This is a genomic window from Bacillus sp. MD-5 (assembly GCF_002201875.1).
In the GTDB taxonomy this organism is placed as follows: domain Bacteria; phylum Bacillota; class Bacilli; order Bacillales; family Bacillaceae; genus Bacillus; species Bacillus stercoris.
Window position 1 is genome coordinate 2,704,863 of sequence record NZ_CP021911.1, and the last position, 57,671, is coordinate 2,762,533.

Below are 57,671 nucleotides of genomic sequence, written 5' to 3' on the forward strand. Positions count from 1 at the left end.
ATCATACTCGAAACCAGCATAATGACGGCAAAAATAAATGCTTGTGTTAAAAACCCGTACACTTTTTTAGCACTCATTTTCTTCACCTCTTTCTCTTTGGTACCCTCATTATAAATAAGAATCCCTTATTATGAAGCGCTTACAAGGTAACATGCCGAATAGCGGGTCTGAGTTGCAGAATCAAATGGCTGAAATGCAAAAAGCCGCCCATCAAATATGGAGCAGCTTTTTCAATTCTTTCGCATATGTCCGGCTGACCGGTATTTTCGATCCGTCTTTCATGATCAGATTATACGTTGAATTAAACCATGGCTGAATTTCTTTAATATATTCGGTATTGACGACAAAGCTCCGATGGACGCGGATAAAATCAGAATCCGGAAGCTTTTTCTCAATCACAACAAGCGTCTCGCTGACCGTATAAGAATGATCGAAGGTTTTTACATTAACATGGCCATCCTCTGTTCCAGCATAGATAATGTCCTTCGTATCCACGATCACAATCGATTCTCCCACAGATAGCGCGAGCTTATGCTGCCCGGCATGGCTGTTTTGATCTGTTTCGACAATATCCCGATTGACTTTTTTGTATTTTTTCAGCGTTTGCTGAATTCTTTCCTCATCGAAAGGTTTGGTTAAATAATCAAGAGCATCTACCTCAAACGCTTTGAGCGCATACTGGTCATACGCTGTCGCGAACACAACAGCAGGAGGATGCTTCATTTTCTTCAATCGCTTTGCGATATCAAAACCGTTCTCTCCGGATAAATCAACGTCTAAAAACAGCAAATCAGGTTTTTGATCCATCATTTGGTCAAAAGCGGATTCGATATTTTCCGCTTCATTGATTTCCATTTCCTCATTGGTCCGCTTAAGCAAGTAAGCCAGTTCATCCCTTGCCAGCATCTCATCATCAACTATTAACACCCTGAGCATGTTCTTCTCCCTCTTTCATCTGTTGCATTGGCACTTGAAAGGAAACCTCTGTCCCTTTATGAACCTCACTGCTGATATGCAGCGCAGCCTGCTGTCCGAATAAACCGATCAGCCGCTGATTTAGGTTATAAAGCGCTGTCCCGGTTCCCTCCTTAGACGGAAATGGCTTCTTCCCCAGTTCCTGCAGGACGTCCGCCGGTATTCCGCGTCCGTTATCCGTCACCTTCATATAGACGGACGCATTATCAGATATGACACAGACTGTAACCTTGCACATGTCTTGTTTTTTCGGAAACGCGTGCCGAAGCGCGTTCTCGACTAGCACCTGCAAAACAAACGGAGGGATTTCAATCTGCTCCAGTCTGCTGTCGATATTGAGCTCAATTTTATATTTCCCGGGAAAACGCGCCTGTTCTAATGACAAATAGGCGTTAAGATGGTTTAACTCCTTTGAGAGCGGGATCAGCAGCTGTCTCGCTCCTTGAAGGTTTGAACGAAAATAAACACTGAGCTGCAATAGGAGCTTGCGGGTTTTTTCAACATCTGTGCGGCAGAGCGCAGAAATCGTGTTGATCGCATTAAATAAAAAATGCGGATTCACCTGTGCTTGAAGCGCCTTGATTTCAGCATCCTTGAGAAGCTTGCTTTGCAGCTCTGCTTCCCCAAGCTCAAGCTGTGTCGAAAACAGCATGGCCAGTCCCTCAGCAAGCTCCTCCTCTACCTGGCTAAGGCCTGCCGGGCTTTTAAAATACATTTTTAAGGTGCCGATTGTGTTGCCGTTCGATGTCAGCGGCAGGACAATTGCGGCATGCAAAGGGCATTCAGCATGCGTGCATTCAATCTCTTCCTTCGAAATCGCCTTCATGATCTGCCCTGTTTTAATTACCTTTTTAGACAGGCCGGTGATCAAGCTTTTTGATGGAATGTGGTGATCCATGCCCGCGCCGACATGCGCAAGGATCTTTTTTTTATCAGTGAGCGACACCGCATCTGTCCCAGTCAGCTTATGGATAATAGCCGCCACACTTTTACAGGAGTTTTCATTTAATCCTTGGCGAAAAAATGGAAGTGTCTGATCAGCAATTGTCAGCACTCGATGCGTTTCGAGAGCCCTCGCCTGCTCTTCCTTGCGAATGATTGCTTGAATAATCGACAGAAAAATAAAACTTCCTGTACCATTGATCAGGATCATCGGAATCCCGATCATGCTGACAAGCTCCCAAGCGTCACTGAACGGCTTTGCCATCAGCAAAATAATGAGCATTTGCAGGGACTCCATGCCGATTCCCACAAGAGCGGCGATACGCGGTGTCGGCATTCGATATCGCTTCGTAAAATACCTGCCGATCAAGCCTGCAAGAACACCCGCTAAAATGGATGACACGGCACAGCTTAAGGCCGTGCTGCCACCGAGTGAAAGACGATGCAGGCCCGCCAGTATGCCAATTCCAGTCCCTACAAACGGACCTCCGAGAAGGCCTCCGATTTCCACACCCAAAATACGGGTATTCGCGATAGAGCCCGATGGATCTATCGTAAGCACCCAGTCATTGTTTACGATCATATTTCTTTGAATTTCGATACCTGTATAATTACTGATGATGCTGAAAAGAGAAAAAATAGAAATCAAAACCGCTTTTCCTTTATAGCCGTCCTGATTCTGAAGAGCTTGTCTGAAAAGTTTCGTATGGGCGAGAATGAACCCTAATATAACAATAATCCCTACCCTCTCAAGCATCATAATCATCAAATGAATCATTCATGTCACCTGTTCTTTCCGTTTTCATTCTAGCATGTTTTCGTTTTGCGGCTGACTGTTTTTTTAAAATCATCTGAAAACATATTTCACAAGGCTTTTATCTATTGTAAAATAAAACATGAGCCTTTTGGCAGAAAGATTTGAATCTGAAGCAGAGGAGAAGATCATGAAAGCCGTATTTTTTGATTTAGATGATACACTACTTTGGGACGAAAAAAGCGTCAGAACAACATTTGCAGAAACTTGCTTACAGGCGGAGAAAAAATATGGCCTTGACCCGGAGGAATTCGAAGCAGCTGTTCGCGAAGCGGCGAGAGAATTGTACATGTCATATGAGACGTATCCATATACAGTGATGATCGGCATTAACCCGTTTGAAGGACTGTGGTCCAATTTCTCAGAGCCTATCAGCGAGGGCTTTCAAAAGCTGAACAAGATTGTGCCGGAGTATAGAAGAAACGCATGGACAAACGGACTGAAAGCGCTTGGGATCAATGATCCTGCATATGGCGAATACTTAGGAGAGTTTTTTGCGGCAGAGCGCAGAAAACGCCCGTTTGTATATGATGAAACATTTGCTGTACTCGATCAATTAAAAGGCAAATATGAATTATTGCTTTTGACTAATGGCGATCCGAGTCTGCAAAAGGAGAAGCTTGCTGGTGTGCCTGAGCTCGCCCCTTACTTCAATGAAATCGTCATCTCTGGCGCATTCGGCAAGGGCAAGCCGGATGTTTCCATTTTTGAACATTGCCTTAAGCTGATGAATATTGAAAAAGACGATGCCATCATGGTCGGCGATAATTTGAATACTGATATTTTAGGCGCTTCAAGAGCCGGAATCAAAACCGTTTGGATCAACCGGACGGATAAGAAAAACGAAACTGACGTATCGCCTGATTACATCATCAGCAGCCTTCATGATTTGTTTCCTATATTAGAGAAATAAAAAAGCATGATCTCTTCAATGAGATCATGCTTTTTTATTTTATTTTTTCGCTTCAGCTACTGCCTTTTTCACAAACTCATCAAGAGAAATCGTTTCAGAGTTCTGTTCACCGTATTTCCGCACGTTTACCGCGCCGTTTTCTGCTTCTTGGTCACCGACCACCAGCATGTACGGGATTTTTTGCATTTGTGCTTCACGGATTTTGTAGCCGATTTTTTCATCGCGGCTGTCGACTTCAACACGCAGGCCTTCACGCTGCAGGCGTTCCTGCACTTTTTTCGCGTAGTCTAAATGCACAGCCGGAGAAACCGGGATAACTTGGAACTGAACCGGTGCAAGCCATGTCGGCAGCGCGCCTTTGTGTTCTTCGATTAAGAAGGCGACAAAGCGTTCCATTGTGGAGACGACGCCTCTGTGAATGACAACCGGGCGGTGCTGCTTGCCGTCTTCACCGATGTATGTCAGATCGAAACGTTCCGGCAATAAGAAATCAAGCTGAACCGTAGACAATGTTTCTTCTTTGCCGATTGCAGTTTTTACTTGAACATCAAGTTTAGGGCCGTAGAATGCCGCTTCACCTTCTGCTTCGTAATAGTCATGGCCGATTTCGTCCATTGCCTCTTTCAGCATGGATTGCGCTTTGTTCCACATTTCATCGTCATCAAAATATTTCTCTGTATCTTCCGGATCGCGGTAAGACAGACGGAATGTGTAATCACTTAAACCGAAATCCTCATATACATCCTGGATTAAACGAACTGTACGGATAAACTCATCCTTAATTTGATCCGGGCGCACAAAGATGTGTGCATCGTTTAACGTCATTCCGCGTACGCGTTGAAGCCCTGACAGCGCACCTGACATTTCATAGCGGTGCATCGTTCCCAGCTCCGCAATCCGAATCGGAAGCTCGCGGTAGCTGTGAATGTCTTGTTTGTAAATCATCATATGGTGCGGGCAGTTCATCGGACGCAATACAAGTGTTTCATTGTCCATTTCCATCGGAGGGAACATGCCTTCCTGATAATGGTCCCAATGTCCTGATGTTTCATACAGCTCTTTGCTGCCGAGCACAGGTGTATACACATGCTCATAGCCAAGGCTTATTTCTTTATCGACAATGTAGCGCTCGATGACGCGGCGGATTGTTGCGCCCTTTGGCAGCCAAAGCGGCAGGCCTTGTCCGACTTTCTGAGAGTTCGCAAACAGCTTTAATTCTTTGCCGAGCTTTCTGTGGTCGCGTTCTTTCGCTTCTTCTAGCATACGAAGATGCTCTTCAAGATCAGCTTTTTTGAAGAAAGCTGTACCATATACGCGCTGAAGCATTTGGTTTTTGCTGTCACCGCGCCAGTATGCGCCTGCAAGGCTTAACAGCTTAAATTCTTTGATTTTCCCAGTTGAAGGAACGTGGACGCCGCGACACAGGTCAAAGAATTCGCCTTGCTCATAGATCGAAACGGTTTCTCCTTCAGGAATCGCATCCAATAGTTCAAGCTTCAGGTCATCACCGATTTCCGCAAAACGGGCTTTCGCTTCTTCACGGCTGACTTCTTTTCGAACGATCGGAAGGTTCGCATTGACGATTTTTTTCATTTCTTTCTCGATTTTCGGCAGATCCTCCGGTGTAATCGCTTCGTCCATTTCTACATCGTAGTAAAAACCGTTTTCGATGACCGGACCGACGCCGAATTTAACATCCTTGTAGATGCGTTTAATCGCTTGAGCCAGTAAGTGAGCCGTACTATGGCGCATAATTTGAAGACCTTCTTCCGAGCCTTCTGTAATGATTTCCACTGTACCGTCTTCATTGATCGGCGTTCTCAAATCGATTTCTTTTCCGTTCAGTTTTCCGGCTAATGATTTTTTCTTTAAACCCGGACTGATGGATGCCGCGATATCTTCTGTTGTTGTTCCTTTCGCAAACTCCTTGACTGCTCCATCAGGAAATGTGATTTTTACCATATCTGACATCTTTGTCACTCCTTTTTTTGCATATAAAAAACCCCGCCCCCTATGAAAGGGACGAGGTTGAATAAACGGAATCGTGGTTCCACCCTTTTTTCCGCAAAGCCAATACGGCACCTGCGGCTCTAAGCTCTGTAACGGGAGTTCCCGTCAGCCATTACTGTTCCTTTTCAAGGGGTTCACAGCTGAAGTTCAAAGGCGGTAAAGCGAATGGTCCTTAGCTGGGAAGCTTGCAGCCGGGGCTTCCCTCTCTTTGAGCCGGTATCATTCCTTCGTGTCCTTATCAATACGTGTGTCTTTCTTAATCTCCTATGTATTATAAATTGTTCAATCCAAAAAATCAACACGGCCGCGTTTCCTTTTTTTAAACCGACAGCCTTATATATACAGGCTGCCGGCCCTTATCCTTCCGATTGCTTCACCGTTGTTTCTGCATCTGAAAAAGCGTGCAGCGGAAGCATTTCCACTCTTTCTTGAAACACGTTTTGAATGGTCCTTGCCATCATGTGCTCGGGCTGGTCGGTATAAAGCACGACTTCATCAGGCGCAATGGAAATCAGAGGCGCGAGCAAATGAGAATCAATATACATAGGATGATCCCGGACAAACCGCCTGTCTATGTATTTCATTTTTTCCCGTTCCGGCACATAGCGCAGCTCCCATAATGTAAAGGAACCATCATGGACAATATGCACTTTTTTGATACGCGGCTGTTTGGCGTTTACATAGTCTCTGAGTGTTTGAATAAAGTTTTGATATTCCTGTTCCATCTTATATTCATCAATCGCTGCTTCTGTAATATCTCTCAGCTGCTTATAGTATGATCCAAGCCGGAAGGTCTGAAAAGAGCGAATGTAAAATACGCCTTCCTCTAAACAGATCGTTTGGAGTTCATCCAAAATAGATTGTTTCCGTGAAAGCTTCAGCGGCTCAAACTGAAGATCGTCTGCTTCACCTTCAATAATACTGTGTGCGAGCTGAAGAATTTGCTGCTGTTCATCCTGGTCAGTGAAACAATATGTTTCCTCAATCAATGACAGCATATGCTCGTCTTCTTTGCATTCCAAAAAAAATTTGACCAGAATCGGCTCCATAAAACGTTGAATAGAGAAAGCCGGCTTCGCTTTTTTAATCCCGATTTTTCGTATGCCTTCACGGACAATGATATTGTTCCGATCGTCCGAATGCTGAATGAGATGTAAAAAAGCGGCTGCATCATGGTCATCTTCAAAGATTATTTCAAGCATGTTTGTCCCCCCTTACGGCATCTGTTACAAGTATATGGGGGATGTTTTTAAAATAGACGTAAAGGTCACTGGCAAATCTTAATTTGATTCCTGGAACAAGTTTTGCATTTTCTTTCTGAAGATTAATGGCAGCGAAATAAACACGATATACAGAGCGAGAACAAGAAAGAAAGCTGGCAGATTGCCAGACAAAAAGCTCGCTCCCAGAACATTCAGCGCAATGGTCCCAGGGATGATTCCCACAGCCGTCGCCGCAAAATACGGCATCGCTTTGACATTGGAAAGGCCTGCAGCATAGCTGACGAAATCAAAATTGATCGGCAGGATTCTTAAAAGGAAGATATAGAAAAATCCGTTATCCTCCATTTGCTTCTGGATGGCTTCAAGCTTTTCATAATAGCCGTTCTTTTTCGCCGCAAACAAACCGGCCGCAAAAAACGAAACAGCTGAAGCACACATTGAACCGACTAACGTATAAAACGTGCCGAGAAGCGGACCAAACGCAAGTCCGCCCGCTATTGAAATAACAGACACCGGAAATAAAACGAGCGGCCTGACGATGGATATCCCGATAAACATCAGCGGAGCAAAAACACCGAACGACAATACCCATATCCTGATCTCTTTCGGCGATACATTCAAATATCTTTTATTTCCCCAAAAGATTAAACCTGCACCTGCCAGCACTGCCAGCCATTTAAAAGCGGTTTTTCGTTTCATACCCTCAGTTCCTTCCCCTTTGAACCGCAGCAGTTACGGATGGCGGCGGTTTTCTCCGTCAAGGCGGATCGGAGCAGCCAAATATAATATCCGCTCCATTAATCTTGCCGCTTTTACTTCTTCCTTTTCTCCCCTTTGCGAATACGTAAAATGATGCTTCAGCTCGTCAGGTGAGAAATTAGAAGAAAAGAAAGTAGGCAGCTGCTGGGACATTCTGTGTTGAAGCACTGTTCCGATGACTTCATCCCTGACCCAGCTTGTCATTGATTCAGCTCCGATGTCATCTAGCATCAATACGGGTGTGGTCTTTACCATATTGAGCTTCTCTTCTAATGTTTGGTCTTGCAGGGAATTTTTAAGCTCTCTCACAAATTCGGGCACATAGACAATCATGGATGAATATTCTTTTTCAGCCAGCTCATTGGCAATCGCAGCGAGCATAAACGTTTTTCCCACCCCGAATTTCCCGTATAAATATAGTCCTTTGCCTTTTCCCGTCTCGTTATAGCTTTTCAGAAAATCTGTAACATGCTGGAACATCGCGAGCCTGCTCGGGTCACTGATATCGACCTGCTGGAACGTCGCACCGAGAAGATCCTGCTGGATATACATGCTTTTCATAAGAGACTTTTGTTTTTTCTGCTGGTCGAGCTTCCGTTTAACTGGGCATTCATAATATTCGATATCAATAGACCGCCCATTGACAACAAGCTTCGGATGGTAGCCCTCCAACAAATTGTTGCAATTTTCGTCTTCCGAACAATAGGAGCAATTCTTGCTTTGTTCGATATATTCATAAAGCTTATTTAAGCTCTTTTCGATCATTTTTTGGTCAATCACTTCTTCGTTTTCCTTCAAAAACGCTTGAACATCTTGATCTTTCATGACCTTTTCCTTCATTTGTTCAAGACGTTTTTGAAAATCCGGCCTGCCGGTTACGCCCTGCAGGGAACGGCCGATTGGTTCCATCTATTCCTCACCCCGCATCTCTGTCTTTAATAGGCAGAGTATTTTTTCAGTTTTTGCATTTCTTCCATCATCTTTTTCTTCTGTTCTTCCAAATCTTGCGGATGCAGCTTCTGCTGTCCGGATTCTGAATCGGACGCTGTTTCTTTTTCTTTCATCCAGTCAGGAAGCTTTTCTTCGCGAATCACTTTTTGGTTTCGTTTCGAAGACTTTGTTTTTCCCTCAGCCCATTCAAGGTATTGGCGGTTCTCTTCTATCGCGAGTTTCATCGCTTCCCTGACCGTTTTTACCTTTTTTCGTGCCCAATGCGACGCGATTTTTTGAATATAGTTTTTCGACAGCTTCATGTCGGTTTTCAGCATGACATAATAAATTAACACATTTGTGACGCCTGGCTCGAGTTTCTGTTCGAACATAATTTCTTCTATGATTTTCAGATCCGCTTTTGACGGCTCTGTTCCGTCAGCAATGTCCTGCAGAAGCTTCTTCGGAGAAATCGTCTCCAGCAATGCGATCAGCTTCCCGTCGAGAGAATCCTCTTCTGCCGGTTTTTCGCCTTCACGCAGATGCACCGGCTGTGTTTTTTCCACTAAATCGGGCAGCTGTCCGTTTCTTTCGATTTGATACCAGTCGCTGGCCGCTTTTCTTAATGCCTCCGTCGTAATGACATCATGCTCATCAATTGCGCTCATCACGACATTTTGCATCTGCAATGGGTCAATTCCGTACAGATAAGAAAGCTTTTTGATTGTGTCCCGCACCTGCTGGGTCATCGCTTTTCTCGGAATCATCGTCTCAGAAAGTCCCGCTAAAAACAAATCAAAATCAAACACATCCTCCGTTATGGTGTAGGACGGAGCCTGTCCGACAGAAGTATACTCGGTCCCCTCGGCAAGTCTTACCGTTTCCTCCATATCAGATGTGAGCTTCCATTCACTCGGCTGCAGCGATTCAAACGCGTGATTAAACGGCCGCGTAATGTCCTTCGCATCTTCTGAAATAGCCGGGTGCGTAAAAAATTGTTTTAATTGCTGATATTTCGTTTTTCCGACCCTATTGTACAGAAAAACATTCAGCATTCCGTCTTCAAAAAATTCATTTGGCCTGAGCGGCGGAAGGAGTTCATATATAAAGAGGCGCTCCTGCCGCTCGGATTCTTTCATATATACTTTCAGCAATCCGATGCCCTCGAGCTTCCCCTGTTCCTGATGGATCGTTTTTAAGTTGGACTGTGTCATCCCCATCAGCTGTCTATGTGTGGACTCTCCGCCCCACAGACGGTTTTGTTCAAGCTCTCCCCACAATGTCATATAAAGAGAGAATGCAACAGGGCCGATTAAGGGCTGGTACAGTTGTGTAATAATTTGTCTGTCAATATCCTGCAGCATCGATCTGCTTTTCACCACATACGGGTCTACAGGCAGTACATCTTTCCAATAGTCAGCCATACATTCTCAAACCTTCCGAATTTGTTTCTACCTTTCATTTTACACCGTTTCTTATATCTATCAAATGCCAATTTTGCACATGAGAAAAGAGCTAGAAGAATCCTCTTAGCTCTTTTAACGCTCTTTCTTTATTAAGTCTTTTAATTCGTCGATAAAGACGTTTATATCTTTAAACTGCCGATAGACGGACGCGAACCGCACATATGCGACTTCATCAATCTTAGCCAGCCGGTCCATGACCATTTCTCCGACGAACTCACTCTTCACCTCAGAGCAGCCTTGATTGCGAAGTTCTTTTTCAATATCAAAGCACATGTCTTCAAGCGTTTTGAGTGAAACAGGCCTTTTTTCGCATGCTTTTATGAGGCCGCGCAGCATTTTTTCTCTGCTGAACTCCTCACGCACACCTTCTTTTTTCACAACGATGAGCGGGGTTTCCTCCACTTTCTCAAAGGTCGTAAATCGGTAGTGGCAGGATTCACACTCGCGTCTTCGGCGAATCGATTTTCCGTCATCCACAGGCCGTGAATCAAGGACTCGCGTTCCGTTATGCTGGCATGAAGGACATTTCAATAAAATCAGCTCCCAACTATATCGTTCCCTGCAATGTATTTTCGGCAGCCTCCGCCTTATCAAAATAGATGTGACAGCATCTGTCGGGAGAGCCGTTGTTAAATTTGTTTCTATGGCATTAGGTGGTTTGTGAAAATCTCCTTCTTATTTTACAAAAAAAATGAAAAAAGAAAAAGCTGACACTCTCGTTTCTTTATAAAAAATAAAAGGAGCATAAGCTAAAAAGCGCATAATGGCCTTCTAGCTTCAGCTCCCTTTGTGTTCGCATTTACTTTATAGTACTTTTGCTTGCGCCTGTTTAATTTGCACAGGCCCCATTCCTCTCGGTATTTCAATGTTTTCTCTTGTATCAGCATGTAATGCTTCTGCGATGTAATCAGCAGCAACATTAGGATCTAAGTCTCCACAAGTATAAACATCAATGCTCGCATATCCGTGCTCAGGAAAACTGTGAATCGTTAAGTGTGATTCAGAAATAATCACAACTCCGCTTACGCCTTGCGGTGCAAATTTGTGAAATGCAACCTCGCGCACCTCAGCACCTGATTTTAGAGCAGCATTTACAAACGTTTTTTCAATAAAATCCATGTCATTCAGCTTATCAAAATCGCATCCCCATAGCTCGGAGATAACGTGACGCCCCATTGTTTCCATAGTCATGGACCCCCCTTAACAAGAATTAAAAAGTGAAATTCCAACAACTGGGTCGGCCATTTACCACGGGGGAAAGTTAGTCCGGAGAGGTCCTAACCCTTTAAGTAATTCCGAAACAGTCTCAAGCAAGAAGTTCACGAAAAATAGTATACTGTGTTTAAGTCTAATTTGCAAGGTGCGTTTTTTTAGAAATATGCTGTTAAGGGTTTTTTCTTTAAAATGTGTCCATGACCTTATTTTATACAGCAGACGGATGTTTCATTCGTGCCGCTACATGGCGGATCAAATCAACAACTCTGCAGGAGTAGCCCCATTCGTTGTCATACCACGCCAGCACCTTTACTTTCCTGTCTTCCATTACCATTGTTGTAAGCCCGTCAATGACCGCCGAATGCGGATTTGTATTATAATCAGTCGATACAAGCGGTTCATCTGAATAATCAAGTACACCGTACATCGACGTTTTGGCAGCGCGTTTAAATGCCTCGTTTACGTCTTCAGCCGTAACATCCGTTTTCAAATCAACTACGAGATCAACCAATGAGACGTTCGGAACAGGGACACGCAAGGCGAGGCCGTGAAGCTTTCCTTTCAGATGCGGCAGCACAAGTGAAAGCGCCTTTGCCGCTCCTGTTGTCGTCGGAATGATGGATTCACCGCAAGCCCGCGCCCGGCGCAAATCTTTGTGCGGGTTATCAATATTTTTTTGGTCATTCGTATACGCATGAACTGTAGTCATCAGCCCGCTCTCAATGCCAAACTCTTCATCCAGCACTTTTACAACAGGCGCAAGACAGTTTGTCGTGCATGACGCATTTGAAATAATCACATGGCGCTCAGCGTCGAATTGGTCTTCATTTACCCCCATCACAATGGTAACGTCTTCATTTTTTCCCGGCGCAGTCAAAATGACTTTTTTTGCGCCCGCTTCTATATGGCCCATCGCTTTATCTTTTGAATTAAACTTCCCTGTTGCTTCGACGACTATGTCAATATCATATTCCCGCCAAGGCAGCTGTTTTGGATCACGGCTGTTTAACAAAAGCACTTTCTTTCCATTTACGATCAGGCTGTCTTCACCAGCCACAACCTCTTTATCGTATCTGCCGTGAATTGTGTCATACTTTATTAAATGAGCCAGCGTTTCTGCGGAATAGCTGGCGTTAATGGCCACTATTTGAATTTGATCGTCTAACATCGCTTTTCTGAAAACCATTCTTCCGATTCTTCCAAACCCGTTGATCGCTACTTTTACCTTCATGTTGGACACCCCTTATCAATTATGCCATCCTAATATGTTACTATCTAAAATTAGTATAACACATTAAAATAAATTCGCCAGTACATATTGATAAAAATCAACGATTATAACGCTAATTTATGATACATCATATATTTTCTTGCACAAAATATCAGGCGTAAAGCCAAAAAGCAGCCAGCGCTCTGCACTGACTGCCCTTATGCTTTATAATTCCTGTTTCAACTTATCATTGAGCACACTTTCTTCTAACACAGAAAAAGTATCTCCGTACACTCTGTTAATATGATTCGCTCCCCAAGCACACAGCATATCTAAAATCCCTTCTAAGCTGCGCCCGTATTCGCTGAGCTCGTATTCCACTTTTGGAGGAACCTGATTATAAACGATCCGGTTAATGACACCGTCCGCTTCCAGCTCACGCAGCTGCTGGGTCAGCATCTTTTGCGTGATGTTGGGCATCAGGCGCTTTAATTCACTCGTGCGTTTTTTTCCGTGCGTCAGATGGCATAAAATCACGCATTTCCACTTCCCGCCAATCACTTCAAGAGTCGCTTCAACAGAAATGTTATATTTTTTCTTCTCCATACAATCCATTCTCCTTACAGGCACCAAAAAGTGACTATAGCACTTAAAAGTACGTACTTTTCTTTCCTAACGATATGTTTCATAATCACATTTGCCGGCTGATTTGAATCTGCTCTTTTTTATTTATATAGCTTACTCAGCAGAATTTCAATCATACAACACACATACAAAGGAGGAACATCATGACTTCAGCCAATAAAAGCAGTATTCCTGCACTCCTGGCTTTGGCCGTAAGTGCATTCGCGATAGGGACAACCGAATTTATCAGTGTCGGCCTTTTGCCGCTCATTGCTGATGACCTGCATATTCCAGTCACAACAGCGGGATTGACTGTTTCCCTTTATGCACTCGGCGTTACATTTGGAGCACCTATATTAACTTCATTGACCTCAAGCATGTCTCGTAAGACACTATTGCTTTGGATCATGTTTATTTTTATTGCCGGTAATACGATGGCAGCAACCGCTTCAAGCATCGGGATTTTATTAGCAGCCCGTGTGATATCGGCATTTTCACACGGTGTGTTTATGTCAATTGGTTCGACAATCGCAGCGGATATTGTCCCGGAGAATAAAAGGGCCAGCGCGATTTCGATTATGTTTACCGGCCTTACTGTGGCAACTGTAACCGGAGTTCCTTTCGGCACATTTATCGGCCAGCAGTTCGGCTGGCGTTTTGCCTTTATGGTCATTATCGCCGTCGGAATCATTGCTTTTATTACAAATGGCATTCTTGTACCGTCCAAATTACGAAAAGGGACAAAAACAACGATGCGGGATCAATTGAAGCTTGTGACAAACGGCCGGTTATTGCTTTTATTTGTCATTACAGCTCTTGGGTACGGAGGAACATTCGTTGTATTCACATATCTATCTCCCCTGCTTCAGGAAGTAACAGGCTTCAAAGCCGGAACTGTTGCAGTGATTCTGCTCGGATATGGAATCGCTATCGCTATCGGAAATATGATTGGCGGAAAGCTGTCTAACCGAAATCCGATTGCCGCTTTATTCTATATGTTTATCGTACAGGCAATCGTTCTATTTGTACTGACATTTACGGCCTCATATCAAGCAGCAGGCCTCATCACCATTCTCTGTATGGGATTGCTGGCCTTTATGAACGTGCCCGGCCTTCAGGTGTATGTCGTCATGCTGGCTGAGCGTTTTGTCCCGAGTGCAGTTGACGTCGCATCCGCGATGAATATCGCTGCCTTTAATGCAGGGATCGCGCTTGGCTCATACCTTGGTGGTGTGATCACCGATTCAATCGGATTGATTCATACCACTTGGATAGGCGGATTAATGGTGGCCGGAGCAGTTATTTTAACAGGCTGGAGCCGCTTGATGGAAAAACGGGATCGGCAGGAAGCCTGACAATTTTAAAGGAGGAAATAAACATGACAACACATTTACAAGCAACAGCAACACTTCATAATGGGGTAAAAATGCCTTGGTTCGGCCTCGGCGTCTTCCAAGTGGAGGAAGGATCTGAACTGATAAACGCAGTTAAAACTGCCATTGCCCACGGGTACCGCAGTATTGATACTGCAGCTATCTATGGAAATGAAGCTGGAGTCGGAGAAGGGATTCGGCAGGGCATTGAAGAAGCAGGCATTTCAAGAGAGGATCTGTTTATTACATCGAAAGTATGGAATGCTGATTTAGGCTACGAGGAAACACTCGCCGCATTTGAAACAAGCCTGTCAAAACTCGGTCTGGATTATTTAGATCTATACCTCATCCACTGGCCTGTAGAAGGAAAGTATAAAGATGCTTGGAGAGCGCTTGAAACGTTGTATAAAGAAGGCCGTATCAAAGCAATCGGCGTAAGCAACTTCCAAATTCACCATCTTGAAGATCTGATGACGGCAGCTGAAATTAAGCCTATGATTAACCAAGTGGAATTTCACCCGCGCCTCACACAAAAAGAATTGATAAGTTACTGCCAAAATCAGGACATCCAGATGGAGGCTTGGTCACCTTTGATGCAGGGGCAGCTGCTGGATCACCCTGTATTGGCTGACATCGCTCAAGCATATAACAAATCTGTCGCGCAAATTATTTTGCGCTGGGATCTGCAGCATGGCATCATCACGATTCCAAAATCAACGAAGGAACACCGCATTAAAGAAAATGCAAGTGTCTTTGACTTTGAATTAACACAGGATGACATGAACCGAATCGATGCCCTGAATGAAGATTTGCGCGTCGGCCCTGATCCGGACAACTTTGATTTTTAATGGCAAAAAACACCGTTCATATTGAACGGTGTTTTTTGTATTATGCCCAGCTGTTGATGATGTCATCAAGCTGCCTTTTGGTCTCTTCGAGCGTTCCGCTGTTATCGATGACTTGATCTGCTCTTGCTGTCTTTTCCTCTAGGGGCATTTGAGAGCGGATACGGCTGACTGCTTCTTCTTCCGTCAGCTGATTGCGCTTCATCAGACGTTCCAGTTGGAGCTCTTTTGTCACACTGACCACAATAATTTTATCAACCAATGATTCCAATTTGCTTTCGAACAAAAGCGGGATATCCAATACAACAAATGCCTCCCGATTTGCAATGGCCTCATCACGGCGCTTGAGCATTTCCTGCCTGACTGCGGGATGAACAATTGCATTTAAGGCGAGACGCTTTTGTTCATTTGTAAATACCATCGCCCCAAGCTTTTTTCGATCTATATCGCCATTTGAGAGCAGGATGTCTTCACCGAATTCGTCAATGATTTGCCGGTAGGCCGGCATCCCTTTTTCTACCGCTTGTTTTGCAATGATATCTGCATCTATAACTGTTATTCCTTTTTCAATCAGCATATTGGCTACCGTGCTTTTGCCGCTAGCTATTCCTCCCGTTAAACCAATGACTAAGGTCAAGAGATCCACTCCTTTTTACAATTTCCAGAGCCCAATCGTGATCAGCAGAAGCCCTGGCAAAAACGCCATTTTATCGATCCATTTCCACTTAGACAAAAAATGGCCGGCATTGATTCCGATTGATACAAACAGTGAGCTCATGATTGCCACGGCGATGCTCATCACAATCGGTGAAAAACCGAGAATGGCTGCGCCTATACCTGCCCCAAAGGCATCAATCGATAAGGCAAATCCCAATAATACCGCCTCAATTCCATTGATCACACCCGATTTGTCGATATCCGCACTCATCGGTTTTCTCAAAATATGAATCACAATCCCTAATGACCGAACCTCTAAATTAAGCAGCGTTTTTTCATGCAATAGGTATTCTTTGTCTTTCGCAGGTTTGAAAAATTGATACAGAACCCACGCACCAATTCCGACCAATATCAAACCGCCAAGCTTCTCCGTCACATATACAGGAAAAAACTTTGTGAGAAAGCTTCCGATCAGCATGGAGATAAACATGACAGCACCGGAACAGCAGGCGATAACCAAAATCGCTTTAAACGGTATTTTCATTTTTCTCAATCCGTACGTAAATCCGACTGAAAAACTGTCCAAGCTGACAGCCAACGCCAGCAGCAGTATAGAAACCATTTGCATATCCGTTTCTTCCTTTCTGTTGGTGCTCTTGTATCAGATGTGAAATGCCCGGGATTCATCACAATCATATATATGGGAAAGTGAAAAATCCGTGTTTCAAAAATGGCATCCTCTATTACAGAGTTACTGATATATGCACCGACAGCTTGGACGATGAAGCTTTATGCTGCTATTTTTTCTGGCACTTTGCGCAAAAATGCGTGCCTCTGCCTCCGACGACAATTTTCGAAATCATCGTTCCGCAATTTTTGCATGGCTTGTCTTTTTTTCCGTACACAAAATGCTGCAGCTGGAACATTCCGATTTCCCCTTGGGAGTTGATATACGAGCGGACTGTGCTGCCGCCTGCATCAATCGCTTCCTGCAGGGTATTTTTGATTTCAGCGTGAAGGGTTTTGATTGTCTGATCTGATAATTGATTTGCTTTTGTCTCAGGATGGACACCCGCTCTGAAAAGAGCCTCGTCCACATAAATGTTCCCTAGTCCGACGACCGTTTTTTGATCCAGCAGGGCAGTTTTGACAGCACGGTTTGTTTTGGCAAGCCGTTCTTTTAAATATGCACTCGTAAATTCTTCTGCATCCGGCTCCGGACCTAACTGAGAAAGCGGGAGCTCGCCCGCCTCTTCTCCCGGTTTAAATAAGTGCATGGTTCCAAACTTCCGAACATCTCTGTAACGGAGCTGGGTTCCATCCGTCATCGTAAATATGACATGCACATGTTTATCGTCTGGCTCCTCCGCTTGATGAAGCCCGTATTTCCCTTCCATTCGCAGGTGGGAAACCATGACATAATGATCTAAATGGAACAGCAAAAACTTTCCCCGTCTTCCGATAGACTGTATCGTTTCTCCTGCTAGATTTCGCGCAAATTCCTCCGGTTCGGCAGGCCGTTTGATGATATTCGGCCATCTGATCTCTACCGATTTGATTGTTTTTCCCTTTACAAGCCCGGTCAGAGTGCGCCGGACCGTCTCAACCTCTGGTAATTCCGGCACATCCATCACTTCCTATCTCTGTTTATTTCGCATCGTACCAAGATGGGCCTGATGCAAAGTCCACCTTTAACGGCACATCTAATGCAAGCGCATGCTCCATTACTTCAGGAACAAGCTTTTCAAGAATTTCAATTTCTTCCTGTGGCGCTTCAAAAATCAATTCATCGTGTACTTGAAGCAGCAGCCTCGCTTTCAGCTGTTTTTCTTTCAGCTTGGCAGCCATGTCAATCATAGCTTTTTTGATGATATCAGCGGCGCTTCCTTGAATCGGTGTATTCATGGCCGTCCGCTCCGCAAAACTGCGAATATTAAAGTTTCGGCTCGTCAGCTCAGGAATGTAGCGGCGTCGATGCATAAGTGTTGTTACGTACCCTTTTTGCTTCGCGTCCTGAACTGAATCTTCCATGTACGCTTTTACGCCTTGGAAGCTTTCCAGATAGCGGTCGATAAATGCACCAGCTTCCTTCCTGGTGATGCCGAGGTTCTGTGACAGACCGTAATCACTGATGCCGTAAACAATGCCAAAGTTCACCGCTTTCGCCTGGCGCCTCATCGCAGATGTTACTTCATCCTCAGCAACATGGAACACATCCATTGCCGTTTTCGTATGAATATCCATATCGTTTGTAAAAGCTTCGATAAGATTTTCATCCTTTGAAATATGGGCAAGCACCCGTAGCTCGATTTGTGAATAATCGGCTGCAAAAATGAGCCAGTCTTTTTCAGACGGCACAAAAGCTTGGCGAATTTTCCGTCCTTCCTCAAGCCTGATCGGAATGTTTTGCAGATTCGGATCAGTCGAGCTGAGACGGCCAGTTTGCGTTAAGGCCTGATTAAAGCGCGTGTGCACTTTATGCGAATCAGGTCTCGTCACCTTTAAAAGCCCTTCGATATATGTTGATTGGAGCTTGCCAATTTGTCTGTACTGCAAAATATAGTCGACAATATCATGCTTGTCAGCCAGCTTTTCAAGCACATCGGCAGACGTAGAATAACCTGTTTTCGTTTTCTTTACGACAGGAAGGCCAATTTTTTCAAACAAGATGACGCCGAGCTGTTTCGGAGAATTGATGTTAAACGGCTCTCCCGCGATCTCATGGATTTTTTCTTCATATTCCTTCAGCTTCGCACCCAGTTCTTCACCCATCCGTTTTAAACGGTCAACATCGACCTTGACGCCAGTTGATTCCATTTCTCCGAGAATAAGCGCAAGAGGCATTTCAAGCTCTTCAAACAGCTCAAGCTGATCATTGTTTTCCAGCTCCTGAACGAGCTTTTCCCGAAGGCTTTGAATCGCTAACGCTTTTCGGCCAAGGTGCTCAGACAGTACGTCTTCTGACGGCACTGCCCGTTTTGCCCCTTTGCCGTAAACTGATTCATCGCTCGAAACGATATGCAGGCCATAATCCTTGGCCACACTCGCCACGTCGTCATATGAATTGCCCGGGTTGATGATATAGGCCGCAAGGAGCGTATCAAACTCGGCACCCTTTAGCTCAATGCCCTGCCAGCGCAAGGCAACAACAGCCCGCTTGCTGTCGAAGACCCATTTCTTCTGCTCGTCATTTTCCACCCATTCTTTAAACACCTCAGACTCAACGGCAATGTCTTTCGGAATGAAATAAGCTCCCGTTTCATTTACGATCGAAAATCCGAGAATCGGCTCTTCATGATAATTATCGCCAATCTGTTCAACGACAAATGCGGATGGAGAAACCAATATGCCGCTGGTTACGTCTGTAACGATTTCGACATTAATGTCTTCTAACGACTGATCCTGCTCCGCTTCTGCACTGTCTTCCCCAAGCCGTTCAAGAAGCGTGTTGAAGCCAAGATCTTTAAAGATGGCAATGACCTGTTCACGGTTAAAGCCTTGATATTCCAGGCCGGAAACAGATACCTCAATCGGAGCATCCGTCATAATCGTCGCAAGCTCCTTGCTCATCAATGCCTGATCTTTAAATTCCTCAAGCTTTTCCTTCAATTTCTTTCCGCTCACCTCGTCAATGGACTCCAGCAGCTTTTCAACGGAATCAAATTGTTTTAAAAGCTTAATCGCAGTTTTTTCTCCGACGCCGGGCACACCCGGGATATTATCTGAGGAATCGCCCATCAGACCCTTCATGTCAATGATTTGTTCAGGCGTAAGCCCGTATTTCTCCTTGACATGCTCCGGTGTGTAAAATTCAACATCAGTAATTCCCTTTCTCGTAATGGCAACTGTCGTGTTGTCCGTTGCCAGCTGAGTTAAATCCTTATCTCCTGAGAAAACCTTTACTTCAAACCCGTCTTTTTCAGCCGATTTGGCCAGTGTACCGATAATATCATCCGCTTCATATTGGTCCAGTTCATAGCGGCTGATCTGATAGGCATCAAGCAGCTCGCGGATAAACGGCATTTGTTCGGATAGCTCAGGCGGGGTTTTCTGTCTGCCGCCTTTATATTCTTTAAATGTGCCGTGACGAAATGTTGTTTTCCCAGCATCGAACGCAACCAGCATATGCGTCGGTTTTTCATCCTCAAGCATTTTCATCAAAATCATCGCAAAGCCGTATACAGCATTTGTATGAACACCTTTGTCATTGCTTAACAGTGGCAATGCAAAAAACGCCCGGTAAGCCAGACTGTTTCCGTCTACAAGCACTAATTTTTTTCGTTCCGTCATTCAATTTCCTCCTAAGAAGCCTCAGCTTCCATTCATCTCTTACATAGTCATTAGCTCCTCTTATTTTAACAAAGTTCAATTTGAAAGGAAAATACGTGAACTTTAAGAGAAGACGCAAAAAAGGACGGGAACACAAATAGGTTCCCGCCGTCAAAATTGGCTCCTTGGATGAAGGGGTTCTACTACATCCTACCAGCATAGGTTTAACAGTGCATGAAGATATTGTTAAACCTTTGTAAACATTAGGCGGACTTTTCAGCGGCCCGTTTCAGCGTCACGGTAAAGACAGTTCCCCGTCCAGGCTCGCTTGTGACATCAATTTTCCCTTCATGAGCCTCTATTAAATGCTTCACAATCGCAAGGCCCAGCCCGGTCCCCCCCGAATTCCTGCTTCTGTCTTTATCTACGCGGTAAAAGCGTTCAAAAATGCGCGGAATTTCTTCTTTTTGAATTCCGATTCCGGAATCGGCGACCTCAATCTGAATGTCTTTTTCTCTGGGCTTTACATTGATAGCCACTGAGCCTCCCTCAGGCGTGTAGGTTAACGCATTGTTTACGAGATTAAGAAATACCTGTTTCAGCCTGTACGGATCACCTGACACATATTGAGGGTCTTTCGGAATATTCAGTTGCAGGGAGATGCCTTTCTCATCCGCCTTATGCTTCAGAAGCGTTTCAATCTCACCAAGCATTTTGGCCGGCTCAAACGTATCGATACTGAGCGTGAAATTTTGCTGCTCGATTTTTGAGAGATCGAGCAAATCCTGAACCAAAGACTGAAGTCTTTCGCTTTCCTTAAGAATAATAGAGAGAAATTCAGAAAGCGCCTCTTTGTCCTCCATCGCCCCATCCAATAACGTCTCCGTAAACCCTTTTATAGACGTAATCGGCGTTTTCAGCTCATGAGAAACATTGGCCACAAAATCCTTCCTCATCTGCTCTAATTTCTTCGTTTCTGTCATGTCATGGAAAACGAGCACAATTCCTTTCCATTCATCGTCCGGCCCCATAATCGGAACGCCGTCCACTTCAAAATAACGCCGTTCTATTTTGATCGGAAGTCTTAACAGCTTGCATTTCTTTGTCTCCGTCATAAAAATATCTTCGACTAGCTGGATCACTTCTTCATGTTCAAATGCATCGTGATAAAGACGGCGCAGCATCTGATTCGGATTGATATGAAACTGCTTGGCGTAAGACCTGTTTACAAGATTAATAAAGCCTCTTCCGTCGATCATAATCAGTCCGGAGCCAATGTTTTCAATGACTGTCAGCAGCCGATCCCGCTGCATTTCCTGTGTTCGGGTCATTTCCATCAGATCAATGGCAAGGCTGTTCATCGCACGTCCAAGCTTATCAGAGCGCCTGATATAGCCGCCGTACGTCCGTGCATCATAGTTCCCCTTAGAAAGTTCTGTGGCTACATTTGTCGCTGCTTCTATTGACTTTTTATAACGTGAGGTCATGCTGGAATAAAAATAAACAATGACGATAAATGCGGTACAAAGACTGGCCGTCAGCATTCCCCACAATTCGCCTTTCAAGCCGTCGCTTTTTTCAGAGGCGGAAAGCAGCACATATCCTGTTTTTTCACCTTCGCTTCTAAGTGAAAGTCCGTAATAAAGCTTGTTATCTGCTGTTGAAAGAATCCCCTCATGGCCAGAAACAAGCGCCTGCACCTTTTGGGAATCTGCCGCTCTCCCGTTTGACCCATACAGCACCTTGCCGTCTGTATCAATAACGGCTGCACTCACATGAAGCGCATCGCCTGCATCTTTAATGATTTTCTCGTTTGCTCGATCATTTAGATTGCCGGCATCAAGTAGCGAAGCCATGTATTTTGCTTCTTTTTCAATGTGTTCCTCTGCTTTCCTTTGACCAGATGTTTCAAAGAGCTGCTGTAAAAACAGCCCGAGGACACAAAACACCAGAATCAAACAGACAACGAATACAGAAAAAAGGCGCACACGGTTTTTATTCATTCATTTTTGGCTCCTCCAGTTTATACCCCAATCCCCTAATCGTTTTAATATAGATCGGTTTTTTGGTATTATATTCAATTTTGTCGCGAAGATGGCTGATATGCACATCAACTATTCTCGTATCTCCGGCAAAATCATAATTCCAGACTGCGCTCAGCAGCAGATCTCTTGTCAGAACTCTGCCTTTATGTCTGCCTAAATAAAGCAGCAGTTCGAATTCTTTCGGTGTCAGTTCAAGCTGATTTTCTTTAAAGTACGCTTCATAATGATCAGGCAGGATTTTCAGATCGCCAATTACGATCTGGCCTTCCATGTCATCGTTCTTCATTTCACTAGAGGGCGCAGCCATTTCCGAACGCCTTAAAATCGCTTTGACTCTCGCATTTACTTCCCTTGGACTGAACGGCTTGGTCATATAATCGTCAGCACCAAGCTCAAGCCCTAATACTTTATCGAATTCCTCATCCTTCGCTGTCAGCATTAAAATGGGAAACATCAGTTTTTGCTGTCTCAGCTGCTTGCATACTTCGATTCCGTCCAGTTTTGGAAGCATCACATCAAGCACAATCAAATCAGGTTTCTCTGTTTCCGCTTTTTTGAGTGCTTCTTCCCCATCCGAGGCGGTAATAACATCATAGCCTGACCGTTCCAAATTGTACTGTAAAAGAGTAACAATAGATTCTTCATCATCCACAACTAAAATTTTCTTGTTCATGCTGTGCCTCCAGTATTATAATTCCCCGACATCCTATTTCTCTATTTTATGTCATCTTAACATGTTTCATGATTTTATTTTAGCGAAAGCAGGACATTCCGACAATTCGCCTTTTACACCATTTTTAAAAGAAATACAAACGATAATGGTAACGCTTTCATATATAGTAAAAAGAGAAAGGCTGTATCAAGCAAGCCTTTCTCTCTTTTTATTAGGATAATACTTTCATGACATTTTTGACAGATTCAACTGATTTATTCAGCTGCGCTCTTTCATAGTCTGTCAGTTCAAGTTCAATGATTTGTTCAAGTCCGTTGCCGCCTACAATTGTAGGAACGCCAAGGTAGATGCCTTCATAGCCGTATTCCCCTTCAAGATAAGCAATTGTAGGAAGGACGCGGCGTTGATCTTTCAAGATCGCTTCGACCATTTCTGTCAGAGAAGCCGCAGGCGCATAATACGCGCTTCCGTTTCCAAGAAGATTCACGATTTCGCCTCCGCCTTTTCTAGTGCGCTCCACAATTGCGTCAATCCGTTCTTTCGGAATGAGAGTTTCTAGCGGGATACCGCCGGCATAAGAATAACGCACAAGCGGCACCATATCGTCACCGTGTCCGCCGAGTACGAAACCAGTCACATCTTTCACTGACAGGTTTAATTCCTCTGCCACAAATGTTCTGAATCTCGCCGTATCAAGCACACCGGACTGGCCGATTACACGCTCTTTAGGGAAGCCGGATTCTTTGTACACCGCGTATGTCATTGCATCAACAGGATTTGTCAGCACCACAATAATAGAGTCAGGAGAATATTTCACGATTTCCCGTGTAACGCTTCTCATAATCTTTTCGTTTGTAGAGACCAGATCATCCCTGCTCATACCAGGTTTTCTTGCGATACCGGCTGTAATGACAACAATGTCAGAGCCAGCTGTATCCTCGTAATTGGATGTTCCCGTAATTTTTGCGTCAAAGCCTTGAACCGGGCTTGCTTCAAGCATATCAAGCGCTTTTCCCTTTGTCGGGTTCTCCAATTGCGGAATGTCAACAAGAACAACGTCTGCCAGCTCTTTTTGAGCGATTAAAAATGCAGTTGTAGCTCCGGTAAAACCTGCTCCGATAACAGAAACTTTTTTACGAGTATTTCCCATGTCTCTCTTCTCCTTTATGGCTAGTTTTAGGCTTTTTCCTTGCTTAGTCCATGTTTTTGATCAGTTCTTCTCCGAACTCTGAACATTTCACTTCAGTCGCGCCATCCATTAATCTGGCAAAATCGTAAGTTACGACTTTAGAAGCGATTGTTTTTTCCATAGATTTGATAACCAAATCAGCCGCTTCGTTCCATCCTAAATGCTCAAGAAGCAGAACGCCTGAAAGAATAACTGAAGATGGATTTACTTTATCAAGGCCTGCATATTTAGGAGCCGTTCCGTGCGTCGCCTCGAAAATCGCATGTCCTGTTTCATAGTTGATGTTCGCTCCAGGAGCAATGCCGATTCCGCCGACTTGCGCAGCAAGGGCATCAGAAATGTAATCTCCGTTCAAGTTCATTGTCGCAACGACATCAAACTCGTTTGGACGCGTTAAGATCTGCTGAAGGAAAATGTCAGCAATGCTGTCTTTGATAATGATTTTTCCTGCTGCTTCCGCTTCGCTTTGCGCTTTGTTGGCAGCGTCTTTTCCTTGTTCTTCAGCAATGCGGTCATATTGAGCCCATGTGAAGACTTTATCTCCGTACTCTTTTTCAGCAAGTTCATAGCCCCAGTTTTTGAAGGCGCCTTCAGTGAACTTCATGATATTTCCTTTATGAACAAGCGTTACGGATTTGCGGCCATGCTCGATTGCATAATCAATGGCAGCTCTGACTAAACGGCTTGTTCCTTCCTCGGAAACAGGCTTAATGCCAATGCCTGATGTCTCAGGGAAACGGATTTTGTTGACGTTTAACTCATTTTGAAGGAAGCTGATAAGCTTTTGTACTTCTTCTGAGCCTTTTGCATACTCGATGCCTGCGTAAATATCTTCTGTATTTTCACGGAAGATGACCATATCAGTATCTTCAGGTCGTTTTACCGGTGACGGCACTCCAGTAAAGTATCTTACAGGTCTTAAGCAGACGAACAGGTCAAGCTCTTGTCTGAGTGCTACGTTCAAAGAACGGATACCGCCGCCGACAGGTGTCGTTAACGGGCCTTTAATCGCGATAAAATATTCGCGGATCACATCTAATGTTTCAGCAGGGAGCCACTCACCTGTTTTATTATAAGCCTTTTCTCCGGCATAAACTTCTTTCCATGTAATTTTCTTTTCGCCTTTGTATGCTTTTTCTACTGCTGCTTCCAAAACCTTCGAAGCCGCGTTCCAAATATCAGGACCGGTTCCGTCTCCTTCGATAAACGGGATAATCGGGTTGTTTGGTACGTTTAATACTCCGTTAGAGACTGTAATTTTTTCACCTTGTGCCACAATAAAAACCTCCCAGTATGTAATTCATATTTAGAAAACATTTTATTTTTCTTATATAGAAAACAAAATGATTTTTCTCAACATTCAATTTAAAGTGTAACTCAAATTTGATGTTCTGAACAAGAGGCTAACCTCATTGACGCAAGCCAGCCTCCAATGGTTCTTTAGGCTCTTTCTTCAATCGGAACGAATTTTTGTTTGTCAGGGCCTGTGTAATCTGCCCGCGGGCGGATTAGACGGTTGTTGTCATACTGCTCAAGAATATGGGCGAGCCACCCGGACATTCTGCTTATAGCAAAAATCGGTGTAAACAAATCATGGTCAATGCCGAGACTGTGATATACAGAAGCCGAATAGAAATCAACGTTAGGCGGAAGCTTTTTCTCTGATGTAACGATGTCTTCTATACGAATCGACATCTCATACCATTTGCTTTCACCCGTCAGGTTGGTCAGGCGCTTGCTCATTTCTTTCAGATGCTTCGCGCGCGGATCACCATGCTTATACACTCGGTGGCCGAATCCCATGATTTTTTCTTTCTTTTCAAGTTTAGCGCGGATGTACGGCTCAGCGTTTTCCACTTCACCGATTTCTGTCAGCATTTTCATAACGCCTTCATTCGCCCCGCCGTGCAGAGGCCCTTTAAGCGCACCGATTGCTGCAGTAATGCCTGAATAGATATCGGAAAGTGTCGCGACGCAGACCCTCGCTGTGAACGTTGACGCGTTCAGCTCGTGGTCAGCATGTAAAATCAATGCTTTGTTGAAGGCCTCAACCTCAATTGGTGAAGGCTCTTCACCGTTTAATGTGTAAAGAAAATTCTCCGCAATACCGTAATCTTCTCTCGGTTCTACAGGCTCAAGACCCTTGCGAATTCTGGAAAACGCTGCAACCAGGCCAGGCACCTTTGCCTGAAGGCGGATCGCCTTTCTGTAGTTGGCTTCCGGGTTCATGGTATCAGCCTCGCTGTCAAGCAGGCCTAATAATGAAATTGCTGTCCTAAGAGCAGCCATGGGATGAACATTTTCGAGGGAATAAGATTTGAAGTGCTCAATAATTTCTTGCGGAACGGCAGCTTCCTTTGCAAGCTGCTGCTTTAACTCTTCAAGCTCTTTTTTGTTTGGCAGCCTTAGATGCCAAAGCAAGTAGATGATTTCTTCAAAACTTGCATTCTCTGTCAAATCATCGATATCATACCCCACATATGTAAGGGTATCGTCAATAATAGAACTAACAGATGATGTTGTTGCTACAACCCCTTCAAGACCGCGTGTCGCTGTCATATATAACATCTCCTTTTCAATAAATTTCCCCTTTAAGAGTGTTGTAAAAACATGAGGCTTACTTAAAAAGCACGATGCAAGTATTTCTCTCCCCCAAAAAGAAAATGCTTACATTTTACTGGCTGCTAGTACTAAAACCCTTTGCTTATGAAAGAACATAACAAATTCTTATAAGCTTATTTAAGTTTAAGCCTATTCTCATTATAAACAATAATCAGACATTTGTTAAATGTTTACCTATAATTTTTTTTTTCATTCTGTGATTTCCCCGAAAAAACGCCTTTATTTGCGGGTTTTTGCATACGAAAAAAAGCGGCTTTAAGGCCGCTTTTTTCATGAAGTGAACAGTTTTACGATCTGCATGGCTAAATAAGCAATCCCCGCTCCGATCAGCGGGCCCACTGCTACTCCGCCAAAAAGCGCGACTGCGAGAATGGTCCCGATCACAAGGGCAGTTGTAATATGCGGGTCATTTTCCAGCAGAGTCAGGCCGTTTTTGGCAATCAGCGCCACTGCGATTCCCGCTCCCAAGGCGATCCATGCGTAGGAAGACCGCATTGCCTCTCCAAGCTGCTTAAATCCGATTTCTCCCGTGGCAATCGGGACAAGAACGGCGATGGTAATAATGGTCACACCCCAGTTAATGCCTTTTGACTGGATGGTCGGAAATAATTTCTGATCAAGTCCAACGATTTTGATGATCAAAAGGACGGATACAGCAAAAAGCAATGATTGGTTTTTTGCGATAAGTGCGATGGCCAAGAGTAAAATTAAAAATAAATTCGCTTGTGTAAACACATGCCATCCCTCCTTTAAGGTGAATGTATTCATATTCAGCCGCAGCGTGAATACATATAAAAAATAGGACATGCTGACGAGAGGAGGACCGTTTTCGTGAATCAATCTTATATTACTATTTTTTTCAGAACCCTCTTTGTCATATCAATTACCGCAGGGTCGATAGCTGCGGCCTATTATTCGTTTCCGTTAACTTATCCGTTCCTGATCGCCCTTATTCTTTCATCAGTGATTCATCCTGTTGTCGATTATTTGGACAAAGTGACAGGATTCCCCCGAACGATAAATGTTCTGGGCGTGCTTGCTTTTTTTCTGCTCGCAGCCTTCGGCGTTCTCACCATTCTGGTAGCCGAAATCGTAACGGGTACAGCCTATCTAGCAAAAACGCTGCCTCCGCATATCAGCACGTTTATTTCCTATTGCGAAAAATTGTTTACAACTCATATTCAGCCGCTCTATAACGAGTTAACTCTTTTGTTTCAAGAATTGGAAACGAACCAGCAGGCTTCCATCGTCACCCACATCCAGACACTCGGTGATTCAGCCGCTAAAAATGCCGGGCTGCTGCTGTCCCACATTCTAGAAATGATCCCGAGGTTTTTCGCGCTTCTTCCCAATACGGCGGCGGTTCTGATTTTTTCTCTTCTGGCAACATTTTTTATGACAAAGGATTGGCATAAGCTGAAAGCCATGCTTATTTTGCTTCTGCCGGATCGTGTGACAGCTAATAGTAAAGCGATCAGCAGCGAATTAAAAAAAGCAATGACTGGTTTTATCAAAGCACAAGCCGTCCTCGTTTTCATCACGATGGTGATTGTGTTTATCGGCCTTTCTCTCTTACAGGTTGAACATGCCGCAACAATCGCTTTTTTAATCGGGCTTGTTGATCTTCTCCCTTACTTGGGTGCGGGCTCCGTATTTGTGCCGTGGATTTTGTATTTATCGATTACAGGCCAGCTGCCCCAAGCGATCGGAATCGGCATACTGTATCTCGTCGTTCTTGTTCAGCGGCAGCTGACAGAACCTAAAATACTCAGTAAATCTATCGGGATCGATCCGCTGGCAACGCTCATCGCCCTGTTTGCCGGCTTTAAATTATTCGGGTTTTTAGGACTGATTGCCGGGCCGGCTGTTCTCGTCATTATCCAAGCTTTCATTACGACAGGCGCATTAAAGGAAGTATGGTCCTATATCACCGTTCAGCAAAAATAAAACAGCAGCCCATGTTACATGGCTGCCGTTTTTATTTGATGATGATCCGCTTATTCTTTGACATTCCTCTCAGCCATTTGAACAGAATTGGCTTACACCAGCCGCGGGTAAACGGGATAAGAAGACAGGCGCCGGCCAAATCTGATAAAAAGCCCGGAAGCATCAACAATAGGCCGCCAATGAAAATGCATAGGCCGTCAGCAATCGCTTCTCCCGGCATTTTGCCATATTGAAGATCACGCTGAACCTTATAATACACTTCGGTTCCTTGTTTTTTTGCAGCTGCTGCTCCGATAATGCCTGTCAGAATCATTAAAAGAACTGTCGGCAAAATGCCAATCAGCTTGCCTGAAAAGAGGAATATGCCGATTTCTATTGCCGGAAACACAATAAAAAGCAAAAATAAAAATCTCATATCCAAGCCCCCCACACGTGTAACACGCCTCTGTTCAACATAAGGCAAGATAAAGAGAAAAGGAAGGGATTCCCCTTCCGTTTTCACCTGTGATTAAAGAACGCTCGCACGGCCTTGGTAGACTGCGCCTCTGGAAGCGTCAACGGTAATATCCTGTCCTTCTGTCAAAATAGATGTCGCATTTTCAAGACCAACGATAACCGGAATGCCGAGGCTCAATCCGACTACCGCAGCATGGCTTGTCAAGCCGCCTTCTTCTGTAATAAGAGCAGACGCTTTTTCAAGAGATGCAATCATATCACGGTCAGTGCTTTTGGTAACAAGTACCGCACCGTCAGTCATTTTTTGCTCAGCTTCTTTTGCATTTTGAGCAACGACAACCGTACCGTAAGCTGATTTGCGTCCAATGCCTTGGCCTTTAGCGATGATATCGCCGACAGTATAAACTTTCATTAGGTTTGTAGTGCCAGACTCACCGACAGAACCTGCCGTAATGACGATAAGGTCACCGTGTTTTACAATTCCGCTGTTCAATGATTTTTGGACAGCATCCTCAAGCATCTCATCTGTTGAGCTTGCATTTTGGCCGCTTTCCGCGAATACGCCAGATACGAGGGCAAGCTTTCTGGAAATAGAGTCATTTACAGTAACCGCAACAATCGGTGCCTGCGGACGGTATTTTGCAATCATGCGTGCTGTATGGCCGCTTTCTGTCGGCGTTACGATCGCAGCAGCGCTCAGGTTAATCGCCGTATGCGCGACAGATTGTCCAATTGCGTCTGTAATTGTCATGCCTACTTGGTCTCTGCGTTTTGAGAGAATTTCTTTATAATTCAAAGCTTCTTCAGAACGGGACGCGATGTTATGCATGGTTTGAACGGCTTCAACCGGATAGCTTCCGGCAGCTGTTTCACCAGAAAGCATGATCGCATCTGTGCCGTCGAAGATCGCGTTTGCAACGTCACTTGCTTCCGCACGAGTCGGACGCGGGTTGCGCTGCATGCTGTCAAGCATTTGTGTCGCTGTGATAACAGGTTTGCCCAACGCGTTGCATTTTTTGATCAGTTCTTTTTGCACAAGCGGCACTTCTTCAGCTGGAATTTCCACGCCTAAGTCTCCGCGCGCAACCATTAAGCCGTCAGACACTTCGAGAATCGCATCGATGTTGTCAACGCCCTCTTGGTTTTCGATTTTAGGGATGATTTGAATATCCTGAGCGTTGTGCTCTTCAAGAAGCTCACGGATTTCAAGCACGTCCGTGGAACGTCGAATGAAAGATGGCGCGATGAAGTCTACTCCTTGCTCAATACCGAAAACGATGTCTCGCGCATCCTTCTCAGTAATACCCGGAAGATTGACACTTACGCCCGGTACGTTAACACCTTTTTTATTTTTCAGTGTTCCGTTGTTTAATACTTTTGTTTTGATTTCGCGTTTAGCGGCATCTACATCAAGTACCTCAAGACCGATAAGGCCGTCATCTAACAGAATCGTTGAACCTTGTGCAACGTCATCGACTAAACCTTCATATGTCACTGAAATTTTATCTGTTGTTCCTACAACCTCGTCCATTGAAATGATAAGCTCTTTGCCTGTTTCAAGCTCAATGCCACCATTTTCCATTGTATGTGTGCGGATCTCAGGACCTTTTGTATCAAGCAGAATTCCAACGTTCTTGCCAAGTTTTTTGCTTGCTTCACGGATATTTTTAATTCTTGCACCGTGCTCCTCAAAATCTCCGTGAGAAAAGTTTAATCGAGCCACGTTCATTCCTGACTCCATTAATTTCGTAAGCATTTCAATACTTTCACTTGCTGGACCGATGGTACAAACAATTTTCGTTTTTCTCATTTGGTTCACTTCCTTCTGAAATCTTCAGCCTTCAGCTGCACATTAGATAGACAGTTCTTTTGAAAGCTGATACATGTTTTGCTCAACTGTGTGTTTTGTCTCCAATATTTCTATAATATCATGGTCTACAAGCTTATTGTTTTGTATACCTACACAGCGTCCGCCTTTTCCTTCAAGCAGCAGTTCAACTGCATATGCGCCGAGACGGCTTGCCAACACACGGTCAGCAGCACTCGGAGAACCTCCGCGCTGGATATGGCCCAATACAGATACCCTAGTTTCAAGATTTGTTTCTTCTTCAATGCGTTTCCCGAATTCAACCCCGCTGCCTACACCTTCGGCAACAATGATAATGCTGTGCTTCTTGCCGCGTTCGTGGCCGCGTTTTAAGCGGGCAATGATTTCGTGCATGTCATAGTCTGCCTCAGGGATTAAGATCGATTCCGCGCCCCCTGCAAGACCGGCCCACAATGCGATATCGCCGGCATGACGGCCCATTACTTCGATCACATATGTACGTTCATGAGAAGTCGCTGTATCTCGAATCTTATCAATTGCGTCAATTACTGTATTTAAAGCTGTATCGAAACCGATGGTAAAATCCGTGCCCGGAATGTCATTATCAATTGTACCCGGTACACCTACACATGGAAACCCGTGTTCCGTTAATTTTTTCGCACCCATATAGGAACCGTCTCCGCCGATAACAACAAGGCCTTCAATACCAAGCTTCTTCAAGTTTGCTATCCCTTTTTCACGGCCTTCAACTGTTTTGAATTCAGGACATCTTGCCGTATAAAGCTTTGTGCCTCCGCGATGTATAATATCGCCTACTGATCCGAGTTCAAGCTTTTCAATCTTTCCGCTGATTAATCCCGCGTATCCGTTGTAAATACCGTAAACTTCAACGTCATGATAAATCGCTTTTCTGACTACTGCGCGAACTGCTGCGTTCATTCCCGGGGAATCCCCGCCGCTCGTTAATACCCCTATACGTTTCATTCTCCATTCACCTCAGCAACATATATGATTAAACATAACATGATCATTGCCCTAAAAACAATGAAAAGGGATCTCCATCCTCCCTATGAAACCTTACCTATTATACAATTAAATAAATCGTTTTTAAATAAAATTTAAGGAATGTCACAAAAAATAAACGTGAGCCAAAGGCTTCACGTTTATTTAGTTTACCCCGATATATTGATCTTCAACCGAGACTTTGCCAATCGCTTTATATTTTTCATAGCGCTGCTGAATTAATTCTTCTTCGCTCAGCTTCAACAAAGTTTTTAACGATTGTTTAAGGGTTTCGTCCATATAACTTGCCTGCAGCTTTACATCGTGATGCGCTCCGCCTTTTACTTCTTTAATCATATGATCTATAATACCTAATTCTTTTAAATCCGGCGCAGTGATTTTCATGGTTTCTGCTGCTTTTTTAGCAAGACTGGAGTCCTTCCATAAAAGTGCCGCGGCACCTTCTGGAGAAATAACAGAATAAGTAGAGTTTTCCAGCATATGCAAGTGGTTGCCTACACCCAGACCAAGGGCTCCGCCGCTTCCGCCTTCACCAATGACGATGCAGATAACAGGTACTCGGAGGCCGGCCATCTCAAACAGGTTTTTGGCAATGGCTTCGCTTTGTCCTCTTTCTTCCGCTGCTCGTCCAGGGTATGCCCCCTTCGTATCAATAAAACAGATAATCGGTCTGTTAAATTTGTCAGCCTGTTTCATCAGACGCAGCGCTTTTCTGTAGCCTTCAGGATGCGGCATCCCAAAATTGCGGACAAGGTTCTCCTTCGTATCTTTCCCACGCTGATGCCCGATTACCGTTACAGGAAGGCCGTGGAACTTCGCAATCCCGCCGACAATGGCTTCATCGTCACCGTATGCTCTGTCTCCATGACATTCAAAAAAGTCAGTAAACAGGTGTTCGATATAATCAAGCGTTGTCGGACGGTCAGCCAGACGTGCGATTTGGACCCGGTCCCATGGTTTCAGATTTTTGTAAATATCATCCTGAAGCTTAGCGAGACGGTCTTCCAGCCGTTCAATTTCCGCACTTAGATCCATATCGGAATCTTGGGTGAATTTTTTTAGTTCGGTGATTTTGTTTTGCAGTTCGATCACCGGTTTTTCAAATTCTAATCTTGGAGCCACTCAATGTCACCTCCTGTTTGATGCATATCCAGCAGATTTTCTAACGTTTTTTTCATATCGTCACGATGAATAACCGCATCAAGCTGTCCATGTTTTAATAAAAATTCAGCCGTTTGAAAGTCCTCAGGCAGTTTTTCTCCTATTGTCTGTTCAATAATCCGTCTTCCGGCAAAACCGATCAGCGCGCCAGGCTCAGCGAAATTGTAATCGCCAAGAGATGCAAAGCTTGCTGATACGCCTCCAGTAGTCGGATGCGTCATCACAGAAATGATAAGACCCTGTTCATCGCTGAACAGTTTTAACGCAGAGCTTGTCTTAGCCATCTGCATCAAACTTAATATGCCTTCCTGCATTCTAGCGCCGCCTGAAGCCGTAAAAATAATAAACGGAACTTTATCAGCTTTTGCTTTTTCAATCGCAAGCGTGATTTTTTCACCGACGACTGAACCCATGCTGCCCATTCTGAATGAAGAATCCATGACGGCGACAACAGCAGGGTGTCCTCCGATGGTGCCCTTACCTGTCACAACAGCCTCGTTTAAGGATGTTTTCTCGCGATCTTTTTCAAGCTTTTCCAGATATCCCGGGAAACCAAGCGGATTTTCCGACAGCATTCCCTGGTTGAATTCCTCAAAGGATTGTTCATCCATCAAGCTTTCGATACGCTGTTTTGCGTTCATTGGGAAATGATAATCGCAGTTCATGCATACCCGCATATTTTTATCCAACTCTTTAGTGAGCATGATTTTTTTACACTTAGGACATTTTGTCATAATGCCTTCCGGAACATCGTGCTTCGCTTGATCAGATGGTACGGAAGCATACTTTTTCTTTTTCGTGAATATATCCTTTAACAAATGATTACCTCCCTTTTGTGAAGGGTTCTCTTCACCGCATGTCATCAAACAGATAGACTTGCTAATAACTTTACCGAAACTATTGTACTTTTTTTGTCAAACGCTGTCATCCTCAATTCGACAACTTTTTATTCGATGACGTGCTCGGAAAGGCTGGGATGAAATCAGATAAGGTGTTGAAACGACAAGGTTGACAGCGTATTCAAAAATAATGTTAAACCCGGCTGAAATTTTTTTAAGGCCAACCCCTTAAAAAAATTTCAGCCGACAGTTTAACTTGAGAACAGCGCGCTGGTCTCCGCCAACGCGCTGCCATTTTTGGAACGAATTAAAATTATTCGCCAATAATCGTAAGTTTTCTTGTTTTTTCTGCGACTTCCTCAGGGTCAACAGTGATTCTTGCAACACCTGTTTCCATCGCAGCTTTTGCCACAGCCTTCGCAACAGCAGGCGCAACACGTTTATCAAACGGTGCAGGGATGACATAGTCTGCGCTAAGCTCATCTTCTGAAACCAGTGAAGCAATGGCTTCAACCGCTGCGATTTTCATTTCTTCGTTAATGTGAGTGGCACGCACGTCAAGCGCTCCGCGGAAAATACCAGGGAATGCAAGAACATTGTTTACTTGGTTCGGGAAGTCAGAACGGCCAGTTCCGATAACGCTTGCTCCGGCTTCACGCGCATCTTCCGGCATGATTTCCGGATTTGGATTTGCCATTGCAAAGATAATCGGATCTTTTGCCATGCTTTGAACCATTTCTTTTGTTAACGCGCCTGCTACAGAGACACCGATAAATACGTCAGCATCAACGATGACATCTTTCAGAGAACCGTCTTTGCGATCTTGGTTCGTGAACTTCGCCACTTCATTTTTGACATCGTTCATGCCGTTCGGGCGCCCTTCATAAATGGCCCCTTTGGAATCGCACATCACAATGTCGCGAACGCCATAATGATGAAGAAGCTTGATAATCGCAATGCCAGCCGCACCCGCGCCGTTTGCGACAACTTTAATGGATGACATGGATTTTCCAGACAGTTTCAGCGCGTTCACAAGACCTGCTACGGTTACAATGGCAGTACCGTGCTGATCATCATGGAAAACCGGGATGTTTGTTTCTTTTTTGAGGCGCTCTTCAATGATAAAGCAGTTTGGCGCTGCAATATCTTCAAGGTTGACACCGCCAAATGTCGGTTCCAGCAATTTTACAGTTTCAACGATTTTATCAACATCGTTTGTGTTTAAAGCAATCGGGAACGCATCTACGCCCGCAAAGCTTTTGAAAAGAACTGCTTTCCCTTCCATAACAGGAAGCGCCGCTTCAGGGCCGATGTTTCCAAGGCCAAGCACAGCTGTACCGTCAGTTACAACTGCTACCATGTTCCCCTTCATTGTGTAATCATATACTTTGTTAATGTCTTCATGAATATCCTTACACGGTTCTGCAACACCCGGAGAATACGCGAGGCTTAGATCTTTCGCATTTCTGACCTCTACTTTTGATTTAGACTCCAGTTTCCCCTGGTTGACTTTATGCAGGTGTAATGCTTCTTCTCTTAATGACATTCTCCTAAACACTCCTTATGGATATTTTTTGATTCGTATACTGCTGCGTTGATTGCTGCATTCTGCGGAGTAAAATCTATCTGAATATTTAAACAGGATCACATAATTGCTCCAATTGTATAACAAAAAGTGACTCGTTACCACTGTTTTAAAACGACGTTTTTTTGACCCAACAGCTCTTTTAAGCGATATAACACCTGGTGATCCGCATTGATATGAAACGACTCAGGAAGCTTAATCGTCTGTTTCTGCCTTTCATAATAGAGATAAACGCCTGTTTCCCCTTTATGCTCCAGCAAAATGCGCTTAATCTTCGCCAGGATCTCCTGGCTGTGCTGACTGCTTTCTATTTTTATATAAACCGATGGCGCTTTTTCTGCATCCATATTTTCTAATAATTCTGCCCGGGACATGATGAATTGGATCTTATCTTGTCTTACTTCGCATTTCCCCGCTGTGAACAAAAGAGCGCCTTCTCTTAAAACGGGTGAAAGCTGTCTGAATTGTTCAGGAAAGACTACGGCTTCCATCTCGCCGGTTTCATCACTGAGCGTTAAAAACGCCATGTTTTGACCTGTTTTCGTCCGAATCGTTTTGATTTTCGACAGCAAAACGCCTAGCGAAAGCTGCCTTTTGACTGTCCGCTGAGCCTGCAGAATGGAGACTGCTCCGTGCGCAGCGAGCTGTTTTCGGAAGGCGGAGAGCGGATGATTTGAAAAATAAATGCCGAGCGTTTCCTTTTCAAATGCAAGTAAATCCACTAGCGGAAGCTCTTCCGTTTCCACATACTTCGGCTTAATTGAAAACGATTCCTCTAAAAACAATCCCATTTGGTCATCGTCCGCGGCGAATAGCTCAGCATGTTCCAAAGCAACATCAATGGATGCGAGCAGCGTGGCCCGGTTTTGGCCGAATTCGTCCATCGCACCAGAAAAAATAAGTGCTTCAAGCACTTTGCGATTTACGCTTTTTGACGGCACGCGAAAGCAGAAATCGAAAAGATCTTCAAATGGTTTCTCTTTCCTTGCTTTATATATATCTTTGACTGCTGAGACGCCTACACTTTTTATCGCGCGGAGGCTGTACCTGACAGATCCGTCTTCAACTGTAAACGGAAAACTGCTTTTATTCACTGACGGAGGAAGGATACGAATCCCGCTCCCCTTTGCTTCGTAAAGATATTGAGAAATTTTATCCTCATTGCCAATGACGCTTGTCAGCAATCCGCACATAAAATATAACGGATAATGAGCTTTCAAATACGCAAGCTGGCACCCGATCATGCTGTATGCCACCGCATGGCTTCGGTTAAAGCCATAGTTTGCGAATTTGACGATTAAATCGTAGACTTCATTTGCAGTGTCTACAGAATACTCCTTTTTTAAGCACCCTTCAACAAAATGGCTTCGCTCTCTGTCTAAGATTTCTTTTTTCTTTTTGCTGACCGCCCTTCTCAATAGGTCTGCTTCGCCTAAAGAAAACCCCGCCATGCGGGAAGCAATCATCATAATTTGTTCCTGATACACTATAACGCCATATGTATCTTCCAAAATGCTCCTTAAATCCTCATGAGGATAATGGACAGGCGCCCGGCCGTGTTTACGGTCAATAAATAACGGAATATTTTCCATCGGACCGGGCCGGTACAGCGCATTGACCGCCACAATATCCTCCAGCCCTGAAGGTTTCAGCCGCTTCAGGACGCTTCTCATCCCTGCAGATTCGAGCTGGAAAATCCCTGTCGTATCCCCTTTGGACAGCAAGGAGAACGTTTTGTCATCACTGAAGGAAATACTTGAAAGATCTATTTTGATGTTTTCTTCTTTTTCAATCATTGAAGTGATGGATTCAATCAGCGTCAGATTCCTCAAGCCTAAGAAATCCATTTTTAAAAGGCCCAAGTCTTCAAGATGATCCATCGCATATTGCGTTAAATAGATCCCTTCATGCCCTTCCTGAAGCGGAACAACATCTGTTAATGGTTCTTCACTCAGGACAACGCCTGCTGCGTGGGTGGATGCATGCCTTGGAAGCCCTTCTATTTTTCGGGCAATTGTATAGACTTGCTGAAGCAGGCTTGACTCCCGAAGCCGCTTATCCAGCTGCGGTGACTGCTGTCTCGCTTCATCCAGCGTCATGCCCGGTCTTGAAGGAATAAGTTTTGCAAGCTGATCTGCCTCCTTCGGGCTGACGCCAAATACTCTGCCGACGTCCCGAAGCGCCGCCTTTGCCGCAAGTGTTCCAAAGGTGATAATCTGTGCGACGTGCATCGCACCGTATTTCTGCTGAACATATTGAATGACTTCATCCCTTCTTGTATCGGGAAAATCAATATCAATATCCGGCATGCTGATGCGTTCAGGATTTAAAAATCGCTCAAACAGAAGGTGATGCTTAATCGGGTCAACATCTGTGATATACAGCACATATGCCACAAGAGAGCCAGCCGCAGAACCCCGTCCCGGCCCTGTAACAATTCCTTTTTCATGGGCGTGCTTCATAAAATCCCACACGATCAGAAAGTAATCGCTGAACTTCATCCGCTTGATGACATCAAGCTCATATTGAAGTCGGCGAAGGTATCGTTCATCAGGCGTGCCGAAACGGCTGCGGAGTCCCTCCATACAGATATCCGTTAAATAATCATCAGCGGACGTTCCGTCTGGGGTCGGAAAAGACGGCAGACGGGTCTGTCCGAGGCTGACGTCAACCCGGCATTGTTCCGCGATCTCCACAGAAGCTTGCAATGCCTCTGGATGCTCTCGATAAATGTTTTGCATTTCTTCAATTGGTTTCAAATCGAGATCAGGCAGAACTTCAGCAGGTGCATCCGTCAGCTTTTCCCCCGCTTTAATCGCTTTCAGACAACGGTAGGCAGCCTTATCTTCCTTCCTTATGTAGTGCACGTCGCCTGTGGCCGTAACAGGGATACCCGTTTCTTCTGACAGCTTTAGAATCTGTTCAGACAAGATTTGATTCCCTTTAAAAGGCTGATAGGAGAAATAAAAGGCTCCCTTTCCGAATATAGACTGAAACTCCAGCGAAGCTTGAGCGGCCTGTTCGAACAGGCCTCCTTCAAGAAGCGTCTCAATATATCCTTTTTCGCCGGGCGTTATTGCGATAATGCCTTCTCGATAACTGTGAAGCCATTTCGGCTTCAGCCCGCCTTTTGATTTAGATTGCAGAACGCTGCTGATTTTCAGCAGGTTTTGATAGCCTGTATTTGATTTTGCCAGCAGGACGAGCGGGTAGGCTTCGAGCTCGCTGTCATCTGTAAAAACAGAAGCCGTCAAACCGATTATCGGGTTAATCCCTCTCACCTTGCAAGCTTTATAAAATTGAATAGCTCCGTACATGACATGATCATCTGTCAGCGCCAAAGACGCATATCCGAGCCTGTCAGCTTCACTGACGAGCTCTTCCACAGCCGCGGCGCTGTTTAGCAGGCTGTACCCGCTATGTACTTGCAGGTGAACAAAAGACATGCTATCACCTCTTTCTCATTACGATCCATTTCTTTCTTCATTATAAGGCCGGTTTCCAAAAGAAACAAATGTTCTTTTTTGACTCATCATCATACTTGTCCTGAAAGCTCAATATGATATAAAAGGTGAGGTGATAAAGATGGATCAGGAAGCAGGATTTATGGTGAATTTTATCAATAGCTACTTCATTGCGTTAGGGGTGCTGATCGGGGGCGCACTCATCGGAGGGCTCGGAGCATATTTGGCGGGCGAACCCCCGCTTACAGCCATTACAAAGCTTGCGAACCGGTTAAAAATTTGGGCGCTTGTCGCAGCTATCGGAGGCACCTTTGATGCGGTATACAGCTTTGAACGCGGCATACTCGAAGGCAATACGAGAGATATCTTTAAGCAGCTTCTTTTGATTATTTCAGCCATGGGAGGCGCGCAAAGCGGCTGGCTTATTATATCATGGCTAACCCAGGAGCATCTTTCTTCATGAGGGTCCCACAGCATTACAAAAAACCGGGATGGCAGCGCTTTTTCGCGGGAATGATGTGCGGAGCCGTAATCAGCTGGTTCTTTTTCCTGTTTACTTACGGAACATTTCAAGAGGAGCAGGTCAGCCTCATCGAAAAACAAAAAGAGCATGTAAAAGACTTGAACAATCAAATTTCGATCTATCAGGAAGACCTCCATAAACTGAATGAAGATAATAAAAGAAAACTGCTGATTCAAAGCGTCAGCGTTAAGTTGCTGAATGGGGATAAATATAAAATATCGCAGCCGGATAAAACGAAATTCGAGGAGCATGTAAAGGATGATATTTCAGAGGTCATTACCAAAGACATAGAAAGCGTCTATCAAACAAAGGATCTTTTGAAACGGACAATTGAAAATAAAGTCTATATGATCAATGAAAAAAAATACGAGGCAACCGTCAGAGAATTGATTATTTATACGAGGCTGACAGTAGAACTTGAAATATCATTCGCCACATAATTATGGATTTTTTTTAAATTCTCCAAACTTCTGTCGCTTTTTCCCATTCTTTTTTATAAACTATATGTGAGGCTTAATGGCGAAAGGAAGGAGGAAAGGGAAATGGAGGTTTACAGTGACCGTCAGTTAGCAAAAGATCAAGCAGCCCGTCTCAGACAAGGTTTTTCTGCATATGCCGAAACAAACTCACTCGCTTCCCTCATAAAAAAAGAACTTCAATCTCACAATCTCCAAGTCTACGAGGACCTTACTGATTTCGGCTGCTGGTTCATCCCCGTCACAGATGAACACTAAGAGAGAGGGTCTCCCCTCTACTCGTGTTCTTTACATAATGTTTCCAGATCAGCTAAAATCCGATCGGCTTCATCCCAGCTGTAAATAGAGGCGCCGGCAGCAAACGGATGCCCTCCGCCGTTATATTTGCGGGCAAGTCCGTTAATGACAGGCCCCTTCGAACGGAATCTGACTCTGATTTGATCGTCTTCTTCTACGAAAAACACCCAAGCGCGGATACCTGAGATATTGCCAAGCGTCCCGACAAGTTGCGACGCTTCAGAAGCTGTTGTGCCGAATTTTTCAAGCGTATCCTTTTTGATGAAAACAGAAGCGGCGCCGTTTTCGGACAAAGACACATTTTGAAAGATAAAGCCGTTAAGCTTCACCACATTCAATTTTGTTTCATACAATTGATTAAACAACTCTGAGGAAGAGAATGGATACTGAATGAGCTCGCCTGCATATTTTAATGTTTTTTCCGTGGTATTCGGAAATAAAAAGCGTCCGGTATCTCCGACAATGCCGGCATAGATCAGCTCTGCCGCTTTCGTATTCAGCTTCCAGCCGTGCTCTTTTCCTTCTAAATACAGCTCGTAAATCATTTCACTTACTGAGCTGGCGCTTGTATCGACCCAAAGAAGGTCACCGTATGGATCTTCGTTCGGATGGTGGTCGATTTTCATCAGTTTGGCGCCTGAAGGATAACGCTGATCGTCGATTCTTTCCTGATTTGCCGTATCGCAGACAATGACAAGTGCGCCTTCATATGTTTCATTGTCCACCTCATCAAGGGAATATAAGAAGGAAAGGGACGGTTCAGGCGTGCCAACCGCAAAAATATTTTTTTCAGGATATGTTTCACGCAGGATTTCCGTAAGCCCGCACTGTGATCCGTAGGCATCCGGATCAGGACGCACATGTCTATGTAAGATAATCGTGTCATATAATGATATGGTTCTGATCAGTTCTGTTTTCATTTGATTCTCCTTTATTGTTTTTATTCATTAAATCACATTCTCTGCCGACGGAAAAGAAAAATAACGTCAAAACCAAGCCCGTTTTTGTATAGAATGGGTTTGTAAACTTTTACGATGGAGGATTTCATTTATGCTGGTTCTTGTTTTTTTGATTGGGCTTTCAGCCTGCTTTTATGTGTACTATAAAGTAAAAGGCGTACGGGCAAAGCCATCTTTGGCAAAGGAAATCTATTCAGCAAAATCAAGCATGGCCTTAGGGTCACTAGTCCTGTTCTACGGGCTCAACCAAATGATATTATTCCATTCAGTATTAACGTTAGTAATCGGCGGTATCTTTATCGTCATAGGAGCAGGAAGCGCTTGGGCAGGTTATAAAGCCTACAGGCATTACAATCCCCTTCACGCCAAAGAAGCTGAAAGAGATCACGCGTAAGGGGCGCCTGAACGTCCCTTAGCTTCTTTCCATCAGCTGAACCATCAGCATCGCTTTCGACACGATATGGCCTTGGCTGTGCACTTCCACTTCCATTTTCCCGAACTTTCTGCCGGCCTCCAAGATACGCGGTTTGACTTCGATGACCGATTCCATCTGCACAGGCTTCAAAAAGAAAATGGTGATGCTCTCGATTACGAGTTCGCCGCGTTTTTTCGAGCGCAAAAACCGGTTTGCCGCCTGCGTCAATATGGTTGTAAATACACCATATGAAATGGTTCCAAGCTGATTTGTCATTTGCGGCGTGACTTCATACTCGTAAACCGTTTGATCCTCTTTATCATCACCCTCGTCTTTAAACCCTCTTGAAACGATATCATCAAGTTTCTCCCCGACCTGCGGCTGCTTTTGAATCATTTGAAGGGCTTTCAACACATCTTGGCGGCTGATCATCCCGATCAGTTTTTGGTGGCCGTCAGTGACGGGAAGCACTTCGATTCCTTCCCATACCATCATTTGCGCCGCTGAGGCGACAGATGTTTTCCCAATCACCGTAACGGGATTTTTGGTCATGACTTTTTCTATGGATGCATTTCGGTCATGGCCGGCAATATCTTTTGATGTCAGAATGCCGTGGATTTTCATTTGATCGTCGACAACCGGGAAGCGGCCGTGGCCCGTTTCAAAATTTTTCTCATACCATTTTTCAAGTTTATCCTTGGGCGAAAGATATACCGTGCGGTCAGCGGGTGTTAGGATGTCCTCCACCAAAACAATTTCTTTTTTGATCAGCTGGTCATAAATTGCCCTGTTAATCATCGCAGCGACTGTAAAGGTGTCATAGCTCGTGGATAAAATCGGCAGTTCAAGCTCATCTGCCAGCTGTACAATGCTTTCATCCGTGTTAAAGCCCCCAGTCACCAATACGGCCGCGCCCGCTTCAAGCGCCTGCCTGTGTGCATTGATTCTGTTTCCGACAATCAAAAGATTCCCCGCTGCGGTATAACGCATCATCGCGTCCAGTTCCATCGCGCCGATGACGAATTTATTCAATGTCTTATGGAGCCCCGCCCGGCCTCCGAGCACTTGTCCGTCTATAACATTTACAACCTCTGCATAGGTAAGCTTTTCAATGTTCTCTTTTTTCTTTTGTTCAATTCTGATAGTGCCCACACGTTCAATCGTGCTGACAAACCCTTTATTTTCTGCTTCCTTGATCGCTCTGTACGCGGTTCCTTCGCTTACTTTCATTTCCTTTGCAATTCTTCGCACAGAAATTTTTTCGCCGACAGGCAGTGAATCGATATACGTTAAAATTTGTTCATGCTTCGTTGCCAAGCCTTTCACCTCTAAGGACAGTCTTCTTGTTTTTATTATAAGGTTTCAAAGGATTTATACGCAATGAGGCTGGAAAATAAAAAACCACCTCCTGATTCATCAGGAGATGGTTTCATCGTTTAAAGCTCGATCGTCTCACCGACCGACATGACTTTGCCGACTCCGCCCGGAAGGCTGTCAGCGAATGCTTCAGGGTCTTGCTCGATGACCGGGAATGTATTGTAATGCACCGGCACGACCTGTTTTGCGCGCAGCCATTCAGCTGCAAGCTTGGCGTCCTCAGGCCCCATCGTAAAGTTATCGCCAATCGGCAGGAAAGCAAGATCAATATGATTCAACTCGCCAATGAGTTTCATATCAGAGAATAGTGCCGTATCACCCGCATGGAAAATCGTTTTACCTTCTACAGTAAGCAAAATACCGGCTGGCATGCCTGTGTAAGTGATCGTTTTGTTTTCTTCATCTGTGATGGCTGATCCATGAAAGGCCTGTGTGAGCTTCACTTTTCCAAAATCGAACTGGCGGGAGCCCCCGATGTGCATCGGATGAACATTCAAGCCTTTCCAGCCTAAGTACACAGCGAGCTCGTTCGGTGCTATAACCAGCGCGTTATTTTGCTTGGCGATTTGTTCAGTATCACCGACATGGTCATTGTGGCCGTGCGTTAATAAGATGACATCCGCTTTTACATCCTCCGGCTTGATATCCGTTAACGAATTCCCTGTTAAAAACGGATCAAATATAATATGGTGGTCCTTCGTTTCCACTGTAATTACAGAATGTCCGTGATATGTCACTTTCATTTCTTTCACCTCGTCACGTGATTTTGTTTTTTTTATTTTCCCTTTTTCAAAAGCTGAAAAACTTATGTTGTTTGATTCTTGTTAATAACATTGAGGCCTCCAGTGGCTTCAATGACAGTCCCAGTCACAAGGTCTGAGTTCTCCTCACACAAGAAAGCGATAATCCGGGCGATATCCTCGCCTGTTCCAGACCTTCCTATCGGCGTTTTTTCTTTGCCGATTCTCATTCTGGCTTCCTCTATCGATGCTTCTTTCATGTCGCCGACAATGTCTCCAGGGCAAACCATGTTGGCGGTTATGCCGAATTCGGCTTCTTCAATGGCGATTGTCTTCGTCAAAGAAGCCAAGCCCACTTTCGCAGCGCCAAATGCCGAGCGATGAAGCCAGCCTGGCGCGTGAGCCGCACCTTGGAATCCGTACGTAATGATGCGTCCGAATTGCTGTTTTCTCATAATAGGAATAACCGCTTTGAATAAATGAAAGACGGCGCTTAAATTTCCTTCCAGCATGCCGTACCATTCATCATCAGTATAATCAGCTAACTTTTTACGTTCAAATATGTATGGTCCCGCGTTGTTAATCAAAAAGTCGATCCTTCCGAAGCGGTTTAAGGCAGTGTCTGCAATACGCAGCAGATCTTCTTTTTTGGTGACATCACCTTTTACAAATTGCAGCCGGTCAAGACAATCGGGAAAGGCTTTCTTCAGGCGGCTGACTGCCTCCTCATCCTGTCTGTAATTGACTGTTACTGAATACCCCTTTGCAAGCAACGTTTCAGTCACTTTGCGGCCTAAACCCTTCGAACCGGCAGTAATTAAAGCATGTCGCACATGAATACCTCCCAAAGCAACGTCGCCGCTTTCAATAAAGTGTTTCTTCTTCTACTTTACTATAAAAGGCTTGCAATATCACTTTTTACACTTTGGCATACAAAAAAAGCTGCCTGTATAGACAGCTTATTCTGCAGAAGATGAAGACTCCTGATCAGGCATATCGACATAACCGCTTTGATATGCTTCTGAAATGAGCCTTGTTGTCTCCTGGCTTTCTTGTTCATCATAAATATAGCGTTCCGTTTCTTTTTTCATCATTCTGCCTCCCATCATTATAGAGGTAGGTTGGCTATAATGACGGGATTTTATGAAGGAAATTTTAACAAACTCCTGTTGCGACGCAAGCTTTCGCTTTCTCAAGCGCTTGCTCCACCTGTTTGAATCCGGTGCCCCCGGCGCTCATTCTTTTTTCAACTGCGTAGTAAGGGTCTAACACAGTGTAAATATCTTCTTCGAATAGTGTGCTCGCCTGCTGAAACTCGCCAAACGGCATATCGCTTAAATAGATTCCTCTTTCGATGCAGGTGTACACAAGTTTTCCGACCACTTCATGCGCTTCTCTGAACGGCATTCCTTTCTTGGCTAAATAATCGGCCAGTTCCGTCGCATTTGAAAAGTCTTGTTTTGTCGCTTGCTTCATGACGTCTTTGTTTACAATCATTGTTTGGATCATGCCTGTGAAGATTTGCAGGCTGCCCTCCACCGTTTTCACTGTGTCAAACATGCCCTCTTTGTCTTCCTGCAGATCTTTGTTGTAAGCAAGCGGAAGTCCTTTCATAATCGTAAACAGCCCCATCATATCGCCGTATACGCGCCCTGTTTTGCCACGGATCAGCTCCGCCATATCAGGGTTTTTCTTTTGTGGCATCATGCTGCTTCCTGTTGCGTACGTATCGTCAAGCTCGATGAATTTAAACTCCTGCGAGCACCATAAAATGATTTCTTCAGAGAAACGGGATAGGTGCATCATCAGCATACTGCTGTTGCTTAAAAACTCCAAAATGAAGTCTCTGTCACTGACGCCATCCAAGCTGTTTTCATAAATAGAATCAAAGCCGAGCAGTTCGGCTGAATAATCACGGTCGATTGGGAAGGTTGTTCCCGCGAGCGCCCCGCAGCCGAGCGGAGATTTGTTAATCCGCTTCATTGAATCCTGAAAACGCTCCTTGTCGCGCTCTAGCATCCAGAAATACGCAAGCAGATGGTGAGCGAATGAAATCGGCTGGGCGCGCTGCAGATGTGTGTAGCCCGGCAGAATCGTTTCAACGTTCGCTTCCGCCTTTTCAATCAGCGCACTTTGGAATGCCTCAATCAGCTCGATGATGTGGCCGACATGATTCTTCAAGTATAAATGCATGTCAGTCGCCACCTGGTCATTCCGGCTTCTGCCGGTATGCAGCTTGCCGCCGAGCGGGCCGATTTCGTCAATCAGCATTTTCTCTATGTTCAAATGAATATCTTCATAATCGACTGAGAATTCCAATGCTCCCTCCTCTGCTTTTTGCAAAAGGGTATTCAGTCCCTCGCGGATTTTCAGCTCTTCTTCCGCTGTCAGGATACCGCATTTTTTCAGCATGGCAGCATGTGCGAGAGACCCTGTTATGTCTTCAGTGACTAAATTTTGGTCAAATGATATGGATGCGCCGAACTCGTCGACCCATTTTTCCGGTGTTTTTTGAAACCGGCCTCCCCAAAGCTTCTTCATGCTTTAATCTGCTCCTTCTTTTTCACGATGCTGTTCACTTTTGTCGGAAGGCCCCAAAGCTCAATAAAGCCAATTGCCGCATGGTGATCAAACGCATCGTCTTTTGTATATGTTGCAAGTTTTTCATCATATAGAGAATATTCTGATTTACGCCCTTCTACGATTGCATGGCCTTTAAACAGCTTCACTCGGACGATGCCTGTGACATGCTTTTGCGTTTCTTTTAGGAAAGCGTGCAGCGCGTCTTTTAACGGTGAAAACCATAAGCCGTTGTAAATGATTTCTGACATTTTTTGCTCGATGATCGGTTTAAAGTGTGCAACCTCTTTCACCAGTGTCAAATCTTCTAATTCTTTATGCGCTTTGATCAGTGTGATCGCACCAGGGCATTCGTATACTTCCCGGGATTTAATGCCGACGAGGCGGTTTTCCACGTGGTCGATACGTCCGACACCGTGTGCGCCTGCCATTTCATTCAGTTTCAAAATCAGTTCAGAAAGCGTGTAAGATACGCCGTCAATGGAGACAGGCACACCTTGTTCAAATGCAATTTCAATCACTTCCGGCGTGTCCGGCGTTTTTTCCAGCGGAGCTGTTAAATCGTATGCACCTTCTGGCGGCGCCGCCCATGGATCTTCTAAAATGCCGCACTCATTCGCGCGTCCCCAGAGGTTTTGGTCGATAGAATACGGGCTGTCAAGATTGATCGGAATCGGAATGCCGCGGCTCGCCGCATATTCAATTTCTTCTTCACGTGACCACTGCCATTCGCGAACCGGCGCGATGACTTCAAGGTCAGGGTTTAATGATTTAATGGAGACTTCGAAACGAACCTGGTCATTTCCTTTCCCCGTGCATCCGTGAGCAATCGCCTGTGCATCTTCTTGTTCCGCAATTTCAACCAGCTTTTTCGCAATCAGCGGCCGAGATAATGCTGAAACAAGCGGGTATTTTCCTTCGTACATCGTGTGGGCCTGCAAAGAGATAAGCGCGTAGTCCTGTGCAAATTCTTCTTTTGCATCGATCACGTAGGAGTTTGTCGCGCCGACTTCAAGCGCTTTCTGCTGAACAAAGGCCAAATCTTTGCCTTCACCGACATCCAGACAGCAGGCGATGACATTATATCCTTGCTCCTGAAGCCATTTTATTGCGACGGAAGTATCAAGGCCCCCTGAGTATGCTAATACGACTTTTTTCTGTTCTGACATGATAAAAATCCCCTCTCAACTGTGTTTCTGTTTTGTATAAAAATAAATTATTTTTAATAAAAATGCATTTTGTATGTATACACTTTAACAAGTACGTTTCGTTTTTTCAAGCCTTTTATCAAAAAAACTTCACCTAAATTTCAGGTGAAGTTTCGTAGTATTTATTCATTTACTTGTCTTTTCTGATTTCTCTGACCACATGTGCAAGTTCGGGAATAATCAGCTTATTCATTGCCAGCTTAACCGCACCGCTTGAGCCTGGCATTGAGAAAACAGCGGTATGCTGAATGACACCGGCTGTTGCTCTCGACATGATTGCGGCAGAGCCGATATCCTCTGTATAACTCAGCATCCTGAATATTTCACCAAAACCGGGCAGCTCTTTCGAAAACAGCGGCGTTATGGCTTCAATTGTGACATCCCGATCTGCTATGCCTGTCCCTCCGTTTAAGAGTACCGCGTCTGTCTGTTCATCCATGCAGCCCGCAAGCACTGACCGCTGCAAAGCATCCTTTTCGTCTTTTACAATTTCATATGCAGCAATATGATGACCGGCTTCTTCTAAAAATGAGATCATCAGCTTGCCGCTTTTATCGGTTTCCTCTGTCCTCGTGTCACTGACAGTAATCACTTTACACCGAACGATATCGGGAGCTTCTTGTTTATGCTCTTGAACGCTCATTGGCCCACCTCTTTTATGTTTTCTGTCTGTCACTATCATGCATCAACAAAAAAGCACATTCAAGAGAATGTGCTTTCATGCGATTTATTTTGCTAAACGAACAACGTCGCGCGCAATCATGACTTCTTCATCAGTCGGAATGATCATGACTTTTACTGGAGAATGCGGATAGCTGATGAAAGCTTCCTCGCCGCGCACGTTATTAAGCGCAGGATCCCAGTATACGCCCATGAATTCTAAACCGCGAAGAACGCGTTCTCTGACTTCCACACTGTTTTCACCGATACCGGCAGTAAAGATGATCGCATCTACACCGCTCATTCTAGCAGCATAAGAACCGATGTATTTGTGGATTCTGCTTGCGAATACTTCAAGAGCCGTTTCCGCGCGCTCATTTCCTTCTTTCGTTGCTTCAACGATGTCACGAAGATCGCTAGAGAAGCCGGAAATGCCGAGCAGTCCGCTTTTTTTGTTTAATGTATTCAGTACTTCGTCAGCCGTTTGGCCTGTTTTCTCCATGATGTATGGGATCAGGGCAGGGTCGATGTTTCCAGAGCGCGTACCCATTGCAACACCGGCAAGCGGCGTAAAGCCCATTGAAGTATCAATTGATTTTCCGCCTTCAACAGCAGCAATACTTGCTCCGTTTCCAAGGTGGCAGGAAATCAGGCGCAAGTCTTTTAACGGACGGCCAAGAAGCTCTGCCGCACGCTCAGTTACATATTTATGTGAAGTGCCGTGGAAGCCGTATTTACGGATGCCGAATTTTTCATAGTATTCATACGGCAGGCTGTAAAGGTAAGACTGCTCAGGCATTGTTTGGTGGAAAGCCGTATCAAAAACAGCTACCGCAGGAACATTTGGAAGCACTTCTTTGAACGCTTTAATTCCAACGATATTTGCCGGGTTGTGAAGCGGTGCCAATTCAGAAATATCTTCGATTTCCTTAATGGTTTCATCCGTTAATAAAACAGAATCACTGAATTTTTCTCCGCCGTGAACGACACGGTGGCCAATTCCGTCAATTTCATTCAAGTCTTTAATAATGCCAAATTCCGTTAACTTATTCAGCAGCATTTTAACAGCTACCGCATGATCCGGAATATCAGTTACTTCTGTATTTTTTTCGCCGTTCACAGAAATTGTGAATACGCTGTCGGCGATACCGATTCGTTCAACTAAACCCTTCGTTAAAACGGTTTCTGAAGGCATTTCGAAAAGCTGAAATTTCAAAGACGAGCTTCCTGCGTTAATTGCAATAATTTTGGACATGATTGACGCTCCTTTATACTCTGTATCAACAACTTCGTTTTTCGTACTTTTTTCCCGGTGAATATCAACATCTTCTCCGAAAAATATCTGACTTTTCTATTTAAACATTGTCATGTCGGCTTTTCAAGTCAACTTGCGTATTGATAACGCTTTCAAAAAGAAGTTGTTATTTTCAGACACATTCCCTATAGGTTTTGTATTGATGAACGCTTACAATTTGCGGTTTTTCCCTCTGTATTTTGTGTTTCAAAGCTGGATTCAATTCGTCAAGTCCGGTCTTCAAAAGCATAAATAAAAGCAGCTTAGGCATCGGCCTCATACGGCTGCCTAAGCTGCTTTTAAAACACTTACTTTTCTTTTTTAAACCATTCATCAAATTGAGCCATCATATCAAGCATCGCCTTTTGATTGGAGAAAGACGGAAGATTCGCAAGCAGAATTTGCCCCGGCGCTTTCGTCTTCTCTCCTTGTTTCTGAAGCACAAGGATGCTTTTGGCATGAGCATCGTCTTTAAAAATAGATTTTGGCAGCTGCAACAGCGCGTTGATATGAACCTTATCTTTTAAAAACTGTTTCAGCTTGCCGCTTTGGGAGCTCTCAAACAAATGATTCGGAATCATAAAAAATAAGTAGCCGCCCGGTTTGGTATGCTTGACGCTCTGTTCAATAAACAGATGATGCGCGAAGGAATGGCCTTCGTCAGCTTTGAGCTCAAACGCTTCTGCTCCTTCGTCATTTGGATAATAGCCGACTGGCAGATCACAAATGACCGTGTCCACTGGATCGATAAACAACGGCTCAAGGCTGTCCTGATGGAAAAGCTCAAGCTCTTTTTTCAGAAGGTTCGCTTGGGCATAGGCGATCTTCAAGAGCACATCATCAATTTCAATGCCAAAGCTGGTTGCCGTTTTTTCAGACAGCTGATTTAGCACGGTAAACAGAAGGTTTCCGGTTCCCAAGGCTGGATCAAGAACGGTCAGTTCCTTATTATCCGCCATAAACTTATTCACCAAATAGCTGATGAAAAGCCCGATCGTATCCGGCGTCATTTGTCTGTTCGGATGAGAAATATCCTTCATTCCTTTAAGGACGGCAAGCTGAAAAGCTTTGCGCACCCACTCATGCTCATATGTGCCGAATTCCGCTTTTTCAAGCAGAGCCTGAAGCTGTTTGGTTTTCTGATCAGCAGGCAGTTTCAGCTGATCTGTTTTTTCAAGAAAATACATTTCTCCTGCTTCGGCCAGGGCCTCTATATATGAAATCTGCAATTCATTCTTTATCATAATCGCGGCTTCGTCTAACAGCTCATACACCGCACCTACATGGTCTTTTTGCATATGTGTTCCTCCTTGCCATGAAAAAAGCTCCGGCGGCAGCCTGGAGCTTTTTTCCCTGCTTACTTCACTAATGCCTTAGCAGCCTCAATTGGCTTTTCATAGTTCGGGTGGTTTGTTGCTTCGCTTACATATTCAACGTAAACGACTTTTCCGTTCTCATCAAGGACAAATACGGAACGCGCAAGCAGACGAAGTTCTTTAATATACACACCGAACGCTTCGCCAAATGACATATCTCTGTGGTCAGACAGTGTTTCCACTTTGTCGATTCCGTTAGCACCGCACCAGCGCGCTTGTGCAAATGGAAGGTCTGCACTGATTGTGTAGACGTTGACATCTCCAAGCTTTGCAGCTTCTTCGTTAAAACGGCGTGTTTGTGCATCACAAACACCTGTATCAATTGAAGGGATAACAGAAATAATCGTTACCTTTCCTTTCATGTCAGCTAACGATTTTTCTTCAAGGCTGTTAGTCAGCACTGTGAAATCAGGAGCTTGATCTCCTACCTTCACTTCTTGTCCGACAAGTGTAACCGGACCGCCTTTGAATGTAATTTCAGCCATTATAATTCCTCCCTTTTGTATGTATGTCTCTATCATAGTAAAGTTTCCTGCAAACTGCAAAGTTTATGCCAAAAAAAAGTTAACTGCGGCCGGCGCAGTTAACCTTTTTTAATAATTCATATTGTTCATTTGGTTTTGACTTTGGCCCTGGCCTTGGTTCTTGTTATTTTTCTTGAACATTTGCTGAATGCGTTCAAGTGTTTGAGGGGCTGCGTCTAAAATTTTCTCTATTAAATGAGTATTTTCATCTAAATGAAGCATTCTGATCCCTGTCGATCCGACAATTAAAAACGCGATCGGCGTAATGGACACACCGCCCCCGCTTCCGCCTCCGAAAGGAAGTTTCTGTTCTCTTGTCTCATCGTCTTCCGATTTCTTTTCTGCTGGCTTTCCGCCAAACTCGCTTCCGCCTGCGGCGAATCCGAATCCGACTTTAGAAACAGTTAAAATCACACTTCCATCAGGCGTTTCTACTGGATCTCCGATGATGGTGTTAACATCAATCATTTCCTTCAAGTTTTCCATTGCGGTTTTCATTAAACCTTGGATGGGATGGTCTGCCATATACGCTTCCTCCTTAAACTGATGAATCATTCTTTGAAGTCATTCGAGCCGACGGATTCTTCTTTAATACGGATAGCTCCCGTCCGTATTTGACGAATTTGAAAGCTGCAAGCATAGCATGTCCAAAGCGAAAAAAGAATATACACTGAAAATGGGTCTTGGAAACCGGGACTTGAAACGAAGGGATCACCTCATAAACAGGTTTATTTACAAAGTCCAGATGGTCGTAGAGCATCGCTGCGATACCGCCTTTCACACCCCATACAGCACCTGTTATCACACCTGTCACTGCCGCGTCCTGAATTCCGATAACTGTAATCCATTCCAGCTTTGTGATATGTAAATGCGCGAGAAAAGAGGCACTTATTTTCCGTAATCTGGTGACCTGATGCAAAAGCATTTCAATCTTATTAATGCTTTGCTGCACATCGTTTTGTGTGATTTTCTTCTTTCCGCTGCTTTTTTTCATTTTAGATTCAGTTTTTTGTTTGATATCCACTGTTCCGTCTTCTTTGTTCAGCTTAATCGCCGGGATTGTTTTTTTGATCCTTATCAGGCCAAACAGCGCCGTAATCTTCAATGTCAATTTGTCATTATCATCGGCATGAAGATACTCCAGCGCAACATGGATTTTCATTCTGAGAAGCAGTACGACCCCTATGAGAATAAGAATGGCTGTCAGTGCATACACCATATTCTTCACTTCCTCTAGGAGCATTATCGCCAAATCCTAAAAAAATAAACCCGGACAGAGGTCCGGGTTATCAGTTATTTGCGGTATAATTTTTCATGCACCACGGTGGTATCCGCGATGTAATCATGAATCCCTTGTTTTGTAGGTGAAAAAGCAACAACGATATATAAAATCCAAATCTTATCAATATACCGTCCAACCACTTCACGAAAAATCACTGTACTCCATGTCAGCTTGCAATCTTGCTTCACAGAAACCACTTTGAGGCCGAACACCATTTTACCCAGCGTCTGCCTAAAGTATTTTGTCATTAGTGCGAAATAGGCAAGATAAACAATAAGCGTTGTCACACTGTAGGCCGAGAAGGTAAACATGCCGGATGATTTCGGCAGATCCATTACGGTAAAGAGGGGAGAAACGAGTAAATGGTTTAATCCCCATACCACGAGCCAATCAAGCAGGAAAGCCCAGAAACGAACCCAAAAGCCAGCATAGGCATGTGTCAGCTGCTCCGCTTCTTGCGGGCCTTTGATGTCATTGCGCTCTAACTCTTCATATGTCGCGTCCATTATTGTTCCCTCCTACTTCGCATAGAGATACATCATTCTCGGCGAACCGGATTGCGAAAGCATTTCTCTCATATTTAAAAAATCAATTTCACTTTTAAACATTTTGTTTGCGCCCATGGAAAACAATGAGCCTAATCCGAAGCTTTCCTCATAAGAAATGACAGAAGCGTTTTTCAAATCCTTGTGATCCTTTTTCATCGCCGAAATAGTGTCATCATAAAAACCAAGCTCATCAACGAGATTCAGTTTTTTCGCCTGACGCCCGTCATACACGCGGCCGTCAGCAATTTTCTTTACCTCTGCTTTCGACATGCCGCGGCCTTTTGAAATAACATCAACAAAGCCCTCATACGAATTATCAACCATCGATTGCATGATGTTTTTTTCTTCTTTCGTCATCTCACGGGAAGGAGACATAATGTCCTTATGAGCCCCGCTCTTAATTGTTTCAAAAGAAATGCCGAGCTTATCGGCAAGCTTTGAATAATTGACGCTTTCCATAATGACGCCGAGTGACCCGGTCAGGGTTTCCGGTGTCGCAAAAATCTTATCAGCCGCCGTTGAGATGTAATAGCCGCCGGATGCCGCCATCGATCCCATCGACACATAAATCGGTTTTTTTGTTTCTTTCTTGATTTCTTCCAGCTTCTTATGTATTTCAGCACTTTCATATACTCCGCCGCCCGGAGAATTCACCTTCAGAACGATACCTTTGACCGTCTTGTCATCTTTTGCGCGCTCAAGGTTTTTTAAGAACGTTCTGTGGTTATATCCGTCTGCACCAAGCAGACTGCTTGAATCCCCATTATCCTGGATGGTGCCGCTGACCTCTAATACGGCAATTTTACTTGAGAGACTGCCGTTTTCCAGTGTCTTTTCCTGCGATTCATCCGTCAATGATGTAAGATCCGTTTGAGCGCCTTTGACGCTTTCAAAGAAACTCATAGAGATGCTGACGATAATAGACACGCCGAAAATCCCCAGAGCTATCACTAATGCGATCCATCTTTTTGCATTCATTTTTTCTCCTCCTTTTTCCCAAACTCTCTCATTATACGATTCAATATGAAAAATGTTTCACTTCATGAGAAAGCTCCGGCTTAACGGGCTGCCGGCAAACGTGGTACACTTATGGCCAAAGGTATTTTATCACAAATACTGGATGGCAGAAAAACTTAAATATGACAGCAAAGGGGAAATGGGATATGACCGAACAACGCCGTAATGTTTATTTTTTTCACAAACAGGACCAGGAAACAAACGAACAAGCCCGCTCGTTAACACAATTGGCTGAAGAGCATGGATTTACCGTTGTGAACCAGCACTCAGATGCCAATATTATTGCCAGCATTGGCGGGGACGGCACATTTTTGCAGGCAGTCAGAAAGACGAATTTTCGCGACGACTGCTTGTACGTCGGCATTACCAAAAAGGGGAAAGCTCATTTATATTGCGACTTTCATAGTGATGAGCGAGAAAAAATGGTCGATGCCATGACGTTTGAACAAATTGAAGTCAGAAAATATCCGCTGATTGAAGTGACAGTGGATCATGCCAGTCCTTTTCACTGCTTAAACGAGGTATCCATCCGTTCAAGTATCATTAAAACCTTTGTGATGGACGTGCTGATTGACGATCTGCACTTTGAAACGTTTAGAGGTGACGGGATGATTATCTCAACGCCTACAGGCAGCACCGCCTATAACAAGTCTGTTGCAGGAGCGGTTGTTGATCCGCTGCTTCCATGCATGCAGGTATCAGAGCTTGCATCCCTTAACAATAACACCTACCGGACACTCGGCTCGCCATTTGTCCTCAGCTCTGACCGAAAGCTGACCCTTCGTGTGGTGCAAGACGGCAACGAACACCCAATCATCGGCTTGGACAATGAAGCACTCAGCACGAGAAATGTGAAAACGATCGAAATCAAACTGTCTAATAAGAAAATCAAAACAGTCAAACTAAAGGACAATTCATTTTGGGAAAAAGTGAAGCGTACTTTTTTATAGAAAATAAAAGGACAGGCAGCAGCCTGTCCTTTTATGATTTCTCATATACAATCTGACCGTTGATCACGGTTTTTTTAATATCTAAAAGATGAAGCTGTGCGGGGTCAATGGCAAACGGATCACCACTGAGAACGGTAAAATCCGCGTCATAGCCTTCCGCAATTTTCCCGCGTGACTTCTCTTTATAAATGATTCCGGCGCTTCCTTCTGTATAAAGCTTTATCGCTTCATATACAGATAAACATTCACTTTCATTATAGCTTGGCCCGTTATGCTCATGACTGCTCTTGCGAAGCACCGCGGACTGGATCCCAAGAAGCGGGTCAACAGGCTCAATCGGAGCGTCTGAACCGCCCGCGCATAAAATGCCTTTAGACATTAAGGTTTTCCAGGCAAATGCAGTCTTCATCCGGTCTTTTCCGAGACGGTCAATGACCCACGGAAAATCGCTTGCAACGAAATGCGGCTGAAGATCAAGCGCGATCGGCATGTTTGCTGCTCTCTCGATTAATTCGCTATCAAGCACTTGAGCATGAATAAGCCGGTCATGCCGACCGTTTTGGGGCGGATGCTTTTCTATTGCGTTGAGCACTTTTTCAAAAGCAAGATCGCCGATTGCATGAACAGCAACCTCCATCCCTTTTTCTCTCGCTTTGCGAATGAGCCGGCCAAGGGTTTCGTCATCATGAACCTGAACCCCCTGAGTTGATGGATCATCCTGATATGGTTCTTTCAATAAAGCCGTTCTCCCGCCAAGCGCCCCGTCCGCAAAGATTTTCATCGCTCCAAACTCCACATACGGGCCGGACGGCTTCTCCAGCTCCTCCCATCGGTCGACAGCCTCATGATGAACGAGCAGATGGCAGCGGAACGGATACTTTCCGCTAGCGGCAACTTTCTCATAAGCTTTCATCGGCACCGAAACATCGCCATAATAGGACAAGTCTTCCGAATGTCCGCCAGTCAGGCCTTTTGTCCAGCAGTCCTCTATTGCAGCCGTTAATGCCTCATCAACGTAGTGCTGGGAGACCGGCGGGACAGCCTTCAGAATCAAATCCTGCGCCTTATCAAAAAGAAGGCCCGTCGGCTCTCCATTTGCATCTTTTACGATGACGCCGCCGTCAGGATCAGGAGTGTTTCTTGAAATTCCCGCCGCTAGAAGAGCCGCAGAATTAACGGCTATTGCATGCCGGCATACTCGCTTGAGCAAGACGGGCCTGTCTGGAAACAGGCGGTCTAGATCATGCTTATTTAAATAGTCCGGTGTCTCAAACTGATTTTCATTCCAGCCCTCTCCAATGAGCCACTCGTCTTCAGGAAGCTGCCGCTCTCTTTCCTTTGCAGCCTGTACAATCGCTTCTTTAGACGTCAGTGCGGACAGATCAAGCTGAAGCTGTTTTTCGCCGTGGCCGATCAAATGTAGATGGCTGTCAACAAAACCGGGGAACATCACTGCTCCATTCAGGCTGATTTCTTCTGTTTCCGGGGAGCTGTACTTTTCCTTCAGATGTTCATAGCTGCCGGTGCCTTTTATGACACCATCCTCAACATAAACTGCCTCTGTCCGATCGCCTTCTTCGAGCATCGTATAAATGAAACCGCCGTGCCATATCGCCTTCATTCACGTTCACTCTCTTTCTTTACGCCTTTTTATTGGCTTTGAGCTGTTCTTCACGTTTTCTTAATTCCACTCGTCTGATTTTTGCAGAAGCCGTTTTCGGCAGGCTTTCCACAAATTCAATTTCTCTTGGGTATTTGTATGGAGCGGTAATCGTCTTCACATGATTCTGCAGTATTTTGACAAGCTCATCACTTCGTTTTTCATGATTTTGCAGGACAACGTATGCCTTAACGATGGAGCCTCTGATTTCATCAGGGCTTGCGACAACAGCACACTCTTTTACTTCAGGGTGCTTAACAAGCGCGTCTTCCACCTCGAATGGCCCGATCGTGTAGCCGGAGCTGATAATGATATCGTCATTTCGGCTTTCAAACCAGAAGTAACCTTCCTCATCTTTTCTCGCTCTGTCTCCCGTTAGGAAATAATCGCCGCGAATTTGTGTTTTCATTCTTTCCGGATCTTTAAAATATTCCTTAAAGAGCGCAGGCGTGCTGAGGTGAACAGCGATATCGCCAACCTCACCAGGTTTGCAGACTTCACCGTCTTCATTAATGATTTCCACCTGATTTCCCGGTGTTGGTTTTCCCATGCTTCCCGGTTTAATAGCCGTATCTTTCAAAACACCGACTAAAAGCGTGCTTTCTGTTTGGCCGTATCCGTCCCGTACCTTAATGCCGAAATGCTTTTGGAAAACATCAATGACTTCACGGTTGAGCGGCTCACCTGCTGAAACAGCGCTGTGAAGGGCAGAAAGATCAAAGCGGTCC

Annotated in this window: 55 protein-coding genes and 1 pseudogene (2 of these 56 cut by a window edge); 9 read left to right on the forward strand and 47 right to left on the reverse strand. The window is 44.6% G+C overall.

Going from position 1 to position 57,671, the window contains the following annotated elements; genetic code table 11:
- From lrgA to lytS, 3 genes are all read right to left on the reverse strand, one after another.
- On the reverse strand, positions 1–77 hold the beginning of the coding sequence (lrgA, locus tag CDO84_RS13695; protein WP_040082178.1) for an antiholin-like murein hydrolase modulator LrgA. The gene continues 364 nt to the left of window position 1, outside the view; 77 of the gene's 441 nt are visible here — the first part of the coding sequence; the start codon lies at positions 75–77; its stop codon lies beyond the left edge, outside the window.
- A gap of 133 nt (positions 78–210) precedes the next feature.
- On the reverse strand, positions 211–936 hold the full coding sequence (lytT, locus tag CDO84_RS13700) for a two-component system response regulator LytT (protein WP_014664926.1): 726 nt from the start codon (positions 934–936) through the stop codon (positions 211–213).
- Entirely contained in the window at positions 914–2,695 is a 1,782-nt protein-coding gene (gene lytS / locus CDO84_RS13705) for a two-component system sensor histidine kinase LytS (protein ID WP_040082176.1), read from the reverse strand. The genes lytT and lytS overlap by 23 nt, the downstream gene beginning before the upstream one ends.
- A gap of 166 nt (positions 2,696–2,861) precedes the next feature.
- Here lytS and CDO84_RS13710 point away from each other — a divergent pair, with 166 nt between their 5' ends.
- Positions 2,862–3,644 (forward strand): HAD family hydrolase, encoded by a 783-nt coding sequence (locus CDO84_RS13710; RefSeq protein WP_040082174.1) that lies wholly within the window; start codon positions 2,862–2,864, stop codon positions 3,642–3,644.
- A 39-nt stretch (positions 3,645–3,683) separates the two neighbouring features.
- Here CDO84_RS13710 and thrS read toward each other — a convergent pair whose 3' ends face one another.
- The 9 genes from thrS to CDO84_RS13755 form a co-directional block, all read right to left on the reverse strand.
- On the reverse strand, positions 3,684–5,615 hold the full coding sequence (gene thrS / locus CDO84_RS13715) for a threonine--tRNA ligase (protein WP_014480529.1): 1,932 nt from the start codon (positions 5,613–5,615) through the stop codon (positions 3,684–3,686).
- Positions 5,616–6,010: 395 nt separating this feature from the next.
- Positions 6,011–6,856 (reverse strand): putative sporulation protein YtxC, encoded by an 846-nt coding sequence (gene ytxC, locus CDO84_RS13720; protein WP_040082173.1) that lies wholly within the window; start codon positions 6,854–6,856, stop codon positions 6,011–6,013.
- Positions 6,857–6,934: 78 nt separating this feature from the next.
- The gene (locus tag CDO84_RS13725; RefSeq protein WP_040082172.1) at positions 6,935–7,576 is read right to left on the reverse strand and encodes a TVP38/TMEM64 family protein; all 642 of its coding nucleotides are present in this window, start codon (positions 7,574–7,576) and stop codon (positions 6,935–6,937) included.
- Positions 7,577–7,609: 33 nt separating this feature from the next.
- Complete coding sequence (gene dnaI, locus CDO84_RS13730) at positions 7,610–8,545, reverse strand: primosomal protein DnaI (RefSeq protein WP_014480531.1); 936 nt, start codon at positions 8,543–8,545, stop codon at positions 7,610–7,612.
- A 26-nt stretch (positions 8,546–8,571) separates the two neighbouring features.
- Entirely contained in the window at positions 8,572–9,990 is a 1,419-nt protein-coding gene (dnaB, locus tag CDO84_RS13735; RefSeq protein WP_040082171.1) for a replicative helicase loading/DNA remodeling protein DnaB, read from the reverse strand.
- Between the two features lie 114 nt (positions 9,991–10,104).
- On the reverse strand, positions 10,105–10,563 hold the full coding sequence (nrdR, locus tag CDO84_RS13740) for a transcriptional regulator NrdR (RefSeq protein WP_040082169.1): 459 nt from the start codon (positions 10,561–10,563) through the stop codon (positions 10,105–10,107).
- Between the two features lie 273 nt (positions 10,564–10,836).
- Positions 10,837–11,217, reverse strand: coding sequence for an adenosylmethionine decarboxylase (gene speD, locus CDO84_RS13745; RefSeq protein WP_003223584.1), 381 nt, complete (start codon positions 11,215–11,217; stop codon positions 10,837–10,839).
- A gap of 238 nt (positions 11,218–11,455) precedes the next feature.
- Entirely contained in the window at positions 11,456–12,478 is a 1,023-nt protein-coding gene (locus tag CDO84_RS13750) for a glyceraldehyde-3-phosphate dehydrogenase (protein ID WP_040082168.1), read from the reverse strand.
- A 204-nt stretch (positions 12,479–12,682) separates the two neighbouring features.
- Entirely contained in the window at positions 12,683–13,063 is a 381-nt protein-coding gene (locus tag CDO84_RS13755) for a winged helix-turn-helix transcriptional regulator (protein ID WP_040082166.1), read from the reverse strand.
- A 182-nt stretch (positions 13,064–13,245) separates the two neighbouring features.
- Between CDO84_RS13755 and CDO84_RS13760 the strand changes: the two genes are divergently transcribed.
- Both CDO84_RS13760 and ytbE read left to right on the forward strand, forming a co-directional pair.
- Entirely contained in the window at positions 13,246–14,436 is a 1,191-nt protein-coding gene (locus tag CDO84_RS13760; protein WP_040082165.1) for an MFS transporter, read from the forward strand.
- Positions 14,437–14,459: 23 nt separating this feature from the next.
- Complete coding sequence (gene ytbE / locus CDO84_RS13765) at positions 14,460–15,302, forward strand: aldo/keto reductase YtbE (protein WP_040082164.1); 843 nt, start codon at positions 14,460–14,462, stop codon at positions 15,300–15,302.
- Positions 15,303–15,342: 40 nt separating this feature from the next.
- Here ytbE and coaE read toward each other — a convergent pair whose 3' ends face one another.
- The 10 genes and pseudogenes from coaE to CDO84_RS13815 form a co-directional block, all read right to left on the reverse strand.
- Positions 15,343–15,936: a dephospho-CoA kinase gene (coaE, locus tag CDO84_RS13770; protein WP_040082163.1), complete on the reverse strand. Its 594-nt coding sequence runs from the start codon at positions 15,934–15,936 to the stop codon at positions 15,343–15,345.
- Positions 15,937–15,951: 15 nt separating this feature from the next.
- Positions 15,952–16,602, reverse strand: a pseudogene (gene ytaF / locus CDO84_RS13775) (sporulation membrane protein YtaF); the annotation flags it as partial.
- Between the two features lie 151 nt (positions 16,603–16,753).
- Positions 16,754–17,581 (reverse strand): DNA-formamidopyrimidine glycosylase, encoded by an 828-nt coding sequence (gene mutM, locus CDO84_RS13780; RefSeq protein ID WP_040082162.1) that lies wholly within the window; start codon positions 17,579–17,581, stop codon positions 16,754–16,756.
- A 22-nt stretch (positions 17,582–17,603) separates the two neighbouring features.
- The gene (gene polA, locus CDO84_RS13785) at positions 17,604–20,246 is read right to left on the reverse strand and encodes a DNA polymerase I (protein ID WP_014664939.1); all 2,643 of its coding nucleotides are present in this window, start codon (positions 20,244–20,246) and stop codon (positions 17,604–17,606) included.
- A 242-nt stretch (positions 20,247–20,488) separates the two neighbouring features.
- Complete coding sequence (gene phoR / locus CDO84_RS13790; RefSeq protein WP_040082160.1) at positions 20,489–22,228, reverse strand: sensory box histidine kinase PhoR; 1,740 nt, start codon at positions 22,226–22,228, stop codon at positions 20,489–20,491.
- Entirely contained in the window at positions 22,221–22,943 is a 723-nt protein-coding gene (phoP, locus tag CDO84_RS13795) for a two-component system response regulator PhoP (RefSeq protein ID WP_014664941.1), read from the reverse strand. The genes phoR and phoP overlap by 8 nt, the downstream gene beginning before the upstream one ends.
- Positions 22,944–23,154: 211 nt before the next feature.
- Positions 23,155–24,093, reverse strand: a complete 939-nt coding sequence (gene mdh, locus CDO84_RS13800) for a malate dehydrogenase (RefSeq protein WP_003237775.1) — start codon at positions 24,091–24,093, stop codon at positions 23,155–23,157.
- Between the two features lie 43 nt (positions 24,094–24,136).
- The gene (icd, locus tag CDO84_RS13805) at positions 24,137–25,408 is read right to left on the reverse strand and encodes an NADP-dependent isocitrate dehydrogenase (protein WP_003229433.1); all 1,272 of its coding nucleotides are present in this window, start codon (positions 25,406–25,408) and stop codon (positions 24,137–24,139) included.
- 164 nt (positions 25,409–25,572) lie between these two features.
- The gene (citZ, locus tag CDO84_RS13810; RefSeq protein ID WP_014664943.1) at positions 25,573–26,691 is read right to left on the reverse strand and encodes a citrate synthase; all 1,119 of its coding nucleotides are present in this window, start codon (positions 26,689–26,691) and stop codon (positions 25,573–25,575) included.
- Positions 26,692–27,024: 333 nt separating this feature from the next.
- Positions 27,025–27,489 (reverse strand): DUF441 domain-containing protein, encoded by a 465-nt coding sequence (locus tag CDO84_RS13815; protein WP_004398695.1) that lies wholly within the window; start codon positions 27,487–27,489, stop codon positions 27,025–27,027.
- 96 nt (positions 27,490–27,585) lie between these two features.
- Here CDO84_RS13815 and ytvI point away from each other — a divergent pair, with 96 nt between their 5' ends.
- Positions 27,586–28,701, forward strand: coding sequence for a sporulation integral membrane protein YtvI (gene ytvI / locus CDO84_RS13820; protein ID WP_040082157.1), 1,116 nt, complete (start codon positions 27,586–27,588; stop codon positions 28,699–28,701).
- A gap of 31 nt (positions 28,702–28,732) precedes the next feature.
- Here the strand turns inward: ytvI and CDO84_RS13825 are convergent, their stop codons facing one another.
- From CDO84_RS13825 to dnaE, 7 genes are all read right to left on the reverse strand, one after another.
- Positions 28,733–29,116 carry an FxsA family protein gene (locus CDO84_RS13825; protein ID WP_014664946.1) on the reverse strand — a complete coding sequence of 128 codons (384 nt, stop codon included), beginning with the start codon at positions 29,114–29,116 and terminating at the stop codon, positions 28,733–28,735.
- A gap of 93 nt (positions 29,117–29,209) precedes the next feature.
- A complete protein-coding gene (gene pyk, locus CDO84_RS13830) occupies positions 29,210–30,967 on the reverse strand; it encodes a pyruvate kinase (RefSeq protein ID WP_040082156.1) in 1,758 nt (585 codons plus the stop codon).
- A 42-nt stretch (positions 30,968–31,009) separates the two neighbouring features.
- Positions 31,010–31,969, reverse strand: a complete 960-nt coding sequence (pfkA, locus tag CDO84_RS13835; protein ID WP_003229420.1) for a 6-phosphofructokinase — start codon at positions 31,967–31,969, stop codon at positions 31,010–31,012.
- 183 nt (positions 31,970–32,152) lie between these two features.
- Entirely contained in the window at positions 32,153–33,130 is a 978-nt protein-coding gene (gene accA, locus CDO84_RS13840; RefSeq protein WP_014664949.1) for an acetyl-CoA carboxylase carboxyl transferase subunit alpha, read from the reverse strand.
- Positions 33,115–33,987: an acetyl-CoA carboxylase, carboxyltransferase subunit beta gene (gene accD, locus CDO84_RS13845; protein WP_040082155.1), complete on the reverse strand. Its 873-nt coding sequence runs from the start codon at positions 33,985–33,987 to the stop codon at positions 33,115–33,117. Before accD ends, accA begins: the two co-directional genes overlap by 16 nt.
- 334 nt (positions 33,988–34,321) lie before the next feature.
- Positions 34,322–35,554: an NADP-dependent malic enzyme gene (gene maeB, locus CDO84_RS13850; RefSeq protein ID WP_014664951.1), complete on the reverse strand. Its 1,233-nt coding sequence runs from the start codon at positions 35,552–35,554 to the stop codon at positions 34,322–34,324.
- Between the two features lie 137 nt (positions 35,555–35,691).
- Entirely contained in the window at positions 35,692–39,039 is a 3,348-nt protein-coding gene (dnaE, locus tag CDO84_RS13855; protein ID WP_040082154.1) for a DNA polymerase III subunit alpha, read from the reverse strand.
- 139 nt (positions 39,040–39,178) lie between these two features.
- Here dnaE and ytrH point away from each other — a divergent pair, with 139 nt between their 5' ends.
- The 3 genes from ytrH (at position 39,179) to CDO84_RS13870 (ending at position 40,314) form a co-directional block, all read left to right on the forward strand.
- Positions 39,179–39,520 carry a sporulation membrane protein YtrH gene (gene ytrH / locus CDO84_RS13860; RefSeq protein ID WP_003229410.1) on the forward strand — a complete coding sequence of 114 codons (342 nt, stop codon included), beginning with the start codon at positions 39,179–39,181 and terminating at the stop codon, positions 39,518–39,520.
- On the forward strand, positions 39,517–40,020 hold the full coding sequence (gene ytrI, locus CDO84_RS13865) for a sporulation membrane protein YtrI (RefSeq protein ID WP_003229408.1): 504 nt from the start codon (positions 39,517–39,519) through the stop codon (positions 40,018–40,020). The genes ytrH and ytrI overlap by 4 nt, the downstream gene beginning before the upstream one ends.
- 102 nt (positions 40,021–40,122) lie before the next feature.
- Positions 40,123–40,314 (forward strand): YtzJ family protein, encoded by a 192-nt coding sequence (locus CDO84_RS13870; protein ID WP_003229407.1) that lies wholly within the window; start codon positions 40,123–40,125, stop codon positions 40,312–40,314.
- A gap of 17 nt (positions 40,315–40,331) precedes the next feature.
- Here CDO84_RS13870 and nrnA read toward each other — a convergent pair whose 3' ends face one another.
- Positions 40,332–41,273: a bifunctional oligoribonuclease/PAP phosphatase NrnA gene (nrnA, locus tag CDO84_RS13875; RefSeq protein WP_014664955.1), complete on the reverse strand. Its 942-nt coding sequence runs from the start codon at positions 41,271–41,273 to the stop codon at positions 40,332–40,334.
- Positions 41,274–41,403: 130 nt separating this feature from the next.
- Between nrnA and CDO84_RS13880 the strand changes: the two genes are divergently transcribed.
- Positions 41,404–41,706: a YtpI family protein gene (locus CDO84_RS13880; RefSeq protein ID WP_014664957.1), complete on the forward strand. Its 303-nt coding sequence runs from the start codon at positions 41,404–41,406 to the stop codon at positions 41,704–41,706.
- Positions 41,707–41,724: 18 nt separating this feature from the next.
- Here the strand turns inward: CDO84_RS13880 and CDO84_RS13885 are convergent, their stop codons facing one another.
- From CDO84_RS13885 to sppA, 15 genes are all read right to left on the reverse strand, one after another.
- Entirely contained in the window at positions 41,725–43,044 is a 1,320-nt protein-coding gene (locus CDO84_RS13885; protein ID WP_040082153.1) for a CBS domain-containing protein, read from the reverse strand.
- Positions 43,045–43,163: 119 nt separating this feature from the next.
- Positions 43,164–43,847, reverse strand: coding sequence for a metal-dependent hydrolase (locus CDO84_RS13890; protein WP_014664972.1), 684 nt, complete (start codon positions 43,845–43,847; stop codon positions 43,164–43,166).
- 62 nt (positions 43,848–43,909) lie between these two features.
- Positions 43,910–44,677, reverse strand: a complete 768-nt coding sequence (locus CDO84_RS13895; RefSeq protein ID WP_040082152.1) for an SDR family oxidoreductase — start codon at positions 44,675–44,677, stop codon at positions 43,910–43,912.
- A gap of 126 nt (positions 44,678–44,803) precedes the next feature.
- Positions 44,804–44,935 carry a hypothetical protein gene (locus tag CDO84_RS21840; RefSeq protein WP_041521399.1) on the reverse strand — a complete coding sequence of 44 codons (132 nt, stop codon included), beginning with the start codon at positions 44,933–44,935 and terminating at the stop codon, positions 44,804–44,806.
- A 64-nt stretch (positions 44,936–44,999) separates the two neighbouring features.
- Entirely contained in the window at positions 45,000–46,385 is a 1,386-nt protein-coding gene (gene argH / locus CDO84_RS13905) for an argininosuccinate lyase (protein ID WP_040082151.1), read from the reverse strand.
- A complete protein-coding gene (locus CDO84_RS13910) occupies positions 46,382–47,593 on the reverse strand; it encodes an argininosuccinate synthase (RefSeq protein ID WP_014664976.1) in 1,212 nt (403 codons plus the stop codon). Before CDO84_RS13910 ends, argH begins: the two co-directional genes overlap by 4 nt.
- 169 nt (positions 47,594–47,762) lie before the next feature.
- Positions 47,763–48,275 carry a MogA/MoaB family molybdenum cofactor biosynthesis protein gene (locus tag CDO84_RS13915; protein ID WP_040082149.1) on the reverse strand — a complete coding sequence of 171 codons (513 nt, stop codon included), beginning with the start codon at positions 48,273–48,275 and terminating at the stop codon, positions 47,763–47,765.
- A gap of 84 nt (positions 48,276–48,359) precedes the next feature.
- Positions 48,360–49,547 (reverse strand): acetate kinase, encoded by a 1,188-nt coding sequence (locus tag CDO84_RS13920; RefSeq protein WP_003223511.1) that lies wholly within the window; start codon positions 49,545–49,547, stop codon positions 48,360–48,362.
- A gap of 172 nt (positions 49,548–49,719) precedes the next feature.
- Entirely contained in the window at positions 49,720–49,923 is a 204-nt protein-coding gene (locus tag CDO84_RS13925; RefSeq protein ID WP_121509427.1) for a hypothetical protein, read from the reverse strand.
- Positions 49,895–50,884 carry a class I SAM-dependent methyltransferase gene (locus CDO84_RS13930; RefSeq protein ID WP_040082147.1) on the reverse strand — a complete coding sequence of 330 codons (990 nt, stop codon included), beginning with the start codon at positions 50,882–50,884 and terminating at the stop codon, positions 49,895–49,897. Before CDO84_RS13930 ends, CDO84_RS13925 begins: the two co-directional genes overlap by 29 nt.
- Before the next feature lie 59 nt (positions 50,885–50,943).
- Positions 50,944–51,447, reverse strand: coding sequence for a thiol peroxidase (gene tpx / locus CDO84_RS13935; protein ID WP_040082146.1), 504 nt, complete (start codon positions 51,445–51,447; stop codon positions 50,944–50,946).
- Positions 51,448–51,555: 108 nt separating this feature from the next.
- Complete coding sequence (ytfJ, locus tag CDO84_RS13940) at positions 51,556–52,011, reverse strand: GerW family sporulation protein (RefSeq protein WP_040082144.1); 456 nt, start codon at positions 52,009–52,011, stop codon at positions 51,556–51,558.
- 13 nt (positions 52,012–52,024) lie between these two features.
- Positions 52,025–52,705 carry a DUF2953 domain-containing protein gene (locus tag CDO84_RS13945; protein WP_040082143.1) on the reverse strand — a complete coding sequence of 227 codons (681 nt, stop codon included), beginning with the start codon at positions 52,703–52,705 and terminating at the stop codon, positions 52,025–52,027.
- Between the two features lie 74 nt (positions 52,706–52,779).
- Positions 52,780–53,274 (reverse strand): RDD family protein, encoded by a 495-nt coding sequence (locus tag CDO84_RS13950; protein ID WP_014664983.1) that lies wholly within the window; start codon positions 53,272–53,274, stop codon positions 52,780–52,782.
- A gap of 12 nt (positions 53,275–53,286) precedes the next feature.
- Positions 53,287–54,294, reverse strand: coding sequence for a signal peptide peptidase SppA (gene sppA / locus CDO84_RS13955; protein WP_014664984.1), 1,008 nt, complete (start codon positions 54,292–54,294; stop codon positions 53,287–53,289).
- Positions 54,295–54,479: 185 nt separating this feature from the next.
- Between sppA and CDO84_RS13960 the strand changes: the two genes are divergently transcribed.
- The gene (locus tag CDO84_RS13960) at positions 54,480–55,283 is read left to right on the forward strand and encodes an NAD kinase (RefSeq protein WP_040082141.1); all 804 of its coding nucleotides are present in this window, start codon (positions 54,480–54,482) and stop codon (positions 55,281–55,283) included.
- Between the two features lie 31 nt (positions 55,284–55,314).
- On the opposite strand, the gene CDO84_RS13965 is transcribed toward CDO84_RS13960, so the two are convergent.
- Both CDO84_RS13965 and mbcS read right to left on the reverse strand, forming a co-directional pair.
- A complete protein-coding gene (locus CDO84_RS13965) occupies positions 55,315–56,904 on the reverse strand; it encodes an amidohydrolase (protein WP_040082139.1) in 1,590 nt (529 codons plus the stop codon).
- Between the two features lie 19 nt (positions 56,905–56,923).
- On the reverse strand, positions 56,924–57,671 hold the 3' portion of the coding sequence (mbcS, locus tag CDO84_RS13970) for an acyl-CoA synthetase MbcS (protein WP_014664988.1). The gene runs 842 nt beyond the window's last position; only the last 748 of its 1,590 coding nucleotides appear in the window; its start codon lies off the right edge, out of view; the stop codon is at positions 56,924–56,926.

Coding starts and splice junctions, on each gene's coding strand:
- lytT (WP_014664926.1), bottom strand. CDS start 936: ATGCTCAGGGTGTTAATAGTTGATGATGAGATGCTGGCAAGGGATGAA.
- lytS (WP_040082176.1), bottom strand. CDS start 2,695: ATGATTCATTTGATGATTATGATGCTTGAGAGGGTAGGGATTATTGTT.
- CDO84_RS13710 (WP_040082174.1), top strand. CDS start 2,862: ATGAAAGCCGTATTTTTTGATTTAGATGATACACTACTTTGGGACGAA.
- thrS (WP_014480529.1), bottom strand. CDS start 5,615: ATGTCAGATATGGTAAAAATCACATTTCCTGATGGAGCAGTCAAGGAG.
- ytxC (WP_040082173.1), bottom strand. CDS start 6,856: ATGCTTGAAATAATCTTTGAAGATGACCATGATGCAGCCGCTTTTTTA.
- CDO84_RS13725 (WP_040082172.1), bottom strand. CDS start 7,576: ATGAAACGAAAAACCGCTTTTAAATGGCTGGCAGTGCTGGCAGGTGCA.
- dnaI (WP_014480531.1), bottom strand. CDS start 8,545: ATGGAACCAATCGGCCGTTCCCTGCAGGGCGTAACCGGCAGGCCGGAT.
- dnaB (WP_040082171.1), bottom strand. CDS start 9,990: ATGGCTGACTATTGGAAAGATGTACTGCCTGTAGACCCGTATGTGGTG.
- speD (WP_003223584.1), bottom strand. CDS start 11,217: ATGGAAACAATGGGGCGTCACGTTATCTCCGAGCTATGGGGATGCGAT.
- CDO84_RS13750 (WP_040082168.1), bottom strand. CDS start 12,478: ATGAAGGTAAAAGTAGCGATCAACGGGTTTGGAAGAATCGGAAGAATG.
- CDO84_RS13755 (WP_040082166.1), bottom strand. CDS start 13,063: ATGGAGAAGAAAAAATATAACATTTCTGTTGAAGCGACTCTTGAAGTG.
- CDO84_RS13760 (WP_040082165.1), top strand. CDS start 13,246: ATGACTTCAGCCAATAAAAGCAGTATTCCTGCACTCCTGGCTTTGGCC.
- ytbE (WP_040082164.1), top strand. CDS start 14,460: ATGACAACACATTTACAAGCAACAGCAACACTTCATAATGGGGTAAAA.
- polA (WP_014664939.1), bottom strand. CDS start 20,246: ATGACGGAACGAAAAAAATTAGTGCTTGTAGACGGAAACAGTCTGGCT.
- phoR (WP_040082160.1), bottom strand. CDS start 22,228: ATGAATAAAAACCGTGTGCGCCTTTTTTCTGTATTCGTTGTCTGTTTG.
- phoP (WP_014664941.1), bottom strand. CDS start 22,943: ATGAACAAGAAAATTTTAGTTGTGGATGATGAAGAATCTATTGTTACT.
- mdh (WP_003237775.1), bottom strand. CDS start 24,093: ATGGGAAATACTCGTAAAAAAGTTTCTGTTATCGGAGCAGGTTTTACC.
- citZ (WP_014664943.1), bottom strand. CDS start 26,691: ATGACAGCGACACGCGGTCTTGAAGGGGTTGTAGCAACAACATCATCT.
- CDO84_RS13825 (WP_014664946.1), bottom strand. CDS start 29,116: ATGAGATTTTTATTTTTGCTTTTTATTGTGTTTCCGGCAATAGAAATC.
- pyk (WP_040082156.1), bottom strand. CDS start 30,967: ATGAGAAAAACGAAAATTGTTTGTACCATCGGTCCAGCAAGTGAAAGT.
- pfkA (WP_003229420.1), bottom strand. CDS start 31,969: ATGAAACGTATAGGGGTATTAACGAGCGGCGGGGATTCCCCGGGAATG.
- maeB (WP_014664951.1), bottom strand. CDS start 35,554: ATGTCATTAAGAGAAGAAGCATTACACCTGCATAAAGTCAACCAGGGG.
- dnaE (WP_040082154.1), bottom strand. CDS start 39,039: ATGTCTTTTGTTCACCTGCAAGTACATAGCGGGTACAGCCTGCTAAAC.
- ytrH (WP_003229410.1), top strand. CDS start 39,179: ATGGATCAGGAAGCAGGATTTATGGTGAATTTTATCAATAGCTACTTC.
- ytrI (WP_003229408.1), top strand. CDS start 39,517: ATGAGGGTCCCACAGCATTACAAAAAACCGGGATGGCAGCGCTTTTTC.
- CDO84_RS13870 (WP_003229407.1), top strand. CDS start 40,123: ATGGAGGTTTACAGTGACCGTCAGTTAGCAAAAGATCAAGCAGCCCGT.
- nrnA (WP_014664955.1), bottom strand. CDS start 41,273: ATGAAAACAGAACTGATCAGAACCATATCATTATATGACACGATTATC.
- CDO84_RS13880 (WP_014664957.1), top strand. CDS start 41,404: ATGCTGGTTCTTGTTTTTTTGATTGGGCTTTCAGCCTGCTTTTATGTG.
- CDO84_RS13890 (WP_014664972.1), bottom strand. CDS start 43,847: ATGAAAGTGACATATCACGGACATTCTGTAATTACAGTGGAAACGAAG.
- CDO84_RS21840 (WP_041521399.1), bottom strand. CDS start 44,935: ATGAAAAAAGAAACGGAACGCTATATTTATGATGAACAAGAAAGCCAG.
- argH (WP_040082151.1), bottom strand. CDS start 46,385: ATGAAGAAGCTTTGGGGAGGCCGGTTTCAAAAAACACCGGAAAAATGG.
- CDO84_RS13910 (WP_014664976.1), bottom strand. CDS start 47,593: ATGTCAGAACAGAAAAAAGTCGTATTAGCATACTCAGGGGGCCTTGAT.
- CDO84_RS13915 (WP_040082149.1), bottom strand. CDS start 48,275: ATGAGCGTTCAAGAGCATAAACAAGAAGCTCCCGATATCGTTCGGTGT.
- CDO84_RS13920 (WP_003223511.1), bottom strand. CDS start 49,547: ATGTCCAAAATTATTGCAATTAACGCAGGAAGCTCGTCTTTGAAATTT.
- CDO84_RS13930 (WP_040082147.1), bottom strand. CDS start 50,884: ATGCAAAAAGACCATGTAGGTGCGGTGTATGAGCTGTTAGACGAAGCC.
- tpx (WP_040082146.1), bottom strand. CDS start 51,447: ATGGCTGAAATTACATTCAAAGGCGGTCCGGTTACACTTGTCGGACAA.
- ytfJ (WP_040082144.1), bottom strand. CDS start 52,011: ATGGCAGACCATCCCATCCAAGGTTTAATGAAAACCGCAATGGAAAAC.
- CDO84_RS13945 (WP_040082143.1), bottom strand. CDS start 52,705: ATGGTGTATGCACTGACAGCCATTCTTATTCTCATAGGGGTCGTACTG.
- CDO84_RS13950 (WP_014664983.1), bottom strand. CDS start 53,274: ATGGACGCGACATATGAAGAGTTAGAGCGCAATGACATCAAAGGCCCG.
- sppA (WP_014664984.1), bottom strand. CDS start 54,294: ATGAATGCAAAAAGATGGATCGCATTAGTGATAGCTCTGGGGATTTTC.
- CDO84_RS13960 (WP_040082141.1), top strand. CDS start 54,480: ATGACCGAACAACGCCGTAATGTTTATTTTTTTCACAAACAGGACCAG.
- CDO84_RS13965 (WP_040082139.1), bottom strand. CDS start 56,904: ATGAAGGCGATATGGCACGGCGGTTTCATTTATACGATGCTCGAAGAA.